Below are 57671 nucleotides of genomic sequence, written 5' to 3'. Positions count from 1 at the left end.
CCGTAAAGCCATATATTTCTATTTCATTTGTGGTATGTTCTATTATAATTTTTCCAACTTGATTTAATAATTCTTTAGCTTCTTTTGTAAGTTCAGCACTACCAAGTTTAAAAAAAGCCATATCTTTTAATGAAACTAATGTTCCTCTATCAGTTTCTTCTATTGTAATTTTTCCTTTATATTTTTCATCTTCAACAATTTTTAACAAATCCCTTTTAACTCCAGGGTTTGAAGTAATAAGTGGTTCATCAGCTATCGATTTTCCACCCACTAAAACTCCCGGAGGAGCTCCGTTAAAAGCATTGTTAAAACTCATAGCTGCTTGTTGAAATTTTCCAGGAGATATGGTAGCCATTGAAAATAAAGCTACGAACATAGTCATTAAAAGTGAATTTAAGTCTGAAAAAGTTGCCATCCATGCTGGAGAACCTGCGGCTTCTTTTTTCTTTTTAGCCATTTAGTTCACCCCTAATCATACTTCAGTATCTTTTTTGTTGGCCTCATAAGCTTTTCTATCTGTAGCTGAAAGAAAAGCTTTTAATTTTTCTTCCATTAGTCTTGGATTTTCTCCCTGTACTATTGAAAGAATTCCTTCTAATGCCATTCTTTTTTGGTTTAAACTGTCTGCAACCCTTCTTTTTAGCTTTTCAGCTGGAGGAGTTGCAAATATATTTGCAATTAATGCTCCATATAAAGTAGTTACGAGAGCTATAGACATTTTTGGACCTATTGTCGTAGGATCATTTAATGTCTTGAGTAAAAGAACTAATCCTATAAGTGTTCCAATCATACCAAAAGCTGGTGCTAAAGCCGCCCAAGTATCTAATACACTTATCGATGCTTCTTCGTCTTGCTCATATAATTCCATTTTTATTTCTAATATTTTTTTTATTTCTTCAGGATCTGTACCATCAACAGCAGCTCTTAATCCATCTTTCATAAATTCATCTTCTATGGAAGGTATATCTTCTTCTAATGCTATCATTCCATCTCTTCTGGCTTTTTCAGCAAAAGAATACAATGTTCTTAAAGATCCTATATTATCAATTTGTGGATTTTTTATAGCTTTTAAAAAGGTACTAAACAATTTGAATGCCGTTTCTTTTGGATGGGCTATAAATGTTCCTCCTATTGACCCTATAACAGTTATAAAGAAAGATTGTGTATCTAATATAGCCCCAAATTCTGAACCCACACCCATAACAATTGCCAAGATGGCAAGTACAAGACCTATTATTGTAGAAATATCCACTTATATTTCACCTCTTTGACCATTAATAGAATAGTTCCTTTTATATTCTATCACTTTTTTTATTATATCTTCAATATTATCCTTTACTACATATACATGCCCGTTCATCATAGTAATTGTAGAATCTGGATTCATTTCGATTTTTTCTATCTGGTCACAGTTCAATATAAACTCTTTATCATTGAGCTTATTTAATTTTATCATAATTATCAGCTCCTAAGAGATTTATCTTTTCATATTAACTAATTCATTTAATATTTGATCAGATGTTGTTATTATTCTCGAGGTAGCTTGAAATCCTCTTTGAGCAACTATCATGTTTGTAAATTCTTCTGCAAGATCTACATTAGACATTTCAAGAGCTCCTGGAATCAATGTTCCTCTTCCACCTACACCGGCAATTCCAATCTGTGCTAATCCACTATTTGAACTTTGTGCATATAATGAATTTCCTATTTCCATAAGACCCTCTGGATTGTTAAAAGTGGCAAGAGCAACTCTTCCCAATATATCACTTCTACCATTTGAAAAAGAGCCAACTACTTCTCCAACTTCATTTATAGCAAAAGATTCGAGAGTTCCTTCAGCATTTCCATCCTGATCATTTACTGTTACAGAGTTTGGAGATGCAAATTGTGTTATATTATTAAATTTAATTTCAACTTTAACAGGTCCAGCAGCTGATGATGAAGATGGTTCTTGAGATTGATCTAATGCTCCACCAGTTTTTGCTGGATCAAACCAGAATCCAAATCCACCTTTTCCATCCACTTCATTTATTGAACCATCATCTTCTATACTCCAATCCGTAGCAGCTATAGATCCGTTAGAATCAAAGGCTATTACACCTTGTGCAATTTCATCTGTTTGATTTCCTTGTTGATCTAATTTCTTTAAAGGTGTTCCATCTTCAAGTTGTGCTTTCCATTGCCATGTATTTTCATCTATTTTAGTAAATTTTATGTATGCATTATAAGAGTTCCCCAATGAATCAAATATAAGAGTTGAAGTCGAAACTGTAGGACTTTGATATTTTACTTTTGAAAAGTTTGTCGGTGTTTCTAAGTCTGTTAATTTTATTTCTCCACCTGTTGCTGGTTGTAAAACTTCTCTCTCAGTTCCTTTTAAAGTCAATGCAGTAGTTCCTGCATCTATATTCAAACTTGTATCTGTAGCATTCAATTGAAGTCCAGTTAGTTTTACACCATTTGCGGCATCTTCTAATCCTTTATTAAGAGCATCATTTATGTCTTTTACAGTATTTCCTGTTCCAGTAAATGTTAAAGCTGTTCCATCTTTGTCAGTCAAAGTAACTTCAAAAGTTCCAGGTGTTCCAGCAGCAAAGTTAACATTTATAGGTTGTGTTGTGTCTATTTCTACACTTTTACCATCTTTTGTTAATATTATATCTCCTTCTATTGAAGCAGTTGAAGTACCTCCACCTATATTTAAAGTTGGATATGCAGGAGGAGTTCCCGTTTGTTCAATATTATATTTTTCTATTATACCAAGTCTGATTTTTGGATCTGATTTTGGAGTTGTTGTATTTCCATCATAAGTTATCCATTCTTTTACATTTCCCGATTCATCGAGTTCAAGATAACCTTTATTATCTTTCAAAGGATAGTCTTCATTTAAAGATTCTGCTGTCCATTTATATACTATTTTATCTCTATTAGCTTTGCTCATATCTCTTTCAAATCTGAACTTTACAGGTATATTCTGTCCAGATAATGATTTTATAACTATTGTAGATTCTTTTATCCCCACATCTGATTTTAAATTGTGTGCAAGATTCACAAAAGTTGTTTGTTTTGCAGCCATAACTTGTCCCGCAGAAATTTGTATATCTCCTATAGGATCATTTGAATCCACATATCTTTTTCCCGAACTCGAAATTTTTGCAGTCCAACCTTGTAGTTTCATTCCTGAGCTTGGATCTACTAAATATCCGGATGTATCTCTGGTAAAATTTCCAGCTCTCGTAAAATATGAGCCTTCTCCATCAGAAAGAACAAAAAAACCATCTCCCTGTATGGCTAAATCTGTTATTTTACCAGTACTTTGAAATGAGCTTTGACTCATTATTTTGTCTACTGACGCAACTTTTGATCCCATACCTATTTGCATTGGATTAGTTCCTCCAAATTGGCCATCAGGTGATTTTCCAGATTTTAATGTTTGTAATAATGTTGTTTGAAAAGTCACCCTTGAAGATTTAAATCCAACTGTATTTACATTTGCTATATTATTTCCAACTACATCCATTTGTGTTTGAAAGTTTTTCAATCCTGTTATTCCAGAGTACATTGCCCTTAACATATTTTTCCCCTCCTAATAACTATACTTTATCCTTTTCTTCAGTTTTATCTTTATCATCAGGTTTATCTCCATCACCAGGTTCATCTGGGTCTGGTTTAGTTTCACCAGCTATTTCTTTTATAGCGGAGATAGGAAATTTTCTACCATTAACTATAACATAGAATTTTTCCCCTTCAAACTGAACAGCTTCAACTTTTCCACCATCAAGCCCTGTTATTTCTACTTTTTGGCCATTTTCCATTCTATATAGTTTGTACTCATAAGTACCATCAGGCATTGCAACTCCGTTTGCATTCCTTCCATTCCATGAAAATGTGTTTATACCTTTAGGTAATACTCCTAAATCATCAGAATAGATTAATTTTTCATTTGCATTATAAATTTCTATTTTTATATTACTAGATTTATCTACATCAAATATTACATTTTGGGTTACACCATCTTTTAAAGCCATTTTATTATCTTCTACTACAGCGTTTTTGCCAACAAGTCCTGTAGCCTGCATTCTATATAAAGTTAGTTGAGAACTAACCATGTTTTGAAATGATTTACTCATATTCATTATTTGTTCTGTTTGGGATAATTGTGACACTTGTTGAATCATTTCTTTACTATCCATTGGGGCTGTAGGGTCTTGATATTTCATCTGTGTTAGCATTAATTGCAAAAAAGCATCTTTATCCAATTCTTTTTTTATTCCTCTTTCTTTATTTGCCTGTAAGGTGCTATAAAATAATCCTGTTTTATCAATGCCTGTATTCATCATATTTCTTCACCTCTTAATAAATCCTCAAACTGGCTTTCATTTTCTTTATTTTCTTTGTTTTTTTCATTTTCATTGTTTTTTTGAGGATTTTCTTTTTGATTATTTAAATAATCATTTTCTACATCCACTTCAACTTTTACTTGAACTGGATTATATCCATTATCTTTTAATTGAGTTATCAATTGTTGTAATGTCCTCGCTATTTGAGATTTTGATGATTCATTATCTGTTATTATGTTTATAATTATTGTTTTATTTGTTTTTGTTAATTCTACAGTTATTTCTCCTAAATCTGGTGGAGTTATTTTGATATTTATTGTTTCTGTAAATGTGTTTAATGTAGTATTTTTTTGAATAATTTGCTCTATATGATTGTTTAATTCTTTTAATGGTAACATTGTAACATTTTGTTTATTATTAGTAGTATTCAATTGATTTTGTTTTATATTAGAAGTTTTTTCTATTTTATTAGAGCTTTGAACATATTGTTTGCTATTTGAATCATTTTCTGTTTTTTTATTATCAAAATTTATTTTATTTTCTTTCGTATTTTGTTTCAAATCTTCTGAGTTTTTTTGTTCATCTTTTTCAGATTTGTTTTCTAAATTATTAATGGGTTTAAAAATAACATTTTCATTTTGTATATTTTTAAAATCTTTTTTTATAAGATCTTGATTTTCTATTTTTATATTTTCAGTAGTTCTTAAATTATCTTTTTGCATCATTTCTAATATTCCATTTATTTGTTTATTATTGATATTTGAATTTGAAGCTTGCACATTTAATTTCAAATTATTTAATAAGTTTTTTCCCAATTCTATTTTTTCATCTTTTTGTTTTATATCCCTATCTGCATTTATTTGAAGATTTTTGATCATTTCAAGAATTTTATTTTCAGATGTTTCAATATTTAAATCTTCTAATGATTTGGAAGTTTCTTTAACTTCACCTTCTATTGGAATAAATACTTGTTTTGACTTTATTTCAGATTTTTTATCTTGTATCTTTTCTAATAATGAATCAGATTTTTTTATATTTTTTACATTTTTTTGGAGTATATTATATTTTGTTTTTGTATCATTTTTCTCTATTATTTCTTTTGGAATTATTTTTACATGTATATATTTATTAGCTTTTTTTTGAGGTATTAATATTTCTTCATCAGTTTTAATATTTTTTATTTTTATAAATATATTATTCTTTCCTTCTTTTGATTCTTTTATATTTAAAACCTCTAATTTTATATTAACTTTTTTTAATATATCTTGAATTTGTAAAAGTAATTCTTTTAATTGTTCTGTATTATCTTCATTTGATAAATTATTTATGAGATTTTTGAATTTTTTTATTAGTTCATTTTTTTGTTCTTTAGAAAGTTCTTTCATTCCATCTAAGTCTATTATTTTTTTTATTTTTTCTAAAATTTGACTTTTGTCATTATCTATTATTTCTTTTTTTACAGGAATATCATTTATCTTTAAAGATTTTATTTCTTCATTTGATGTTTCTTTTTTTGTATTTTTTTGTTCATTTATTTGATATGTTTTTTCGTTTTGCATACTATTTTTTTGATTTAAAACTTTCTCAAAATCGATAGAACTTTCTTTTGTATTATTTTCTGATTTTATCTCGATTTTATTATTGTTTATAAGATTTAATATAATACCATTCAAACTTATTCACCCCTTTTTTCACCAAGTGTTGCTATTATTTTAGCTGCTTTTTCAGGGTTGACTTGAGCTATTGCTTGAAGTATTTCTGCAACTACTCCAGAGTCCATAGTATAAAAGGAATCAACTATTAGTTGTACACTGACTTCATCTCTTATGAGAGCATTGGCTATTTCTTGTGGAGTTGATGAACTTAACCATGCCGATAATTTATTTATTCTTGAATTATAATCATTGAATTCATCTAATTGTTTTTGAAAGTCTTGTTGATTTTTTTCTAATTCAAGTTTTTGTTTCGTTAGTTCTTCTGTTTGTATTGATATATCATTCATTAATTTATTTAATTCTTCTTTTTTTGCTTCTAATTGAAGATTTTGATCTTCCATATATTTTATTCTTTGTTCTATGATATCTTTTTGATTCGCAATTGGATTACCTATTTCTAAATATTCATACTTAATCATATCATTTACAACTGGTATGTTTTTTGTTATATAAGCTAAATATCCTCTCCAATCATTTTTTAAACTTAAGTTAAAGTATGATATTCTATTGAATTCAAAAACTATATAGCCTACACTTAAAAGAAAAAACGCTATTAATAATCCTATTATTAAAAAAATCGTAATTCCTTTTGATTTATTTTTCTTCTTTTTTTTATCAGCCATCTTCATCCTCCTTACAATATATTTTTCTATAATATTAAAAGTTTATCCTAATATATTATTTTTTTATTTATAATTAAAAAAGGTGCAAAAAAATTGCACCTTATAAAAGTCTTCTATATTTATAATTTATTATGCTTAACACATAAAATATCGATGTCTCGAATCTAAATATTGTTTTTCCAAGGTTTATTATCGGAATATTTGATTTATTTAGTATTTTTTTTTCATTATCCGAAAAACCCATATCTGGACCAAATAATAAATTTATTTCTTGAATATCATTTTTTAGATTTTCTTCCATTGAATAGTTTTCAGAAAAATCAAATGCAATGGTATTATCATTTAATACTATTTCTTTAAAATTTATAATGTTTATATCTGGTATTTTAGATAAATAAGATTGTTTTGCCGCTTGTATAGCTGTTTTTTTTATTTTATCTTCATTTTTATAATTTATGGTAGATTTTTCACCTTTATATATATTTATAGTATTTATTCTCATTTCAACAGCTTTTTCTATTAATAGGTTCATTCTATCTACTTTACTTATTCCAAAATATAAATTAATATTAGGTTTGAAATTTAGTTTTTGCTCTCTTATTTCATTTATTTTTAAAATAGTATTTTTTGAGGAAATTTTTTTTATAATACATTTATAGATTTTACCATCATTTATAAATGCATCTAATTGTTCATTTTCCTTTTTTCTCATTATCTTTAAATGAGCAGTTTCTTGTTTATCCAATATTATTTCATCATTTTCTTTTTTTCCAAAAAATAAATTTGGCATTAACCTATATACTCCAACCCATTCATATAAGGTTTTAATACCTCTGGAATTTTAATCCTTCCATCTTCCATTTGATAATTTTCAAGTACTGCAACCAAAGTTCTTCCAACAGCAAGTCCAGAGCCATTTAATGTATGTAAATATTTTAATTTATTGTCTTTATCTCTAAATCTTATATTCGCTCTTCTCGCTTGAAAATCTTTTGTATTTGAACATGAAGATATTTCTTTATAATTTTGATATGATGGAAGCCATACTTCTATATCATATGTTTTTACTGCCGAAAAACCTAAATCTCCTGTACATAATGATATAACTCTATAAGGTAATTCTAATAGTTGTAATATATTTTCCGCATCTTTTGTTAATTGTTCATGAGCTTTTTCAGATTCTTCTGGATGAACATGCCAAACGAGTTCAACTTTATCAAATTGATGTTGTCTTATCATACCTCTTACATCTCTACCATAACTTCCAGCTTCTCTTCTATAACATGGTGTATAAGCACAATATTTTGCAGGCATTTCATCGAGAGTTAATATATCATCTTTATGCATTCCCACTAAAGTAACTTCAGCTGTTGGAATTAAAAATAAATCATCAGCATCTGTATGATATAAATCATCTTCAAATTTTGGTAATTGACCTGTTCCAGTTATTGTTTCTCTCGTTACAAGATGTGGTGGCATTATTTCTGTATAACCATTTTTTGTATGAGTATCAAGCATAAAATTCGTCAATGCTCTTGACAATTTTGCTATTTGTGATTTTAATATTGTAAACCTTGATCCCGATAATTTACTGGCTCTATCAAAATCCATCATATTTAAGTCTGGACCAATATCCCAATGAGCTTTAGGTTCAAAATTAAATTTTTTAGGCTCTCCCCATTTTCTTAATTCAATATTATCGTTTTCATCTTTTCCTACTTTTACATCATTTGCAGGAATATTAGGAATATAAAGTAGCTTTAAAGAGTATTCCTCATCTATTTTTTTTAATTCATTATCTAATTCTTTTATTTTTTCAGATATCTTTTTACCATCATCTATTATTTTTTGTGCCTCTTCATTTTTACCTTGTTTTTTTAAATCTGCTACATTTTTTGTATTATTATTTCTTTCTGCTCTATAATCTTGGACTATATTCATTATTTCTCTTCTTTTTTCATCAAGTTTGATCAATTCTTCCAATATTTTTGTATCATTTTTTCTGTTTTCTAATGAATTTTTTACTTCGTCTATATTGTTTCTTACATATTTTATATCTAACATTTTTTTCCTCCCTATTTAATCTTCTTTTTTGTCTTCTACTTCAAGAGTTAGATTAACTTTAGTAGCTTTCATTTCATTTGTTTTGGTATTAAAAGTTGCTTGTTGTGACTTTAATTCCATTTTTTTCTTTTCATTTAATATGTATACATCACCTTCAAGATATAATACATTTTCTTCTTCTTTATAACTAAATTTTTTTGCTTGAATATTATAATCACTTTTTATTATTTTTACTATATTTTCAGACTCTCCTTGATAGGACTTATTTTTATTATCAAAATTCATAATATCACATTTTATTGTCATTATCTCTTCATCTATTTTAATTTTTGTTTCAACATTGTTTTTTAATTCACCTTTTTCTTCTTTTAAATCAAAAAAAAGTTCTTCTGCGTTTGAATCAAACGTTTCAGAATTTATTTTTATATCTTCAGCTAATAGATTGTCCCATTCTTCATTAATTATATTTATTGTTGCACTGTTTGTTATTATGTTTATATCTTCTTTTTTTATTTTAACATTGTTTCTTAAAACATAATATTTTTCTTTTCCACTTATATCATCAGCGGAAACATTTACAGTAGATGCATAGGTTATTGAAGCAAGGATTAAAATAAACAATATCATTATTTTTTTAATTTTCATTTATTCCCTCCAAGAATTTATAAGCAGCTTTTTTACCATTAAAAAATTCTTTTATATTGTATGGATTTTCTGAAATATTTTCTGGTTCTATTTTATTCTTTGAATTTGTATATATCCTATAATTTTTTATGGATCTTCTATTTGAAATTTTCAAAAGTATTTCTACTCCATTTTTTGGTATTGGAAGTTCTACTTTTGACTCATATGATATTATTATATCATCATTTTTTATATCCTTTACTGGAATAATAGATAAGTATGATGATGGTATATATAATCCTTCATCATATTCATAATACTGATAATATGGAGGAACAGAAAGTTCCATAGTTAAAGCTTCATATATATAGGTTTCTTTTGATATTATTTTAAACTGCCTATTTTTTAAATCAAAAACTTCTAATTCTATATTTTCTTTTAAATCTGATATTTTTAAAGTTTTAAAATATGATTTTAAATATTCTTCCAATTCTTTATTATTGTATAAGGAATTATTCCCTCTTCCAAGTTTATAAAGTGATGTTATTTGAGAATACCTACTTTGATATATATCTTTCGATATTATTGAATTTAAAGGATTTTCTTTCTCATAAAGAAAATTTTTTAATTTACCCAAAAAATTTTCTTGGTATAAACTAAAAAATATTCCTATTAGACTTCCTGTTCCAGAAAGATAAAAATCTATTTTATTTTGATTTTCAAGTATTCCTTGTAAAACTCCACTTTCCCAATATAATCCTTCAAAATATCCACCCATAATTATTCTCATAATATTTCACTTCCAAATTTTTCATAAGCTTTTTTATATACATAATCGTATTGTGTAAACTGTTCCCAACTCAATTGTTCATCAAATATATAATATTCATCACTTATAGCTTTTTCTCTTTGATTTATTAATTCTATTTTGAATTCATCAACTGTATTTATATATTCTATTCCATTATCATATTCTTCTTTGAAATCTGGTTGAGATATATCACAAGATATTATATAGTCTGCTCCTTCTTCTTTTAAAACATTTGCAGGAACAGGAGTTATAGATCCTCCATCTACTAAGAGCATACCACCTATTCTTAATGGATAAAAAGCAGCAGGAACATTTGCAGAAGCCATGACTGCATCTATTATAAAACCTTCATTTATTATTATTTCTTCACCAGTTTCTAAATCAAATGTTATTGCATAAAAAGGTATTTTACAATCAGAAAATTTTTTATTATGAAAGATTTCTTTTAATGAATTATATATTATATCATTGGTATTTATTCCAGTTGTAGATATTATTTTAGTGAACATATTTATTTTAGAATTCAATGATTTTGTTATTTTATTTAATTCGGACAAATTATTTTTTAAAACTTGTTCAACTTTATTATAAAGATCCAATTCTGGATCCAAGGCAAAAAGGGCCCCTATTACGGCCCCTGCACTGCATCCTGATATAATATCTATTTTTTGATTTCTTTTTTCTTTTAATAAGTTTATTAATGCTACGTGGGCTAATCCTCTTATTCCACCGCTTCCCAAAGCTAATCCATACTTCATATTTTCTCCTTAAAGTCCCGAAGATAAGATAAACCAAGTTATAGCTGCTCCAACAGCAACACCAACTATTCCAGTTGTAACAGTAGACCATAAATTAAATGTATTTGGTTTTTCTAATTCTTCGATTTTCTTCTGTAATTTTTCGATTTCTTGTGTATTTTGTTTTGCGAGTGTTTCTCCAACATAGTTTATATTTTCATCAGAAGAGTTGTTATATTCTTTTTCTTGTATTGAAGTTATATCCCTTTCAATTCTCTCTATTCTTGAATCTCTGGCTATAAATTCTGATGATATTTCATTTCTTAATTCTAATTTCACATCATCTAATGCAGTTTTTAAATTTGTTTGTGAATCTATTTCTTCTAATAAATTATAATATTTTTTTATTAATTCTTCATAACTTTCATTGAGTTTGTTTATTTGTTCTTTATTTATATCAAAGTTACTTATAGATTTCTCAAGGTTTGATAATCTATAATTTAAATCTTGTATATTGTTTTTATTGTTGAAAGAATTTTCATTTATAATTTCATATTTTTGTTCTATACTTCCTATTCTTGTTCCTATTAGTTTTATATCTCCTAATTTTGTTATATCTTCATTCGTGACATTTATTAGATTGGTTATAGAATTTATTTTGCTATTGAGTTGTTCATAATCTTCTTTATATTTTTTATCTTCTGAATTTATTTTTTGAATTATATCTGAATTTTTCTGTACTTTATTTTCTAAATCTTCAAATCCTTTTGAATATATATCTATTTGTCCTATTTGATCTGAATATATGCTCATGAATCTTTCAAGGCTTGATATTCTTTGGGTTAAATTTTGCATTTGTGGATCATAAGTATTTTCTTCAGATTTATTTATATCATTTTTTGATATTTGAAACATTAAACTATCTATTTTTTTTCCTTGAAAAATAAGTTCTGATGAAAGATTATCAAATTTTTCATTTGTTTGATTTAATAAGTTTATATAGTATTTTTCTCTTTGATCAAAAGATTCTATATATGATTTATTGTATTTATTTGAGTCTTGTATGCCTTTGATCTCATTTTGAATTTTATTTAAGTCTATTTTTAAAGATTCTATTTCAGCTTTTATTAATTGTGATGAAGGATCTTTATCATCTAATGTTGAATCTATTATTTTATTTTCATATGCTTTTAATTTTGCTTCTATATCATTTAATTTTGAATCATATGAATTTAAGTTTAATGTATTTATATCTTTAATACTATTTTCTATATTTACTATTCTTGAATCCATTTTCATAAGAGTTGATTCTAATGTTGTACTGTAATAACCGATTTCAGAGTTTGCAATGTTTCTTAAAGTTGTTTTTAAAGCATCTATTTCATTATTAAATTTCATATCTACATAGTTTTTTAACTCTTCTCTACTTTTTTGTTCATTAGACATTATTAAAGTATTTAAATATTCTGTATTTTTATCATACTTTTGGTTCAAAAGTTGTACTTGTTTTTCAAAATTTTCCATTTTTTTATTAAATTCCGTCATTTGAACTAATGTTTCTTCACTTATTTTTTGTAATTCTTCTTTTGCAGCTTTTTCGGCAACTTTATTTGTATTTTCAACGATATTTTTATATATAACATTATCTGCTTCAAGGTTTTCCCCTGGAGTTATGACTTTCAATATGTCACTTACTTGTTTCGTAAGTAATTTTACATCTTGATCATAATTTTCTATTCTAAGATCAAAAGTATTTACCATACTTTCAAGATTTTCTATTCTTTCTATAGGTTTAGCTTGTTCTATATAAGCTATTCTATTTTCAAAGTCTACAATTTTATTTCCATATATTCCTTCTAAATAATCTAAAATTTTTGATCCAAAAACAGCTATATCATATTTGGGCATTGTTTCTGAACCATTAAACCTTCCTTGATTATCAAGTGTCATTATTCCATTTTCTATCATTCTTATAACATGTGGATAAGATGGTGATGAAGGTTTTAAATCTTTTATATTTGTTTGAGAAAATGCGAAAGAACTTATCACTATCATAAATAAAAATACTATTATTTTTTTCATTTTTTACCTCCAATTAATTTAATGATGTTAAGTCTATATATTGAGGTTCATAAATAAAAATGATTATTTTTTCATTTTTGTATTCTATTTTGTTTGCCCCCATATTCAAATAAAATAATTCTGGTATATTCGTATAATTTTTGTCATTTACTTTTATACCCGTATCGGACTTTATTTTTACAGGTATATCATATTTAAAATTAAAGTTTATATATTTTATTTCATTATCTTTTATATCAACATTAATTATTTCACTCATATTTGCAAAATTAGCTTTTATATTGTATGTTCCAGGATTTACAATTTTATTTATAGCATCTTGAGCATTTACATAATCTCCATTTATATAAAAGGATGTATTTGGATTATTAGAACTTATTATCAACATTGCTTTATCTTCTTTTGTGAATAGATCAGAAGATTCTCCAGGTTTTGCATTTACTATATAATTATTTGAAATTGTTTTTATGCTTACAGGTTGTTCATTTGAAATCAAATTTAAATTAAAAAATGATGGTGATTTTAAAGACTTATTTAACATATTTATATATTCATTTTCTGAACCTACAACATTTATGAAAGATGTTCTTTTTAAGTCTATCATCTTTATATTTTTATCAATTACTGTATTTATATTTTTATCTTTATTTAAAGCTCTGAATGAATGCTTAGAATCATCTATATATATTTTATTTATTCCATTTCCAAAATAAACACCATCTATATTTATTTCATATTCTTTAGCATTTATTATATCTATTTCATTGAACATACTTTCCAATGTAATATAATAAGAATTATAATCTTCCTCTTTTTCAAGATTTATATACATTTGTTTTGTTTTATACCCAAATTTTGAAAGGGTTATTGTATATTTTCCTTTTTTCAACATAGATGAATATGGAGTATTTCCTTTATATTCACCATCTATATAAACTGCAGTTTCAATTGGATTACTTCCTATACTTAAATTTATTCCTTTGTTTAAATTTATAGTCATTTCTCCTTGATTTGAATAATTTTCTATTTTTTCTCTTATATAACCTTCTTTCTCTATATATATATCTTCTATTTTTTCTTTTTCTATTATAATAGGTGTTTCTCCAATATATTCATTTTTATAATAAACTTTTGATTTCTCTGGAGTTGTATTGATTTTTATATATCCCATTTTTAACAATTCATCCGTTATTGTCGTTTTTAAAAATGGTTTTGAATTTAAATTTACTTCAAGAGTATTGTATTCATTCGCCATTATTTTTATAGATTTTACAGTGTAAGGAATATCTATATAATCTTTGTTTTTTAATTCATAATTAATTTTTGTTTGCTGATACTCATATTCAACTGTAAATTGAGGAATATTCAAATTAAATTCTATTCTTGTAAGTGGTATTTGTTGAGCAATTAAATTTTCATATGAATTTTGTTGTAATTGTATATTTTTTTCATAATCAGTAAAACCAGATTTTTTTAGTTTTATATTATAGTTTCCTTCTGGTATTTCTATTATTGTTTGTTCTGATTGTATTGTAGTATTATATACATCATTTATAAAGATGTCTGTCCCTTTTAATCCCTGAATTACTATATTTGCCGAAAATGAAAAAAGAGTTAAAATCATCAAATAAAATATACTTAAAACAGACTTCTTATAGTTCATCACCTTCAACCACCTCATTTAGTGTATTTTTTAGCTTTATCAATTTTTCTATAAAAGTCTCATCTTTTCCCATTTTTTCTATCACTTTTTCCATTAAACTTATTCTGCGTATTATAACTTCATCTATTATTTTTTTCCCCTTTGTTGTTATTTTTACATTATATATTCTTTTATCTTTTGATGATTGTATTTTTTCTATGAGATTTAACGCTTCAAGTCTTTTTATTAATCCAGTTGTTGTTGATTTTGTAACTCCTAAACTTTTACTTATATCACTTAATTTTTTATCTCCCTTAAAATAAAGTATTTGAAGAACATCAAATTGTGCTGTTGATAGTTCTAATTGTTTTAATACTTTTCTTCCTTCTATTTTTATTTTAAAGTTTATTTCTCTCATAATTTTTTCCATTTGCACAGAATTTTCTTTCAATTTTATAATCCTCCTCATTTATGTTATATAATTATACATGATAACATTTTACCATATTTTATTTGGAGGTTCATAATGACAAAAAACATAACGGTTTCTGCAATATTTTCAGTTATAAGTGTTCTATTATTTTCAAGTCAAATGTTCATACCTTTTTTAGGAATGGCTTTTTCTTTTCTTGCTGTAATTCCTCTTTATTTTATATTTAAAATGGCAGGTAAAAGATATTTTTATATGTCTATTATATCTACTTTTGTAATAATATTGTTTTTGAATGATCCTTTTGGATGGATTTTTTACGGTTTAATACTTTTACCAGCGACAGTATCAGTAATAGAGAAAAGAGCTATATTTCAAATTATTTGTTTTTCTTTAATCGAATTAGGTTCTTTATTTTTATATAAAGTATTTTTTGTAGTGGATGGTCGTATTTATGAATTAATGGCTAATCTCTGGTTTTTAATAGGATTAACATTTTATCTGATTCTTCATTTTTCTTATAAAAGAATTTTTAATTTTTCATATTTTCTTTGGAAAAAAAATTATGATAATAATAACTAAAAATTTGGAGGTGTTTTTATGAAAAAATTTTTATTTTTTGCTTTTTTAATATCTTTTTCGATGATATTAGTTTCATGTTCTATTCAAACTTCTGAAGTAAATGAAGTTAATTCGATTGATTCTTCAAAAGGGAATGATTATATCATTGATGAAAATAACTTTTTTTATATTACTTTTGTAATTTCTTCTATACCATCTGAAACAAACGAAAACGATGATATATATATAATGGGAAATTTTAATAATTGGTTCCCAGGAGATGAAAATTATAGAATGACAAAAAATTCTGATGATTCTTATTCTTTAAAAGTTAAAGTTGTTCCCAATAAAGAAATTAAATATAAATATAACTTGGGAACTTTTAACAGTATAGAAAAAGATTTTTTTGGTAATGAAAGATCTAATAGAATTTTTATTCCAAGATTCAATGATGATATAGTAGATGATCAGATAGAAGCTTGGTAATATTTGGAGGAATATATGTCAAAAGATTTAACTAAGGGGAGTATTTTTAAAAATATCTTTTTAATGGCTATTCCAACTATGATAGGATTCAGTGCTCAAATGATATATGACCTTGTTGATTTATATTGGATAGGAAAAATATCATCTCAAGCTATCGCAGGAATAACTATATTTACAACGATTTTTTGGGTTGTTGAGTCTTTAAATGAAATAATAGGTTCTTCTTCAATTTCCTTAATTTCTCAAGCTTTTGGAAGAAAAGATATAAAATCAACTAATATAGCAATAGAGCAAACTATAACTTTTAAATTCTTGATGGCTTTAATCGCTGCTATTATTCTATCCATTTTTTTAAAACCTATAATGTATCTTTTTACAGATATAGAAACGGTTAACATGGGACTTGAATATGGATATATAAGACTTTTCTTTTTACCTATTATGTTTTCTTCTTATTCTGTTAACACTGCTTTAAGATGTATAGGTGATCCAAAAACTCCAATGTTTATAATGATATTTGTCAGTATTTTAAATATTTTTTTAGATCCAATTTTCATGTTTGATAAGACTCCATTTTTATCTATTCCTGGTTTTAATTTGGGCGTTTTCGGTGCTGCCGTTGCAACTATAATTTCTCAGAGTATTGCATTTTTTATAGGTTTTTATTTTTTATTTTCTGGTAAAAGAGGTATAAAACCGTCTTTAAAAGGTCTTTTAAAATTGAATAAGAATGTGGATATTTCTTTGATGACAATAGGTCTACCTAATGGTTTTGAAATATTTCTAAGAAATTTATCTAATACTTTTATTTTAGGTTTTATCTCAGTATTTGGAAATAATGCACTTGCCGCAAATGGAATAGCTGGTAGAATTTTCGGATTTGCATTTATGCCTTTAGTAGGTCTCTCTATGGGAAGTTCAACCATTATAGGTCAATCACTTGGAGCTAATGATGTTAAAAGAGCTGAAGATTCTTCAAAGATGGCAGCTTTTCTTTCTATATCTTTTATGATGATTTTCACAATAATTATTTTATTTTTTTCACAAAATATATTATCTCTTTTTACAGATAATATTGAAGTTATTAAGTTTGGTTCTGATTTTTTAATTTTTGGGTCTATTGGCCTAATATTTTTGGGTTATGGTTTTGGATTGGCAACTGCTTTTTCAGGTTCTGGTTATAATATTCCATTTTTTATTTCCAGTATGATTTCAAGATGGGGAGTTCAATTACCTTTTTTAATTGTATTTATAAAAATTTTAAATTTTGATATAAATTGGGTATGGGCTTCATTTTTATTTGCTGATCTTGCGGAAACAATTGTAAGTGTTTCATTTTATAATAAAGGAAAATGGAAATTAAAAAGAGTTAAGTAAAAATATACCTCCATAACAGATATGTGATTAATAAATAATACAAAATCTGCTTGGAGGCTTTTTTTTACATTGTTTTTAATATTTTTTCTATTACTTTTGTATATGTTTCATGCTCTATTTCATGTATTTTATTTTCGAGATATTCTAAGTTTTCTTTATAATTTATTTTTATCACTTTTTGTTCTATTATTGTTCCTTCATCTATATTTTCATCTATATAATGTATTGTTATTCCTGTATATTTCACACCATAAGTATAAGCTTTTTGTATTGCATTCATGCCTTTAAAAGCTGGTAATAATGATGGATGAATATTTATTATTTTATTTTTATATTTTTCTATTATTTCTTTTTCTATAATTTTCATATATCCAGCTAAAACTATTAAATCTATGCTTGAATATTTTTCTAAAGTTTTTATTAATAGTTCTTTATATTCATTTTTGTTTATACTTTTTGAGTCTATTATATGTGTTTTTATTTGATATTTTTTTGCTTTTTGTATAACTTGAGCCATAGGATTATTTGTTATAAGACATTCTATTTTTACATTTTTATCTATTTTTTTACATATACTTTCAAAATTACTTCCATTACCAGATGCAAGTATTATTATTTTTTTCATTTTTTAAATCTCCAAAAAAACTTTTTTATCCATATATTTTTCCATTTTTCCTATTATAAAATTAGATATTTTATATTTTTCCAATATTTCTTGTACTTTAGAAATATTTTTTTCTTCTAATATATATATCATTCCAATTCCCATATTAAATACTTTAAACATTTCTTCAAGTTCAACACCAGAATTTTTTATTTTTTTGAATATATTTGGAATTTCCCAATTTAATTTTAAGTTTGCAGTTAGATTCTCTGGTATTATTCTTTCAAGATTTTCTACTATACCTCCACCAGTAATATGAGCTGCGGCTTTTAAATATTTCTTACATTCTAAAGTTTCATTTACATATAATCTGGTTGGATTTATTAAGTCTTCATCTATATCAAGTTTTTTAGAATCTATTAAGCTTCTTATAAGAGAAAATCCATTTGAATGTGGGCCATTTGAATTTAAAGCTAATATTATATCATTTTCTTTTACATTTTCTTTTTTCAATATTTCATCTTCTTCTACTATTCCAGTTATGAAACCTGAAATATCAACTGTTTCATTTTTATACATTCCTGGCAATTCCGCTGTTTCACCACCTAAGAGTTCACAATTTATACTTTTTAATATTTTATTTAATTCTTTTATAAAATTCATTGCCTCTGTTTCATTTAATTTAGATGTTGAATAATAGTCCATAAAGTATAGGGGTTTTGCACCCATACATACTAAATCATTGGCATTCATTGCGACAAGATCTTGAGCCGCAATATCCCATCTTTTATTTTTTTCAAGTAATAATAATTTTGTTCCTATTCCATCAGAAGATGATATAAGACATGGTTTTTTATAATCTTCTATATGTTTATACAATGGATATATTCCAGCATAAAGACCTATATTTGAACCTATTAGTTCTTTTATTCCATTTATCATTTTATTTGCTTTATTTATGTTAACACCACTATTTTCATAATTCATTTTTTCACCTCTGAAAGCACTTTAAACAATAATTATTAAAATTATTGTTTAATATTTTTTTTATTCCTTCTATACTTACATAACCTATACTATCTGCCTGTATTATTTTTCTTATATTTTCTAAATCATTATTAGCAGCTATTAATTGTTGAGTATCTGGTATATCAACTCCCCAATTGCAAACATTTATTACTTTCGGACTCGATATTCTCACATGTACTTCTTCAGCTTTAGCTTCTCTCAATATTTTTACTATTTTTTTCATAGTTGTTCCTCTTACTAATGAATCATCAACGAGTATGACTCTTTTATTCTTTACTATTTCTAATATTGGGGTTAATTTTCTTATAACACCTATTTCTCTATCTTTTTGTACTGGATTTATAAAAGTTCTACCTATATATCTGTTACGCATAAGTCCCATATCTAATGGTATTCCTGACATTTTTGAATATCCGATTGCAGCTGATAATCCACTGTCCATAACTGGAATAACTATATCAGCATCTACTGGATTTTGTAATGCACATTCTTCCCCAAGTCTTTTACGCATTTGATGAACATTTATGCCAAATACATTCGAATCTGGTCTGGAAAAATATACATGTTCAAAAAAACAAAAATTTGTTTTTTTATTTTGTTTTATAGTATATTTTTGAATTTTATTTGATGTTATTTCGATTGTTTCTCCAGGCATTATGTCTCTTACCTTTTTATAATTAGCATTTAAAAATTTATATCCACAATCCTCTGAAGATATATAATATCCTTTTTCATCTTCATATATTGATAAAGGTCTATATCCTTGTGGATCTCTAATCGCTATTAATCTATTTTTCATCATCATTAAAAGTGAATATGATGGTTTTAAATTTTCTTGAAGTATATTGGATATTTCTTCTATATTCCATTTTTCTGGTTCTTTTTTTAATTTTTTTATAAGAATATGAAGTATTACTTCAGAATCTGAATCTGTTAAAAATATATGTCCATCTTTTTCCAATTCTTTTTTTATTTCTTTTGCATTTTCTATTTGTCCATTATGAGCTATAGAAAATGATGAATCTTTATAATCTACTTTATAAGGTTGAGCATTATTTATTATATTTCCACCTTTTGTAGAATATCTAACATGGCCTATCGATATATAAGATTTCATTTTTTGGATTTTTTCTTTATCATTAAAACCTTCTAAAACAGTACCAAACTCTTTTTTTACAAGAATTTTATTATCTTGCACATATGAAACACCACATGATTCTTGTCCTCTATGTTGAAGTGCAACGAGTCCTTCTAATACATATGATGGAGCATTTATCTCTTCTGGATTTTTTAAAAATGTTCCAAATATTCCACATTCCTCTCCTATCATAATTACTCCTCCATATGTTTTCTTACAGAATTATTGAATATTGAATACAATTCTTCAAAGGACATTTTTCCAAATCCTAAATCAATTCCATATTCTTTAGGGGTTACTATTCCCAATTTTAAGTAATCCATTTTATTATTGAACATTTCTTTTTCAAATATTATATTTTTTTCTGCCGGTACACTAACTATAAATCTAGATTGATTTTCTCCAAAAATTTGTTCATTTGTTTCTCCAACAAAGCCTTTAAAACCTTTTAATCCTGAGAAAGAAGATTCTAAAACTGCCACAGCAATTCCACCTTTAGAAATATCATGAACAGCGTTTACTAAATTTTTATTTATTAAATTTAATATCGTTTTTTGAAGACCAAGTTCATAAAGAGTCTTTACTTTGTCTATTTCTCCACCTATAAAGTCTTGAAGTATTTTCAAATATATACTTCCACCTATAAAATCACTACATATCTCTGTTTTACCGACTATATATACTATGTCTCCAATATTTTTAAATGATTTATTCTTTATATTGTTTACATTTTTTATAGTTCCAACCATTCCTATAACAGGAGTTGGATATATTATTTTATTTTTTGATTCATTATAAAATGATACATTTCCACCGGTTATTGGTGTTTCTAACTCCCTACAGGCATTTGATATACCTTTTACAGATTGTTCAAATTGCCAATTAACTGTAGATTCTTCAGGGTCACCAAAATTAAGATTATCCGTAACTCCTTGAGGAATAGCTCCAGTACTTATTATATTTCTTGCAGCTTCATACACTATATTTCTTGAACCTTCATATGGATTTAAATATGTATATAAGGGATTAGAATCTATTGTAACTGCAAATCCTCTATTAGTATCTTTTATCCATAATATTGATGAATCAGCTTCTCCAGGTTCTACTATAGTGTTATTTCCTACTTTATAGTCATATTGTTGATATATCCAATTTTTGTTAGCTATATTTGGATGTTTTAAAATTTCTTTTAATATATACTTAGGATGTTTTTCTATTTTCGGATATTTTCTTGCTCTATGAACATAAAAATAAGAAGGTGTTTCACTTACTTTTTTTAAAGAAGGTGCGTTTACAAGTGGTTCTAAAGGTGTATCACATATTATTTCTTCATTTTTATAAATTTTCATTCTTTTTTCATATATAGTTTTACCAACTTCTGAATAATCAAGCATATATTTTGAAACAACTTTTTTTATAGATTTTTCACAACCTTCATCTATCAAAAATAACATTCTTTCTTGTGATTCTGAAAGCATTATTTCCCAAGGTTTCATATTTTTTTCTCTTAAAGGAATTTTATCTATATATAATTCACAGCCAAGATCCCCTTTAAAAGACATTTCTGATATTGAACTTAATAATCCAGCAGCTCCCATATCTTGACAAGCTAAAACACCTTTTATTTTTAGTATTTCAAGAGTAGCTTCTATTAAATTTTTTTCTGAAAAAGGATCTCCAACTTGTACAGATGGTCTATCATCTCTTCCAGATAATTCTTTCGAAGCAAATGAAGCTCCATGAATTCCATCTCTTCCCGTTTTAGCACCAACATATATATACTTTTTGTTATGATTAGTTGCCTTAGAATAAGTTAATTCTTTTTCTTTTGCTAAACCAACACACATAACATTTACAAGTGGATTGGTAGAATAAGTTTCATCAAAATATGTTTCACCAGCTACAGTTGGTACTCCTATTGAGTTTCCATACCCGCTGATCCCTTCTACAACACCTTCAAAAATATTTTTCGAATGTGCATCTTCAATATTTCCAAATTTTAATGAATCTAAAAGCGCAATTGGCCTTGCTCCCATCGCAAGAACATCTCTAACTATTCCACCTATTCCAGTTGCTGCTCCTTGATAGGGTTCTACAGCACTTGGATGATTATGACTTTCAACTTTAAAAACTACTGCATAATCATCAATCTTTATATACCCAGCATTTTCATTTTCTATATTCATTGGAAGATTTTTTAAAAATTCTTTTGAATGTTTATAACCACAATGTTCTGACCATTGTGCTGAATATAAATAGGTTTCAAGTTCAGTAGGCTCTCTATCTAATTTTTCAATTATTAATTTATATTCTTCTACAGATAATCCAAGATTTAAGGCTAAAGTTTTAATTTCCATTTTCTAAATGCCTCCTTATTGAGAGAAATATATATGCTCCATCACCATTTCCTAATAGTTTTACTGTATTTCTTTCAGGATGTGGCATCATACCCATAACATTTCCTTTTTCATTTATTATTCCAGCTATATTATTCATAGAACCATTTGGATTATCCGTATATTTGAAAGATATCAGATTTTTTGATTCTAATTTATTTATATTTTCATAATCATCCATATAATTTCCTTCCATATGAGCAATAGGTAATATTATTTTTTCTTTTGAAATTCCAGAAGTAAATGGTGATTTTTTGTTTATAACATCTAATTCTACATTTTTACATATAAATTTATGATGTTTGTTTTTTGCAAGTGCTCCTGGAAGTAATCCAGATTCAGATAAAATTTGAAATCCATTACAAATCCCCATAACTAAACCTCTTTCATTAATTATGTATTTTTCAACAGATTTCATAACAGGTGAAAACTTTGCAAGTGCTCCAGCTCTTAAATAATCTCCATAACTAAATCCACCAGGTATAAATAAAAAATCATAGTCAAGAGTTTTTTCGAAATCATGCCATATATATTCTGCATTAAATCCAGATTTTTCTAATGCAAAATAAGCATCTTTATCACAATTTGAACCAGGAAATACTATAACACCTGCTTTTAATTTTTTCATTGTTTTACCTCCGAATTTATTGGAATTATTTTAAAATTTTCAAGTACAGGATTAGATAATAAATTATGAGATATATCTTCTATTTTTTTGTATGCAATTTCAAAATTTTCTTCTTCAAGGCTTATATTTATTATTTTTCCAAATGATATATTTTCTAAATATATTTTTTTTCTTTTAAGAACTTTGTCTGTAGCTATAGCTTGCGTATCAAGTATTCCGTCTTTAAGATTTATTTGTATTTGAAATTCAAATTTTTTCATATTCCCATTCTCCTTATAAAGTTTTCATATCCAAGTATTAAATTCCCCTTATCTTCTCTATATATATCTTTGTCTAATGATTCTCCAGTTTCTTTATCCCAAAACCTACATGTATCAGGTGATATTTCATCACTTAAAAGTATTTGTTCACCAAAATATCCATATTCTAATTTGAAATCAACAAGATCTATTTTTTTTGGTTCAAGAATTTTTTTCAATAAATTATTTATCTTTAAAGTTGTTTTTTCTATATAATTTAATTTTTCTTCTGATATTATTTTTAAAGCGTATATAGCTTCTTTACTTATCATTGGGTCACCTAATGAATCATCTTTTAAAGAATATTCAATTAACGGATTTTCAAAATTTATTCCTTTTTTTACTCCATATCTTTTACAAAAGCTTCCAGCTGTTTTATTTCTTACTATTACTTCCAAAGGTACTATTTTAACTTTTTTAGCAAAAAATGAACTTTCATCTCTATCTTCTATGTACTGAGTTTTTATCTTATTTTCTTCAAGATATTCAAAAAAATATTTTGTTATTTTTTTGTTTAAAACTCCCTTACCCTTTAAATTATCTTTTTTTTCTCCATTAAAAGCTGTTACATCATCTTTATAATATATTATTACTTCTTCTGATTTTTCTGTTGAATATAAAATTTTTGCTTTTCCTTCATATAATTTTTCCATTTATTTTTCCTCCTCATTTTCTATTAATCTTTTTACAAAATAAACAGCGTTTTTCATTCCATGCTTTCCAATCCCCATAGTTGCCACTGGTACTCCACCTGGCATTTGTGTCATAGATAATAAAGCATCTATTCCCTTTAAAGTACCTACTTCGTTTGGTACACCTATAACTGGTTTTTGAGTTAAAGAGGCTATTACTCCAGGTAAAGCTGCTGCAAGTCCCGCTACTGCTATTATTGCAAAATACTCTTTTTCATTCTCTTCTATAAATTTCATCAGTTCTTTTAAATTTCTATGTGCACTTAAAACTTTGTAATCATATTGTATTTCCCAATTTTCTAATAATTCTGTTCCAACTTTAACAAGATTTTCATCAGATTTACTTCCAGATACTATAAGTATTTTTTTCATTTTTTCCTCCTTTTTTAAAAAAGAAATTCCACCTCTCTATGCAGGAAGAGAGGTGGAAAAAATCCAACCCCTCTTCCTGTAGTCGGATATTTACGGTACCCGGTAGAAACTTTCGAACCTTATTTTCGAAAATATACAGGAAGAGGTGCTTCATATTTTATTTACTTTTAGTTTATATATTTTGATTCTAACAGAATAAATATTTTTCTATCTTAATTAAAAGATAAGAAATTTTAAATTAATTGTTAATCAATTTAAAAAAAATATATTTTTTTACTTTTAATATATTTATAATCATACTTTCATTGTTTTCTATATATTTTTAAGTTTTTTTCGAAACATTTAATTAACCAAAAATTATCTTTTTGTTAATTTATAATCATTTGTTTTGCTTAAGAATATTAGTATATAAAATATGGAGGTGTTAATATTGGATTTCAAAAATGCTATTTTAAGTGTTTTTAATAAAGAAGGAATAATTGATTTAGCAAAATTTTTAATATCAAAAAATGTAAAAATTTTTTCAACTGGTGGAACTTATGATATTTTAAAAAATAATAATATTAAAGTTTTTAAAATATCAGAATATATTGATTTTCCAGAAATATTAGAAGGTAGAGTTAAAAGTCTTCACCCAAAAATACATGGCGGTATTTTAGCAAAAAATTCTGACATAGATCAATTAGAAAAACTCAATATTACAAAATTTGATTTAGTTGTATGTAATCTATATCCTTTTTTTGAAAATGTTAATAAAAACTTTGATACTGATTCTTTAATAGAATATATAGATATTGGTGGGCCATCAATGATTAGATCGGCATCTAAAAATTTCAAATATACCACAATATTGACGGATCCTTCAGATTATGATTTTTTTATGGATAATTTTGAAAATATTGATTATGATTTTAGATTTAAAATGGCAGCAAAAGCATTTAATTTAACTTCTGCATATGATGCTTCTATTTCAGAATATTTTAATAATAAAAGCAATATTGAATTTCCAGATTATTTTGCTATTTCTTATAAAAAAGAGGATGATTTAAGATACGGTGAAAATCCCCATCAAAAAGCAGCTTTTTATAAAAAAAATAATGGTTTCTATTTTTTTAATGATTTTGAAACTTTAAATGGGAAAAAATTATCTTTTAATAATCTAAGGGATGTTGATATTGCGTGGAAAACTGTAAGTTCTTTTTCTGATTGCTGTTGTGTAGCTTTGAAACATAATACTCCATGTGGAATAGCTATTGGAAAAGATACTTTAGAATCGTTCAATAAATCCTTTGAATGTGACCCCGTATCAATTTTTGGTGGTGTTGTAGCTTTTAATAGAACTATTGATTTTGAAACTGCAAAAAAATTAAAAGATATCTTTTTAGAGATTGTAATAGCAACAGATTTTGAGGATATAGCTTTAGATTTATTAAAAAAGAAAAAAAATCTCAGAATTTTAAAAGTTAATAATAATAACTTTGAAAATCGAGAGTTTATTTCTTTAAATGGTGGTTTAATAATTCAAAATACAGATTTAATATTAAATAATGAATTAAATCTTGTAACTAAAAAAAAGAATTATGATATTGATTTAAAAGAAATTGAATTTGCTTTTAATTGTGTGAAATTTGTTAAATCAAATGCAATAGTTATATGTGATGGTTTTCAAACAGTAGGTATAGGTGGAGGAGAAGTTTCAAGAATTTGGGCTGCTGAAAAAGCTTTTGAAAGATCTATAAGACAACCTAAAATAATGGCTTCTGATGCCTTTTTTCCATTTAAAGATGTCGTTGAACTTGCTTATAAAAATGGCGTAAAAATAATTGTTCAACCAGGTGGTTCTATTCGCGACCAAGATTCTATTGATTTTTGTAATGAAAATAATATAGATATGTATTTTACAAATATGAGACATTTTAAACATTGAGGGGGGAATCATATGAAATTTCTTATATTAGGTGATGGTGCAAGAGAACATTCGATTGCCAAAAAACTTTGTGAATCTCCAAAAACAGATGAAATTTTTATTTGCCCTGGAAATGCTGGAACTTTTTATGAAAAAAAATGTCACAACATTGAATTTATAGATGAAAATACTTTATTAAATTTTGTAAAAAAAAATTCAATCGATTTAACTATAGTTGGTCCTGAAAAGTTTTTATGTGAAGGAATTGTTGATGAATTTGAAAAAAATAATCTTAAAATTATCGGTCCAAACAAAAAATCTTCTATTTTAGAAGGTTCTAAAATTTTTTCAAAAAACTTTATGAAAAAATATAAGATTTCTACAGCAGATTATGAAGAATTTAATAATTTTGAAGATGCTTTTAATTTTTTAAACAATATTAATTTTCCTATTGTTATTAAAGTAGATGGCCTTGCTGCAGGAAAAGGTGTATTTATTTGTGATAATTACAAACAATCTGTTAAGGTTTTAGAGGATATAATGAAAAATAAATGTTTTGGTGAGTCTGGTAATAAGATAATAATTGAAAGATATTTAAGTGGTTTTGAAGCCTCATTTTTTGTTCTTTTAGATGAAAAAAACTATAAATTATTTAATTATTCAAAAGATCATAAAAAAATAGGTGAAGGTGAAAAAGGTTTAAATACGGGTGGAATGGGCTCTATTACACCTCATCCAAATATAGACGAGAATCTTAAAATCAAGGTTGAAGATTTGATAATAAAACCTACTATCAATGGCCTTAAAGCTGAAAATTTGATGTATAAAGGCATTTTGTTTTTTGGTATACTTTTTGAAAATAATATTCCTTATCTTCTTGAATATAATGTAAGATTTGGAGATCCTGAAACACAATCTTTATTAAATTTATTGGATTCAGATTTAGTAGATATTTTTAATGATATTTATAATAACAATGTTGAAAATACTCATTTAAAATGGAAACAAGGTATTTCAATAGGTTTGGTTTTAACTGCATTTGGTTATCCTTTAGAATATAAAAAAAATATAGAGATTTTAAAAAAATCAGATGATTGTGATTTTATTTATTATTCTTCAAAAATTTCTGAAGAAAAAGCTTTTTCTTCAGGAGGAAGAGTTTTAACTTTAGTTGATAATTGTAAAAATATTGATACTTTAAGAAATAATCTTTATTCTATAGCAAAACTTTATAATAAAGAATTTTATTTTAGAAAAGATATTTAAATATTTATTAATTAAAATTTATGCATGGTTTCTTTATAATCAGAAACCATGCAATTTAATTATATGTCTATTATTTTAAATTTCATTCAGGTAATTCTATCTTTCCATAATCTCCTATAACTAATTTAACTGTTTTTGGTTTTTTCTTAACTGATACTATATGAGAATTTGCTCCTATTATAGAGCTATCCATTCTAACACCCAATGAAGATATTATAGCTCCATCAAGTATTATAGAATTTTCTACTTCTGAGTCTTCTATATTAACATTATTTCCAATTGAAGTGTATGGACCTATATAAGCATTGTTAACTGTAGCATTTTGTCCTATTATGACAGGACCTCTAACTATTGAATCTATTATTTTAGCCCCTTTTTCTATTATTACATTTCCTTGTACAACAGAATTTTCATATACATTACCATCTATTATTTTATTGCTTATGTTTTCTAATACAGTTCTATTTGCTTCGATCAAATCTTCAGGTTTTCCAGTATCTTTCCACCAACCATATATCACATGTGCTCCAACATTTTTTTCATTTTGTATTAGCCATTGTATCGCATCAGTTATTTCAAGCTCTCCTCTCCATGAAGGTTTTATATTATCTATTGCTTGAAAAACTGATGGTTTAAATATGTATACTCCTATTATTGCAAGATTTGATGGTGGTGTTTTAGGTTTTTCTACAACATTTACAACTTTTGAATCTTTCATAACTGCTATTCCAAATCTGGTAGGATCTTCTACTGGTGTTAAAAGTATAAAAGCATCATGATTTTTTTCTTTAAATTCCTCAACAAATATATTTAAATCTGTATTTATGAGATTATCTCCTAAATACATTAAAAAATCATCTTCTCCAATAAATTCTTCACATATTTTTACAGCATGTGCAAGTCCTTTTGGGTTTTCTTGAATTATATAGCTTATTTCCATACCAATTTCTTCACCAGTACCAAGAACATTTATAAAATCTTCTTTATTATCTGGATTTACTATTATTCCAACTTCAGTTATTCCTGACTGTTTTATTTTTTCTAATGAATACATTATTGTAGGTTTATTTGCAATAGGAATCAGAGGTTTTGCATTTGTAAAAGTAAGCGGTCTCAATCTCGTTCCTTTTCCAGCACATAGTACTAAAGCTTTCATTTTATCATCTCCTCAGTTTTGTTTAATAATTCATTTCTTATATTTTCATTTGTATATAAACCTTTTTTAGAAAAGATATTCATATCTTCATTTTTATAGTTTATTACAATGCCACCAGCTTCTTTAAGTATTAAGTGTGAAGCTGCAACATCCCAAGGATTAGATCGCAATGAAATGAATGCGTCACAATATCCACTGGCAACATAGCAAATTTGAAGAGCAGCTGTTCCAAATAATCTTATTCTCATAACCTCTTCTTCAAGCTGTTTAATATATTCATGAGTTTTTCCTCTTTTATTTCCAAGAGTTATTATAGAATTTTTTAAATTTTTTGACCAATTTGGAACTATTTTTTTATCATTTAAATAAGCTCCTTCATTTTTTTTCGCATTATAGAAAAGATTCATCATTGGTGCATAAACAAATCCCATTATTGGCTCATCATCTTCTACATATGCTACTGAAATACAGTATTCTGGAATACCTTTCGAAAAATTCACAGTTCCATCTATTGGATCTATAACCCAATATTTTTTACTATTAGGTTTTTTGTCAAAATTTGCTTCTTCCGCAAAAACTTCAACTTCAGGCATTATTATTTTAAATTTTTCTATTAAAAATTTTTGTATTCTAAAATCATATTCTGTGACGAGATCATAATCAACCTTTTTGGTATTTATTTGGAATGTTTCGTTTTGCGATTTTTTTAATATTTCTCCTGCTTCTAAAATAATTTTTTTTATTTTCTCATAAATTTTTATCACCTCAATATATTTTTATTTTATAAAATTTTTTATTATTTCTGGATCTATTTTTTTAATATTTCCAGGATTAGGAACCTCTTTTATACTAAAAGGTCCAAATTTTATTCTCTTTAATTCTTTTACTTTAAAACCTATGACTTTAAACATAAGCCTCACTTGTCTTTTTTTGCCTTCATTTATTGTGATAGTTACTTCATGATTAGAACCTTGCTTTTTTACTTTTTCTATTTTAGCTGGATTTGTTTTATATCCAGTTTCAAGAACTACTCCATTTTCTATTTTTTTTAAATCTTCTCTAGTTGGATGACCATTTATAATAACTGTATAAGTCTTAGATATTTCATGTTTTGGATGTAAAAGTTTATTGGCTAAATCTCCATCATTTGTTAATAATAATAATCCAGATGAATTTAAATCCAGTCTTCCAACATGAAAAACTTTTTCTTTTATTTTATTTTTTATTAAATCACTTATAGTTTTTCTACCAAAAGGATCTTCCATTGCACATATAACATCTAAAGGTTTGTTTATTAAATAATAAACCTTTTCTTCTTTTCTTTTTAATAGCTCAGATATTTTATATGTTTTTCCTTCATATTTTATTGTATCTTCTTCTTCTAATTCGTACCAAGGTTCCTTAATTATTTTGGAGTTTACCAGTATTCCATCTTTTAATATTTTATCAGCTGATTTTCTTCTACTAATCCCCAGTGTTTGTATTGCTTTTTGTAAACTTATCATCTTTAATCTCCTCCAACTTTCTTATTGTCTCTTGTGGAACCCATTCATAAAATTTATCGGTTAATTGGTATAGATAAGATTTTTTTTCTTTCCTTTTAACCTTTTTTACTATTTTATATTCCATCAATTTTTTTATTTGAGAATAACTGTTTTTTCCTCTGGTCTTTTCAATTTCTATTAGTCTTGATGGTCCATTTAAAAATAATACAGTTATTACTTCAAATTGTGTATCCGTTAAATTCATTTTTTTGGGTTTAGGTGTTATTATTTTTTTTATTTCAGGTTTAATTTCAAATCTATATTTATCATAAAATTTTGTTAATTCTACTCCATGAGAATTATCCATATAATGAGTTTGTATGTCAAAAATAATTTTTCTCACTTCGTCAATTTCTATTCCAGTACTTTTAGATATATCTTCTATATTACATCCATTAGGTTTTGAATATATATATGCTTCTATGAGTTGAAAATTTATATTCATATGATCACCTACTATTTTAAATTTATAAATATTCCATCTTCATAAGAAAATCTATCATTTCTTATTAAGGTTAGTATACCAAGAAAAAGAACTATAAATTTTAATTTATTGAAATCTGATATTTTATATATATCATATATATTTAATTGATTTTCTTTTTCAAGTCTTTTTATAGCTTCTTCAACAGAATAAACTTCTTTTATTATTTCGAGTTTTTCTTGCACTTTTAAATAATCATTAACAAAATTTTCTAATTGTATTTTTGCATCCTTTTGATCTATTTTATCTCTTGGCTTTACCCTTACATATTTCGCTGATGGTTTACCATATTCCTTCATTAAAATCTTTTTTGTATAATCAAGAAGCTCATAATCATCTATAGTTGAATATAATTGTTCTGTATGTTTTCTTAATCTATTTTTATTATTTTTATCTGGTAATAAACTTAAAGATTTTAAATAAGTTAAATATGCTGATAATTTCATAAACTCACCTATTTCAGAAAGTTTATTTTTATTTTTTTGAATAAAATTCAAATATAGATCTGATATTTCTGATACTGATATTTCATTTAATGGTATTTTTTTATCTTTAACAAGTTCAACCAATGTTGAAAATGAACCAGAATAAATATCTATTTCTATGTTTAATTCTTCAATTATCACTTTAATCATTCTCCCGTTAAAAATCTTATTAATCCTATTTCAGAGTATTATCTTCAAATTTATTTTATCACATTATTACTTGTATATGGTATAATTGTTTTAAAGATACTGTAAAAGGAGGATTCTTATATAATGAATCAAAAAGCACCCAGAAAGAGCAACTTTAATTTTATAATAATAACAATAATATTCTTCGGAGGCCTAACCCTTTTTCAATTTTTCATGATGAAAAATATGAAAACTGATTTTGATATTGTCAATTCAAGTACTTATTTTACAATACGAGAAGATTTTAATGTGGAAATAAATACCGATGTTACATTCAAAGCAAATGATGAAAAATCTTATACTAATATGGTAAGAAACTTTAATACCCCAGATGAAGAAAAATTTAAAGTTTATAATGATCAATTTAAAGAGTTGAATGAAAAAATAGGAAAAAATATGACGACAATAAGTTATCAATCTACTGTAACAGAGAATAACCCAGAAATGTCGGTAAATGAATCAGTTTTAATAGAAGGATTATTAGAAAAGAAAGAAGATAATCTTTATGAATTCTCATTAAAAGGTCAACCATTTAATGTAAAAGATAATGTATATATTTATTTTCCAGAAAATTGGGTCATTGAAAAGATAGATCCAGCACCAAATAAAATTGCAAATAATTTTGTTTTATATAGTAATTCAGGTAATATGGATTTCCCAATAATTCTTTTTAGAATTAATCAATAAGAAGTGTATTTCATGGATTTTATAATTCTTTTTTTATTAATAATCTTAATATTTTTATTGGTATTGATTTTGATGTTTTTATATAAAAGTAAAAATAAATTAGATGAAAAATTAGAAAATTATAGATTTGAAATGGAAGATGAATTAACAAAAATTATAAATAATTATGATATCCTTTTTGAACAAAATCTAAAAAAATTGGATTTGTTAATAAACAAATATAACAAAATATCATCAAAACAAGAATCAATTAAAATAACAAATGCTTCTGTTGAGGGTAAAAAGAAAATTTTATATTCCCAAAATGAAGAAGAAAATTTGAAGATTAAAAAGATTTTACAACTCATAAACTCCGGTAATTCTCCGGAGTCTGTTGCAAAAATAATGGGTATAGGAACTGGTGAAGTTAATCTTTATGTGAATTTTTATAATGATAAATAAATCTTTCTATACCAAAACTGTCTTTTTTTATCTCTGTTTTTCCAGAGAGCTTATCTATCAAATCATATGTTTTTAATACATTAAACTCTGTTGTTTCAAATAACAGAGTTTTATTTTTTATTAAATCATAATATTTGTTTATTAATTTTCTATAAAAATTCTGTCCATCTTTTCCCGCAAAAAGTGCTATATCTGGTTCATATTTCAATGTTTCATTTTTATTTTTGTATTCTTCTTCAACATAAGGTGGATTCGAAATTATCAAATCTATTTGTTCATGTTCTTTTAAAAATGGTTCCAAATAAGATCCTAAATAACTTTTTATATTAACATTATTTTTCTTACAATTTTTTTTAAAAACTTCTAAAGCTTCGAAAGATATATCAGAAGCTATGATTTCTATATCGGGAAAAAATTTTTTTAATGTTATAGCTATAACTCCAGATCCTGTTCCAAGATCTAATATTTTTTTTATATTTTTTTCTTCAATTATTTTCTTTGCTATTAATACTAAATCTTCTGTTTCAACTCTTGGAATTAACACTCTTTCATCTATGTAAAAAATATTATTTAAAAATTGTACTTCATTTACCAAATATTCTATTGGGTATCCTTTTATATTTTTTTCAAGTTTTTCAACATTTTTTTCTGATATAAAAGGATCTGAAAACATATATTCTATAATATCTTTTTTTTCTATCATTGATAATTTTTTTATAATATCTAAACGGGAAATATAATATTTCCCGTTTAAATAATTTATTAATTCATTTAAATTCATTTTAAATTCCTAATATTCTTCTTACTTCTTCACTTGCCATTGAAGGATCCCAAGGTGGATCAAATATTAAATCAACTTTTACTTCTTTTGCCTCTTCTATTTCTCTTACTTTCGAAGTTGCATCTTCAACCATCATTCCTGCTAAAGGACACATCGGTGTCGTTAATGTCATATTAACATGTATATTATTATTTTCATCTATATCAACATCATAAATTAACCCTAGAGAAACAACATCAAATCCAATTTCCATATCATATACATTACTTAATGCTTGTATAACACGTTCTTTAGTTATTTTTTCCATGTTTTAACCTCCTTAGAATAATTTAGAATTAAATATTATATCTGAATTATTGACAAATTCTGTTATTTCTTGTGGTAAGATTTTATCAAAATATTCTTTAGTTTTTTTATCTCTTAAGTTAAATATTATTTGTTCTTTAGATTCTTCTAAAGTCAACTGTTTTTGAGGTTTTTTATTTATTATTTTTATAATAAATCTTTCTTCATTTTGATTTAAATTTAAAGGTTTTGATATATATCCGGGGGCATTATTTTTAACCATTTTAACTATTTCATTGTTTTCATCTTCAAGAGATATTGTAACTGCTTGAGTTTGATCTTTATTTATATCTTCATAATTATTTAATCCATTTATTATATTTTCATAAGCTTTATTTGCTTGATCAATATTGTCGAATCTTTTGATCTCAATATCTGATGTTGATTTTTGCATATAATTCTCTTTATTATTTTCATATTCTGATTTCATTTCTTCTTCATTTATTTCATAACTTGAAGATATTTGATTATAAAGTTTATTAATAGATGTTTGATACAATCTATCATATGTTATTCCATTTATATAATTTTGTTTATTCATATATCCTTTTGTCATAAAATAATAATTTGCATCTTCTTCTTTTAAATTAGAGTCCTTAATTGCAGAGTTCAAATCTTCTTCTATGAGTTTTTTTGTTTCTTCTCTATTTAAATTGATTTCTTTATTTTCAACAAACTGTATAAAAAGTATTTGATTTGCAACTTTTTTTGCTTGTTGTAAATTATATTCATTTAAAAGTTCTATTCCAGTAGCAGTATTAGTTAAAAGATAGTAAAATGAATCATTTTGTTGTCTTAAATTAGTTAATAAAGATATAGTTCCACTTTTTGCAGCTAAATAATCTGAACTTATTTTTTCTTCATTTATCTTCATAGATATTTCATCTTCTAATTCCTCAAAACCATAGTTAAATGCCATACCTAATGTAAAAATGCTAAGTAAAAATAAGATTAAATATTTTTTCATTTTATTTCCTCCCCATATTTATCTTTCCAAAGTTTTATAAAATTTTTTTCATTATTAATTATTTCTTGATTTAACATTTTTTCTATATTTATAAATTTCTCATAATAATTTTTTGCAGATTCATTTATTATTTCATTTATTTGCAATTTATTTTCTGACAAATAAAATAGAAGCACTTCAAAAAAATCTGAAAAATTATCTTTTTTTATATTATTTATCATAATTTCTTTTAAATTTTCATCTTTATATGGATTTATTCCCAGTTCTTTCGAATTATCTATTATTCTTCTCAATTTTAATATTGGTGGAAGATTATTTTTTAATTCTCCCAATGAAGATTGTTTTTTATGATTTTTTTCTTTAGCTTTTATATTTTCCCAATTTTCATAAGAATATTCACCCTTTTTTTCAAATACATGAGGATGTCTTCTTATCATTTTTTCGGTGACACTTTTGATAATATCTGAAAAATCAAATTTTTTCTCTTCTTCAGCTATAATCGATTGAAAAATTATTTGTAATAAAACATCTCCAAGTTCATCTTTTAACTCTTCATAATCTTCATTTTCAATTGCTTGTGCAACTTCATATGATTCTTCTATTATATATGGTTTTAAACTCTTTATTGTTTGTTTTCTGTCCCATTCACATCCATTTTTTGATCTCAATTTTATCATTACTTCAAAAAGTTCTTCAAGATTGTTTATTATATCTTTATCCATTATAAAACTCCTATCCTAAAAAGTCTAATTTTAGATATATCACTAAAATCTTTTATTATTTCTCTTTTTATAATCATCGATTTAACAGGATTAAAGGTTAACCTATATTCTGAAAATATTCCATATTTTTTTATATTTTCAATATGTTTTTTTGTAGGATATCCTTTGTGCCTATCAAACTCATACATTGGATATTTTTCATGCAAATTTATCATATATCTGTCTCTCAAAACTTTTGCTATTATTGAGGCTCCACCTATTAAAAATGATTTATCATCCCCTTTTATTATACATTCAAAATTAAAATTAAAATTAAAATTTTTTCCATCTATTAAGCAATAAGAATTTTTTTTATTTATTTTATTATAATTTCTATTCATAGATAATTGAGTTGCTTTAAAAATATTTATATCATCTATTTCTTCTGAAGTAGCATAATCACTATACCATTGAAAATTTTTAGTTATATATTCAAATCTTTCTTCTCTTTGTTTAAAATTTAATTTTTTTGAATCTTTAGCAACTTTTGAAAGATCTCTAAGATCTTGTTTGGACTCTAAAATTAATGCACCAGTAAATACTGGTCCAGCTAAAGGACCTCTACCAGCTTCATCCATTCCTATTAAGTATTTTCCTTTTTCAAAAAATTGTTCATCAAATAACATTTTAACCTCCAAATTTTAACAACAAATACAATTTTATCATATTATATTACTAAAAAAAAGCCCGCAAAGCGGACTTTTTATTCTTTTTCATATGATTTACCACTCGCTGCTGGAGCCCTTGTTTTTCCAACAAATCCTCCAACCACTATTAAAGTTAGTATGAATGGTAATAAATTTAATAAAGCTTTAGCTTCTGATGGTAATTCTAACAGAGTTTGAAGTTGAATATTCATCGCTTCTGCAGCTCCAAATAATAAAGAAGCCCACATTGCTCCTATCGGATTCCAATTTCCAAGTATCATGGCTGCTAATGCAATAAAACCTTTTCCAGCCGGCATATGTTCTTGAAATTGTCCAAGATCACCTAAAACAATATATACTCCACCTAATCCAGCTAAAAGTCCAGACATCAAAACACCAAAATATCTTATGCCTTTTACATTAACTCCAAGAGTATCTGCAGCTTTTGGGTTTTCTCCAACCGCCCTCATCCTTAAACCTAGAGGAGTTTTATATAATAAATACCATGATGCTATTATTACTACTATTGCAATATAAAAGAAAATTGTTATTTCACCAAATATTTCGCCTATAAAAGGAATTTTTTGTATGGCTGGTATTCTAACTAAAGGAATCTTTGATACAAAATCACTTTGCCCTTCTTGATTAAAAACTGGAACCATTAAAAAACCTACAATACCTTGAGCTAATATTATCAATGCAGTAGCAGAAACAATTTGATCTGCCCCCCATTCTATGGAAACATAAGCATGAAGATATGCCAAGATTGCTCCAGATATTATACCCATCAACAATCCAATCCAAACATTTCCGGTCAAAAATGTAAAAGCTGTAGATGTAAAAGCACCCAATTTCATTATTCCTTCTAAAGCTATATTTGTTACTCCAGTTTTTTCGGTAAATACTCCACCTATTGATGCAAATATTAAAGGTAGAGCAGATAAAATTGTTAATTTATAAAAAAGAGGAGATATCAATGCCGTAAAAATTGCCTCTATCCAACTCATTCTAATTCACCACCTTTAACAGGTTTAGAAAATTTCATTATCCACATTTTTATTATTCTATTTGCTGCTACAAAAAATATTATTATACCTTGTATTATAGTTACTATATCATCTGGAATTCCAACACTTTGCATGGCATTAGAACCAGATCTTAAAGATGATATTAAGAATGAGGAGAATATTATTCCTATAGGATTATTTTGACCTATAAGAGCTATTGTGATTCCATCAAATCCCCTACTTCCAGTAAATGCTCCAAATATTCTATGATAAACACACATTACTTCTATTGCTCCAGCCAATCCAGCAAGTCCTCCAGAAATGGCCATAGTTAAAACTATATTCTTTGATATCGAAATTCCCCCATACTCGGCAGCATAAGGATTATATCCAACTGCTTTTAATTCATATCCAACAGTTGTTTTCTGAAGAACTATATATACGACAAAAGCTGCAACTATTGCAACAAGTATCCCCGATGGAACATTTGAAGCCTGTACAGTTAACAAAGGTGGTAATTGAGCACTTTGAGCTATTTCAGGAGATTTCGGAACACCTTGTCCAACAGCTAAAGGACCAGAAACAACATAATTACTCAAATGATAAGCTACCCAATTTAGCATTATAGTGGAGATTACTTCGTGAGCTCCAGTTTTTGCTTTTAAAATACCTGCAATTGAAGCCCATACAGCTCCACCAAGTATACCTGCCATCATTGTAAGAGGAATTGCTATAACTGCTGGAACATTTCCCATATTTATCCCTACAAAAGTAGCCATTATTCCTCCAACAGCCATTTGTCCTTCTGCTCCTATATTAAATACTCCAGCTCTAAATCCAAATCCTACCGCCAATCCTGTTAATAGTAAACTGGTCATTTTAGTTATATTATCTGCCCATGATAGTCTACTTCCAAAAGCTCCTTTAAACATTTCAGCATAAGCTGTTAAAGGATTTTTCCCCAATAATAGAATTATTATAGCTGCTATTATAAGAGAAACTAATACTGAGAAAAATGGAACTAAAAATGGCATCCATTTATTTTTACTTTGAACTTTAGGCATTATTTATCGCCTCCATGATGGCTTTTTGTGTCTTCTGAAAGTTTTATATCCTTTAATTTGTTACCTGTCATCATAAGACCTATCTCTTCGATCGATACTTCTTCTGGTTTTACTTCTCCCATTATTTGTCCTTCATACATAACAATTATTCTATCAGAAAGGGATAAAACTTCTTCAAGTTCCATAGAAACTAATAAAACAGCTACATCTTTCTGTCTAAGATTTATTATTTCATTATGAACATATTCAATTGCTCCAACATCAAGACCTCTTGTAGGTTGAGCAATTATAATAAATTCAGGTCCAGCAGAAACTTCTCTCGAAATTACTACTTTTTGTTGATTTCCCCCTGATAAATTTCCAGTTGCTATTGTAGAATCTGCAGGTCTTACATCAAAATTTTTAACAAGTGTTTCACTTCTTTTTAATATATTTTCATGTTGTAAAAATCCTCTATATGCAAATGGTTCAAGATAATGTTTGCCCAATATCATATTATAATAATTTGGATATTCTTGTATCATAGCATATTTAAATCTATCTTCTGGTATATGTGTAATATTTTCTTCTCTTAATTCTCTAACATTATATTTTGAAATTTCTTTTTCTTTGAAATAATAATTTCCTTTTTCTATTTTCCTTAATCCAGTCAAAGCTTCAACAAGTTCACTTTGTCCATTACCAGCTACACCAGCAATTCCAAGTATTTCACCCTTTTTTATTTCAAAGTTTATTCCTCTAACAGTATCTAAATGTCTATTATCTTTTACCCATAAATTTTCTATTTTTACAAGTTTTTCACCAGGTGTTTTTTCCGGTTTGTCAACTCTCAAAACAACTTCTCTTCCTACCATCATATTTGCGAGTTGTTTTTCATTTGTATCTTTTACATTTACATGCCCGGTAACCTCTCCAAGTCTCATAACAGTTATATTATCAGATATTTTCATAACCTCATGAAGTTTATGAGAGATAAATATTATAGTCTTTCCATCATCTCTTAATTTATTCATAATTTCAAAAATATCTTCTATTTCTTGAGGAGTTAAAACAGCAGTAGGTTCATCTAAGATTAATATTTCTGCTCCTCTATAAAGGGTTTTTATTATTTCAACTCTTTGTTGCATTCCAACAGGTATATCTTCAATCTTAGCATCCACATCAACATAAAGACCATATCTATCAGATAGTTTTTTTACTTCCTCTCTCGCCTTTTTTAAGTTTAATGAAATTCCTTTTTTCGGCTCAGAACCAAGAATAACATTTTCTGCAACGGTAAGATTATCAACAAGCATGAAATGTTGATGAACCATTCCTACTCCCTTTAGAATAGCATCTTTTGGGCCATTTATTTCTACCTTTTCTCCCATTATATAAATCTCTCCAGATGTAGGTTTATATAATCCATATAATTGATTCATTAGTGTAGACTTTCCTGCCCCATTTTCTCCAATTAAAGCATGAATTTCACCTTTTTTTACCTTGAGATTGACTTTATTATTAGCCAATACTTTTGGAAATTGTTTTGTTATATCTTTCATATAAATGGCATAATCTTTTATATTAACTTCAGGCTGAGACATTAAAACACCTCCTGTTTTTCATTTTTCATTAAAATATTAGAACAATTAAACAAATTTAACTGATTTAATATTTTAATAGGGCAGGGGATTCCTGCCCTTTATTTTAATTAAAATGGAAATTGTACACTTGATACATCAAATGTTCCAAATGCTTCATCTGTTCCTGGAATAACTAATGTTCCTTCTGCTATTAATTTTTCAAGATAAGATAATTCTGCAAAAACTTTATTAGGTACAAAACCTTTTGTATATTTCATAGGTGATAAACTAACTCCACCATCTGCTAAACTCAATATTGTTTCTCCAGATTGGAATCTTCTTGCAGATCTTGCAGACTTTATTCCTTCAAAAGCTGCATTATCTACTCTCTTCATTGCTGAAGCTAATACATAACCAGGTGCTAAATAGTCTTGATCTGAATCTACACCTATTGAGAAGTATCCTCTTCCAGCTTTAAAATATTCATCTATTATTGTTGTTAAAGAAGCATCAGCTTTAACATTTAAAAATTGACTACCTTTTTCTTTAGAAGCATCTATTACACCATTTCCTGTTCCACCAGCAGCATGGAAAACAATATCTGCACCTTGTTCATACTGTGCCATAGCCATCTGTTTACCTTTAGCGGGAGCATCAAAAGCACCAGCATAACCTGATATTAATTCAATATTTGTTCCATGAAGTTGATTATAAGCTTTTATACCTGCTCTAAATCCAAGTTCAAGTCTCATAACTGGAGGAATTCTTATACCACCAACATAACCTAATTTACCTGTTTTATTCATAGCTGCAGCTATATATCCAGCAAGAAAAGTTCCATCTTGTTCTTTAAAAGTATATAGTGCAAGATTGTTAGGTACTGTTTGTCCTTCTGATGGAGATATATCAATACCTATAAATTTTTTGTCTGGAAATTGTGGTGCAACATTAAATAAAGCATCAGCCATTAAAAAACCTACACCAAGTATTACATCACCATTTTTTGCAGCTGTTGTTAAATTGGTAATATAATCTGTTTGTTCTTTAGATATTATATATTCAATATCTACTTTTAATTCGTCTTCTGCCCTTAAAAGGCCATTCCATGTACCATCATTGAATGATTTGTCTCCCAATCCTCCAGTATCTGTTACCATTATTGCTTTTAATGAAAAAGCACTTACAAAAAGCAATAAAACAAGCGATAAAACAAGAATTTTTTTCATACTTTACTACCTCCCCTTTGGTTGAAGTATATTAGTAACGAAATAACTAACATTATAGCACCATAAAAAATATTAACTGAAAAATCATACGTGTGAACAGTTGGAAATTTAATCTGTGATATTACTTCTAATGTATCAGGTTTTATAAATGATAATATACTGGCTAAAATCATCATGATTGAAGAAATATTTTTTATTATTCTTTGTTCAAAGATTATAAAAATTAATATTGAAAGTAAAAATATTATCAATATAGAAGTTCCCCAACTTGTATTATAAGCTTTTAAAGGTATTTTATTTCTTATAAGTGTCTCATCAAAATATTCTTGAGTATCTTTTTCTATCGCCTGTAAAAGTTCATTATTTGAAGTAATTTTAAAAAACTCTTTTTCATAATAATCCATAAAATCTTCATCAGAGTATCTTATTACATCAGCTATATTGTCTTTCAATACTTTCATTTCATTATTAACTCTTCCAGACCTTAATTCTGAAACTTTAATGGCTTTTTCTATAACCCTTGAATATTCTTTTGCTATTTCTTGATAATTTTCTATATTGTTAAACTTTAATCCTTCTTTTAAAGTTTTTATATCTATTCCATCAATTTCATCTGCATATACATATTCATATATATTTTTGTCTATTCCTTTTTTTAGCATTGCATTTAATTCATTTTTATATATTAGATTTATTTCTGAATATTCTTGTCCAAGTTCAGATCTTATAAAGTCAAGACTTTTCATAACTGGCGCATGATCATAATATAGAATATCACTCATAAGTTGCTTTTGAAACTCACTATTTTCAAACGAAACATTATTTTTCATGAGTAAATCTTCAGAATAATATGAAGGTATTAATATCAATAATAATAATCCTATAAATATTAAACTATTTGAAATTCTCTTGAATATATTTGCTCTTCTTTTGAATACAGATAAAAGTGTGATAATAGCAAAAATACCGATAAATAAAATAAAATAAGAACCATATATAAAAGAACTTATAGTATCTTTTAAAGCATCAAAAATAAACAACATATAGAAACTTTCAGAAAGAAATATTATTAGAGAAATATAAGGTATAAATCTTTTATAGAAAAAATAAAATAAAATAAAAATTATTACATAAACTATAAATCTTAAATAATATAAATTTAAACTTATTTTTCCATCTTGCATTATTATATTTATAACTTCAGTCAATTCATCATCAACTTGTTCTGTAAGTGATTGCAAAAATTCATAAGATAAGTCATCTATTGCATATTCAAGTTCTTCACCATTTAAATCTGAAGTCGAAATATCTTTTATTTTAGATTCTAAATCTATTTTATTTTTTTCTATCATAGAGTCATAAAGAGTTTGGGCTTCTCCTGAGTATGTATATAAATCATAATTATCTATACTTGCTTTCATATCAAATTTTTTAATATTTTTATATGGTGATGATTCAACAAGACCTAATGAATAAGCTATAACATTTCCAAGATATGTTAATGATTCATCTTGTATTTCTCCCCTATAATCTTGAATAGTAGTAAAATATGCTGGAAGAGATCTAACAGATTCTTTTGAAAGTCTTTGACCAGAAAAATCACTTTGAACATAAGCTAAGAATCCAGCAAATGCAATCTTTTCTTCATAGTTATCAAATTCCATAGAATTATATATATTTGACAGATAAGTTTGAATATTAGTTGGTCTATCAATATACTCAGCACTACCTATCATAATATTTCTATAAAACTTATATATTCCAAGATTTTCAAGTTGAATATAAAAATCTTTAAGATTTCCTTCTTCATTTCCACTTTTATATTCAGAAATATAAGAATTATAATTGTTTCTTAGAACATCTAAATCAAGAGAAAACCCTATCGAAATTAAGCTTGTAAATAAGAGAAGAATTACTATTAATTTTTTCATTGATCTCCCTCCTGTGATGTTGTTTCTAACATTCTTTCTATAGCATTTATTATTATATTCATACCTCTAAAATTACTAACTCCTTCTGGCAAAACAATATCTGCTTTAAACTTTTGTGGCTCTATAAAAGATTTAAATGAAGGAGCTACGAACTTTCTATATTGTTTTAAAATACTTTCAACTGTTCTACCTCTCTCTATTGTATCCCTTTCAATTCTTCTTATAAGTCTTTCATCAGAAGGAGCATCTATATAAACTGAAAAATCAAAGAGTTCTTTTATGTTATCATCATGTAAAACAAATATTCCTTCGACTATTACAAGGTCATTTGTCCTAAATAAATCAAAAATACCATTTTCTCTTCTAAAAGTAACCATATTGTATACTGGAACATGAATATCTTTACCATTTTTCAATTCTTTCATGTGTTTCGAAAACAATTCAAAATCAAATGCTTTTGGATCATCAAAATTAAAGTCTGAAGGATTTATTTTTGGGGGTAAATCTTTATAGTAGTCATCCATATTTAATAATGATGCTCTATTCTTAAAATGCTCTACTATGCATTTTGAAACACTTGTTTTACCTGAACCACTCCCTCCAACTATAGCAACAAGAACCACAAAAAATACACCTCTTTTCAGTCTTTTTCAATTTATTATACTATAAATATTTTGTTTTAGCAAAAAGATTTATGAAAAATCTTTCTCATTTTTAAGTTAATATTTTTATATAATTAAATTATTCATTTTTTATCTTCTTTGTGATAAAATAATTATTGATTTATTTTTATTGAGGAGGAGATAATCATAAAAAAATTTTATATTTTAATTCTATACATTTTTATTTTTGTTTTAATATTTTCTGAAGATTATTTTGTTGAAATAAATAAATTTAATATTGGAAAAAGGGCTTTTCATATAAATTCTTACGATAATTATGCTTTGATTTCTGATTATGATGGTAAATTATCCGTTATAGATTTTTATACAAATGAAATTTCTCAATATAATGATGCAACCATACCAATGGCAGCTGCATATGATGGTGAATTTATATATTTAATAGATAATTATAAAAGAGAAATTTTAAAATTAAAAAATAACAAATTAATAAAAAAAATTAGAATAGAATCAAAACCAGTAAACATAGTGTTTTTAAATGATAAGCTTTATATAACTTCAAACTCACCAAATAAACTATATATATTAAATTCTAATTTGGACATATTAAAATCTTCAAATTTAATAGTTGATAGTCCAGCAATAAATATATTAAATAATCAAATTTTTGTTCCAATGTTTGATAATTTTGAAGATAATAAATTTTTAACTAATATTTTATTTTATATTCCTGAAAAAAATACTTATATAATCAACTATGCCAATATAAAATTTCCTAAAGATATAACTTATTACAACAATAATGAATATATAATTTCTTATTTTGATGGAAAACTTTATAAAAATTCTTATAAAAGGCAAGAATTTGTAGCTCAATTTGGTAAATATACAGAAAAAATTTCTACTTATAAAAATTATATAATTGGAAATTCTTTATATGGTGGTATTTATTTTTATGATACTAAAAATGGAAAAACTACCAAAATACTTGAAGATGTACCACTTAAAGACTTTGAAATTTCTCCTAATAATGATTATATATATGCAATTTCTCATATTTATAATAAATTGTATATTATAAAAGATTTTAAAATTTTTCAAACTTTAGATATAGATGAATATCCAATAGATATTTTTTCTCCAGATGAAAATATAGTTCTTGTACTTTCTACAGATGGAGAAACTTTGCAAATTATAAGGCGTTTTGAATGAGTTCTTTAGTTATCTTTACTGAATTTAATATATCAATATTAAATCTTTCTCCAAGTGTTTTAAAATCATAACCTTTAGTTATATAATCTGTGTATAAAGAACTTATATCTATTAGTTCTTTATAAAAAAATTTATAATCCGATGAAATATTTTTTAAAACTCTTTGATTTTTATTATTTCCGTATGTAAACGTAGGTACTCCAAAAAAAATACCTGCAATAGCTCCATGAAGTCTATCAGAAATTATTAAATTAGATGTAGATATCTCTTCTATTATTTTATTAAAATCTTTTAATGGAAAAGGTATATTTACTTTATTTTCTCTCATTTTATCTACTATATAATAATTTACTGATGAATCTTTATCTGAATTTATTATGAGTGTTTGTATTTCATGATCATTGAAAATAGAAAGAAAATCTATTAAACTTTCTATATCATTATAATTATTTTTTAAACATATAGATATTTTGTTTTTTTTATCTTTTTTGATAAAATTTTCTTGTTCATCCATCAAACAATAAAGACCTAGATCTGCCGAAAGATAAACATTATGATTATAATTTTTTGCAAAATTATAAGATGTATTATCTCTAAATATAGCTTGTAGGTTTTTATAAGATAAAACTTTTTTTAACATTTTAGAAGCTATTTTATGTTTTATGGGACCTAACCCTTGAGATAATAAAAGTATTTTTATATTATTTTTCATAGCTGTTTTCGCTATATAATAATAATATAAAAAACTTTTTAAAGAGGTTTCGCTTTGAAATAGATTTCCTCCACCATATATAACTATATCCATTTTTTGAACATAACTTCTAAGACTTAAAATATCAAATCTATTTATATTTTTTATAGAAAAAGAATAAGAAGTTTTATTGATTGGTAGTTCATTATCTGATGGAATATATATATTTCCAGAAAAATTTATTTCTTGAAATATTTTTAAAATGCTTTTTAAAAGAAGATCATCTCCAAAATTTTTAAAACCATAATATCCAATTAGCATTATATTTTTCATATAATGACCTCCATTTAGGAAATTTATATTTTTTAAAGAATAATAGAACAGGAGGGATAAAAATGTTTAATGATACCTTTAAAATTTTACCAAAAGCAATGGATGCATCTGTTCTACGTCATAAAATGATATCACAAAATCTTGCAAATAAAAATACCCCAAATTATAAAAGAAAATATGTTTCTTTTGAAGAAGAGTTAAATAAATCTATTGATAATAATTCTGATCAAGATTTAAAGTTAAATACGAATAATTCAAAACATATCACAAATTTTAAGAATATAGATGAAGTAAACCCTTCTGTTAAAGTTGATGATTCAAAATCATTTGAAAATGACGGTAATAATGTTGATGAAGATAAAGAGTTTTCATTGATGATTCAAAATTCTATGAAATACACTGGGTTATCAAGATTGATGACTTATTCTATTCAAAGATATAATACTGCTGTTAGGAGTGGTAGATGATGGATGGCTTGTTTAAAAGCATGAATATTTCTGGAAGTGGAATGTCTGCAGAAAGATTTAGATTAAATATTATTTCTCAAAATCTATCCAATGCAAACACAACAAGAACTGATAATGGAGGACCTTATAGACGAAAATCTGTTTCTTTTGAAGAAGTTTTAAATGGTTCTATGAGTAATTCAGAAAGTTTTGGTGGAGTTAAAGTAAGCTCAATAAATGAAGATCAAGCTCCATTTCGTCTTGAATATGAACCTGATAATCCTGATGCAGATGAAAATGGCTATGTTAGATATCCAAATGTAAATGCATTGCGTGAAATGATAGATATGATATCTGCACAAAGGGCTTATGAATTCAATGCAACTGCTGTAAGTACAGCTAAAACAATGTATAATTCGGCCTTAAATATTGGAAAATAATATGGGAGGTGAATCGATTTGATAAACAGAATAAATAAAATCGGTTTAGAAAGTGTTAAAAATACTGATTTAAATAAAAATAATAAAAATTTAAACTTTTCAAAAATGCTTAATGATGCTATAAATGATGTAAACAGTTTACAAAATATTTCTGATAAAGCTACAAATGATTATGCAACTGGAAAAATTAATGATGTACATCAAGTCATTATAGCTGCTGAAAAGGCTTCTCTATCTTTGAGATTGACTACAGAAGTAACGACAAAAATAATAGATTCTTATAAAGAAATAATGAGAATGCAATTATAATTGGAGGCATATAATGGAAAATGTTGTTAAAGCTGTTGAAGATTTTTTTGAAAAAAAACCTGATGCAGATTTCGATGAATTAGATATATTTTTAAATAATAATTTTTCTAAAGAAGAAATCGAAAAATATTATGAATTATTGAGTGAGACACTTGGGGGTATGAAGGAAGTAATCGAAAACCCCGTAGAAATGTTTACAAAAGATCAAAAAGAAAATGTTATATCTGGAGAATATTTTGAATTGGTTAACTTTCCAAAAGAAGAAAGATTAAGAAGTTTAAAAGTGGCTGAATGGAAATCAGGAGAATTAGAACCTGGTGAATATTTAATAGATTCAAGTATGGTTGGAAGTTATTTCATACAAAATGGTAATGGTAGTTTAATACTCGGTAAAAATTCTTTAGTTTTTTTCTCTGGAGATCTTATAACTTTTAATAAAGTAAGTGATGATATTTTAAAAGTAGATAAAAAAGTCATCTGTTTATATAAAAAATAATATTAAAGGGTAGAATAATTAATTATTCTACCCTTTTTTTATATTTTATCTAAAGTTTTGATTTTTTTTAATCCATTATTTGCAACTCTTGGATTTATTAAGACACCTGGTCCTGATATACATCCTCCAAAGCAAGCCATTCCTTCAAGAAGATTTATGTTTTCTTTTTCTAAATCTTTAAAAATTTGTTTTCCTTCTTCAAGCCCATTCATTTTTAAAGTTGTTATATTTTCTTTTTTCATCCTATTCTCTACAGCTTTTGTAACTCCACCAGAAGCAGCAAAGTTCCAAGCATCATAACTACCTTCTATGTCTTCATTTTCAAAGTCTGTTGGTTCAATATTTTTAGCTATTAATAAAGCACCTAATTCTTCAAATGTGATGACATAATCAATATAATTACTGTTGTAAGCTTCTGATTTTTTTGCTATACATGGTCCTATAAATATAATATTTGAATCTTTATTTTCTTCTTTAACTTTTTTTGCCAAAGCAATCATAGGTGATGGTGCAGGTGAAATATTTTTTATATATTTATGTTGATGTTTTTTTATATATTCAACAAATGCAGGACAACAAGATGTTGTTACTAATTCTTCAGTATTATCTAACAGTTCTGCTTCTTCTTGAGCTACAATATCAGCACCTATAGCAACTTCATATGCATTATCAAAACCTGCTTTTTTTAATGCATCTTTTATTTGACCTATGCTTACTTTTGGACCAAACTGCGAAACAATGGCAGGCGCAAAAATAGCTATATTATTTTTAAAATTTTTTAAACTGTAAAGAACGTTCATGAGATAAGATGGAGTTTCTACAGCTCCAAAAGGACAAGAAATATAACAATTCCCACAATTAACACATTTTTCTTCATTTATTTTTGCGGAATTATCTTCATCTTTTATTACAGCATTTACTGAACAAGCTCTTTCACAAGGTCTTTCTAATTTTACTATTGCAAAATAAGAACATGATTTAGAACATAGTCCACAACCTATACACTTTTCAGTATCTATAACAGCTCTTCCATTTTCAAAAGATATAGCATTTTTAGGACATGCATTCATGCATGAGTGTGCCACACAATTCCTACATAAATCAGTTACATAATATCTTCCAGAAGGGCAAGAATCACATGCTTCTTTTATAACTTGAACAAATTTTTCTGATTTTAAATCACTTTTTCCAGATAATATTTCATCTAAAAAAGGAGTTAATTCATAAAGTTCTTTATCTTTTGTTTTATCATAATCCAATCCTAAATAATTTTTTATCCTATTTTTTAAAACTTCTCTTTCATGATACACAGAACCTCTATACTTACCTTCAGGGCCAGGAAGCATTATTTTTGGTAATTTATCGATTTCATCTTCTAATTGATTATTTTCATACATTTCTGCCATTTTTATAAGGGTTTGTCTTCTCAATTTCATAACTTCATTAAATATAAAAGATCTCATTCTAATTATCACCAACCATGGCAATAATAATTTTTTTGATTTTATCCGGAGATAAATCATCATAAAGTTTGTCATCTATCTTAGCTATAGGTGGTTTCATTTGCCCATGACAAACATCAAAACATGTAGAATACTTTATACTAACATTATTTAAATACTTTTCTGGAAGCTCATTTATAGCTTCAACTAAAGATGATGATCCCAATAAATGACATGTTGTTCCAACACATATACTTATCACCATACTTTTTCCTCCTCAACAATATTCTATTTCAACATCTTTACCCACTCTCTGTAAATTTTTAACTATATCCCTAACTAAATTAGATCTTATGGACATATCAAAAGGTAAAGCTGGATTATGATAAAATGCATTGACTTTTCTTCCAACCATTATTTTTATTTCGTCACAGTCTCTAAGTATTAAAAACATATTATCTGCCGCATTTATATTTTTTTTATCAAAATCTATTTCATACATATTATTTTTACATTCTGAAAGCAATTTATTTAAAGCTTTTAATGTTAAAACTCCTTCAGTTACTAAATCAACATTTTCCATATGCCCATAAGGAGGAAGTTCTTTGCTGGAAGTACTTGTAAGATCTATTTCCATTTCATTTCCAGTTATTCTTGATACTATATTACTTGTAGTTCCACCAGATATTATTTTTTTACCATCAAATTTAGTAAATTTCTCAACATAATAACTATCTTTTTTCGGATCTAATGGTGGTCCTGTAAATATTATTGCTCTTGGTTTTTCTGTAATCTTAAGACCAACAAGTGTTGCATCATCTCCCGCTTCAAAACCATAATAACTCTCTGTAACAGCTATTAAATTATCAACCATGTATTTTATATCTCTTGTTCTTCTATACATCCTTTTTAAATATCCAGCTATATTTTCTATTCCCCAACCAAAATCCATTAAATTTCCAAGACCTGCATGAACAACACCATCAGACATAACAAATATAAAATCTTCTGGATCAAGAGTAAATGTAGATATTTTAATTTTTTTATCATTAATTATTTTTTCCTGATAAGTTGGCCAATAAAGTTGACCTTTTTTTAATATTATTGGTTTTGGATTATCATAATTTACTAATTTGACCATTCCATTCCTAAAAATTTGAACAATTGTAAATGTAGAATAAGCTATTCCTCTTACTTTACATACTGGTAAAGTGTTTGCTATAGTATGAACAACTTCTTCAACATCTACACCTTTTTTAAACATAGTACTTATTATTTCAGTTGTTAAAATAGATAATATACTTGCTTTTATACCACTTCCAAGTCCATCAGACATAACTGCTATTTTAGAATCTTCAGTTTTTCCCAATTGAAAATTATCTCCACATACCTCTTCACCAAATTTATTAAGATTTTTTTTGTATATAACCGCCGATATCATTTAAATACACCTACCTCTCATATTTAACTTTCTTTTTTCAAAATAGTCAACAATTTTACAAGAGAGGCTTTAGTCTCTGCTGTTGTTTCTCCAAGAATAGAAGCAATTTCTTGACCTGTTTTCATCTGTTTATCAACGATTTTTTGAACTTCATCCATTATCTGTAATTTTAAAGTTCTCAATTCTTTTTCCTTTCTTTCTTGATCTGTTATATCATGAAAAATTTTAACAACCATTTTTTCATCTTCTATTTTAAAAGTTACTTCAGAAACAGTAATACCGTAATTTGGATATTCTTTTATTCTTCTAACTAAATTTTTTTTCCCATTATTAACTTCATAAAAATCTTGATAATCATCAAAAAAATCAAAAACAGATCTACCTATAACATCTTGTCCTTCAAGAAAAAACATTTTTACAAATGCAGGATTAACAAGTTTTATATCATAATTTTCATCTATAGCTAAAAGTCCATTTGGATCATAGTCCATTATAAGTTCCCAAACATTTTTTGTTACATTCAATTCATTCTCCTCCATTCATCAATATTTCTATATATGGAATTATTTCATTCTCGAATTTTTCAATCGTATTCTCTGGACTCATTTTTTTAAAAAATTTATCCCCAACTTTAATAACAACTCCTTGATTGCAAGGACCTAAACAAAAAGAACCTTTTAAATGCACTTTGGCTTTTAAATCATGTTTTTCGATTTGTCTATTAATTATTTCAACAATTTCATTAGATCCTTTCAAATAACAAGCACTACCCATACAAACATAAAAATCAATCATATTGACTCCCCCTTTATTAAGGTTGCATTTGTATTATATAACTAATATATTAATTAATTATATTTTTTAAAGTAAACACTTAATGAATTTTTTCACATTTTCTCTAACAAGGGCATAAGAAGCCCTTGTTCTAAATAAAATCTTTTAATAAAGATAATGCTACAGAAAAATAAACTGTCATACTTATAACATCCATTAATGTTGAAATTAAAGGACCAGATATTAATGCGGGATCTAATTTTAATTTTTTTGCTATAAAAGGTAAAATTGCTCCAAGTAAATTGGAAACTATTACAACAATTATAAGAGATATAGATAAACTAAGTATTATCATAGGATTTTGAGTATTTACAAAAGCTCTGAATCCCATAACTATTGATAAAATCACACCCATAATACTTCCAATTAGAAGTTCTTTAAAAAATACTCTTTTCATATCTTTAAATTCAAGTTCGCCAAGCGCAATTGAACGTATTATTATTGCAGACATTTGACTTCCAGCATTCCCTCCCATTGCATTTATTGTTGGAATAAATGCTGCCAATATAGTAACTTTTTGTAAAACATGAGAATAACCATCTATTATAAAAGCTGCTGTACTCTCAAGTAAAAGTAACATTATAAGCCATATAACTCTACTTTTTATAAGTTTCCAAGTTGAGGTGTGAAGATATGATGTATCAGTAACACCCATACCAGCCATTTTTTGTATATCTTCGGTTACTGAATCTTCTATTATATCTACTATATCATCAATAGTTATAATACCAATAAGTCTTTTTTCAGAATCTGTTACAGGTAAAGCTAATAAATCATAATCTTTCATTATTTTTGCAACTTCTTCTTCATTTTCATAAGCTTTAACATATACAAATTCTTTATTCATTATATCTTTTATCAATTTATCATCATCTGCAAATATCAAATCTTTTAATTCTATAACTCCTTCGAGTTTTCTATTATGATTTATAATAAATAATGTATATATAGTTTCTTTTTCGTTTCCATAAGTCCTTATATTTTTTAAAGCTTCCGAAACAGTAAGATCTTCTTTTAAATCAAAAAAATCTGGTGTCATTATTCTCCCAGCAGAATCTTGAGGATAATTTAATAAGATTAAAGTTTGATCTCTTTCTTGAGGTGAGAGATAATTTAAAAGATTTTTAACAACATTTGCTGGTAATTCTTCAAATATCTCAACTCTATCATCTGGTTCCATATTAATTATTATTTCTTTCAATTTCTCTTCTTTAAACAAAGCTAATAATTTTTTCTGATCATCTATTTCGAGTTCAGTAAAAACAACTGCAGCTATATCTTTTGGAAGAAGTCTGAATACTACTATCTTTTCTTCTGCTTCAAGTTCCTCTAAAATTTCAACTATATAAGGAACAGATTGTTCAGAAATTAATTCTTTAAGAACTTTGAATTGTTTTAAATCTATTAATTTTTTTATATCTACTGTCATTTCTATTTTCACATATATTCCTCCTTTATGGTGGTTTATTAGAATAACTACTTAACGGATCTTCCATATATATCATCTCCTTTTGTGTATATTTTCATTTTAACATTATTTTTTTAAGTTTTATAGAGTTATTGATTATTTTTTTTGAAAAATTAATTTTAATAATGTATAATTTATTAAGACAATTATTTTGGGATGGTGTTTCAATGGCTGAAAAACTAAAAACTAATTTATCTTTTTTAACTCAGATTTCAACTGTAATAATGGAAATTTCGAAAATAAATTCAGTTAAAGAAGCTTATGATGTAATATCTATAATTTTAAAAAGATCTCTTGAAATTGAAGAAGAATATTTTTTTGAATTAGAAAATGAGAGTATAATAGAAATATTTGGAAAACCTTTTAAAAAAGATCTAGAAGATATTGTAATGTGGGCACATAACAAGTCTGACGTTTCAATTTTTCCGGATGATGTTGGATCTTATATTTTGATTCCTATAGTTAGTACTAACAAAATTAATTTTATCTATGTTGGATATACTGAAGAAGAAAATTTTTCTAATCAATTTATGACTACAATAAAATTAGTATCTTTTTTGTTGGGAAACCTTTTTGAAAATCTAAAGCTCTATGAAAAAATAGTTGCCAAAAACTTAATAATAGAAGAAAACAAAAACTTTTTAAATAGTGTTTTAAATTCTACTACAGAATCTATAGTTGTCTATGATAAAAATAAAATAATAAAATTCGAAAATAACAATTTTTCAAAAATAAAAGAAAATAGTGCTTTAATGGATAAAATAGAAGAGTATACAGAATTAGCTTTCAATAATAAATTAAATAATAATTTTGAATTTGATATAAAAAATAATTTTTATTCTATAGATATTATAAACATTGAAATAAAAGAAAATTCTTATGTTTTGATAGTTGTAAGAGATGTTTCTGGTACAAAAGAATTAGAGAAACTCAAAAAAATAGATAAAATGAAGATGGAATTTTTATCTATGATGTCACATGAATTAAGAACACCTTTGAGTGCTATTAAAGCTTATTCTGAAACTCTTATAAATTCTTTAGATATTTTAGATAAAGATACTTTATCTGAATTTTTAAATACTATTTTTAAAGAATCCAATCATTTAGATAAGCTTTTAAATGATCTATTAGATTTTTCTAAACTCGAATTAAAATCTTTAACTTTAAGAAGAGAATCTTTTGAATTTACAGAATTAATAAATGAAGTAATATCTTCTTTAGAAGAATTTTCAAAAACTAATGATGTGAAAATCATTTTGAAATCAAATGAAAACATAATATTAAATCTTGATAGGACAAGAATTAAACAAATTTTGGTAAATTTGATACAGAATGCTATAAAATATTCTGATTCTAAAAAAGAAGATAAATATGTTCAAATAAATTATGAACAAAATGAAGAAAATATAATTATTTATATAGAAGATAATGGTATTGGAATAAAAGAAGAATATCAAGAGAAAATTTTCGAGAAATTCTTTAGAGCAGATTCTTCACTGAACTATGAAATACAGGGCACTGGAATAGGATTATCCATTGTGAAAGAACTGGTAGAGCTTCATAATGGGAAAATACTCCTCGAGAGTGAATTTGAAAAAGGTTCTAAATTTATAATTACTTTACCAAAAGGTGTGATTTAATTGGAAACTTCTATAAATAAACTTTCAAAAAAAATAAATGATCTACCAACTCCTGACTTCATAGTTCAGAGAATCATAAATGTTGCTTCAGACCCTGAATCGAGTACAAAAGATTTAAATATGGCTGTTTTACAATCTCCTACTCTATCAGCAAAAATTTTAAAATTATCAAATTCAGCTTATTATGCATTACCAAGAAAAATAACAAAGCTTTCTCAGGCTATAAACATACTTGGTTTTAAAACTGTTAGAAATCTTGCTTTAGGAGTTTTTACTGCTAATAGCTATTTTAAAAAAGAATATGAATTTTTTAATACTGAAAAATTTTGGAAACATTTGATGAGTACTGCAATGGCCTCCGAACTTTTATGTAAATATCTAAATTATCCAGACAAAGAAGAAGCTTTCTTATCTGGAATGTTGCATGATATGGGAAAAATTGTTATGGCTTATGTTATGCCAGATATTTTTGAAATAATATTAAAAGTAGCTAGACATAAAAAAATAAAATTTCATCAAGCTGAAGATTTATTGAATACATATTCTCATCAAATAGTTGGAAAAATGCTATTTGAGAATTGGGGATTGTCTGAATTAATAATAAATACAGCAGCTTATCATGACACTCCTTCTGAAGCAAAAGATAGTGATTCTAAAATGATGATAGGAATTGTATCCATTGCAAATTTATCTGTTAATACTATAATGTATGGTTATTCTGGAAATTTTGGAATAGAAATTCCTGATGATAAAACTTGGAATAACATAGGTTTGACTCCAAAATTATATTTGAATTATTTCAAAGAACTTGAGGAAAAAATAAATAAATCTAATGATTTTATGAATTTAAAAGATATTATCGTAGATATGGATGGTGAATAAAATGGCAGGATTTAAAATACAAATGCTTGAATCACAAATAATGAAACTTTTAAACTCAAATATTTCGAGTTTAAGAAATGATAAATTGAGAGGCCAACTATTTACAATTAATAAAGTAAAATTAGCAAAAGATAAATCTTATGCCGATATATTTGTTTCAACTTTAAATGGAAATATTGAAAAAATATTAGATGGTTTAAATGAATCTAAAGGATATTTAAGAACTTTAATAGCTAAAAATATAAGAATGTATAAAGCACCAGAATTAAGAATACATAAAGATGAAGGAATAGAAGCAAGTATAAGAATAAATAACCTACTAAATAATATAGAAATTAAGGATGAAAATGATGAATAATGGATTTTTAATAGTAAATAAGCCTGAAAATATGACTTCACACGATGTAGTAAGTATTGCAAGAAAAAAACTTAATACGAAAAAAATAGGCCACACCGGTACATTGGATCCTTTTGCTACCGGTGTTCTTATTCTTGGTATAAATAAGGGAACTAAATTTATAGAATTTCTTAATAAAGATATTAAAAAATATTTTGTGCGTGGAAAACTTGGTGAAATAACGGATACTTTTGATAAAGATGGCAAAGTAGTAGAACAAAATGAAGTTACAAACGAAGATATCAAAAAAATTGAACCTACAATAATGTCTTTATTGGGAAAAAGAATGCAAACACCGCCTTCTTATTGTGCAAAGAAATATAAAGGTAAACGTTTATATGAATATGCGAGAAAAGGTGAAATTATAAACCTTCCACCTCATGAAATTGAAATTTTTTCTATAGAAAATTTTTCACAAGAAGGTAAAGAATTTGAATTTGAAGTTACTGTTTCTGCTGGAACTTATATAAGATCTTTAATAATGGAAATTGGTTATATAATAGGCCCTGGTGCTGTTACTATTGAATTGAAAAGAACTCAAGCTGGAAATATGAATATATTAAATACTATTGATATAAATGATATTTCTTATGAAAAAATAATTTCTATAAATGAGGTTTTAAATATTCCTATTTTAAAGGTAAATAATTCAGATAAAATAAAGAACGGAATACAAATCTATAAAGAATTTGTAGAAAACTATGAAAAATTTAAAAAAGATGATTTCGTTAAATTAATAGATGAAAATAATAATTTTTTTGGAATAGCTAAGGCAGAAAAGAATTCTTCGTTTATTAAAACCCTTATTAAAAATAATGAAAGAAATGATAGAATAGCAAAAATTTATAAAATATTGAGGTGACTAATTTTGTACGTTTTAACTGTTGGTACGTTTGACGGAGTTCATAAAGGCCATAATTATATTCTAAACAATACTCTCGAAGAAGCAAAAAAAGATAATCTAATTCCTTTGGCTATAATGTTGAGGTATCCAATAGGTCAATATGTGAATGGATTTGATGGTTTAATATTACCAAGTTGGAAAAGAAAATCCTTAATGGAAAAAATGGGATTCAAAGTAAAAATTGTTGATATGGAAGATGTCTGGAAAATAACCCATGAAGAATATTTAAATGATTTAATAAATTTAGGTGTAAAAAAAATCGTATGTGGTGAAGACTTTAGATTTGGTAGAGGAGCTCTTGGAGATGTAAGTTACCTCTTAACCGAAGGGGTTAAAAAAGGTTTGAAAATAAAAGTTCTTCATGATTTAAAAAATAATGGAAAAAGAATAAGTTCAACTTTGATAAGAAAATCTTTAAAAAAAGGTCTAATAGAAAAAGCTAACTTTATGTTGAATAGGCATTGGACACTTGAAGGACCTATTTATGAAGATAGACATGTTGGTAGGGATAGATTGGGATTTCCAACAGCCAATATGGATATAAGATATAAAGAAGATATACTTTTTCCTGCATATGGTGTTTATATATCAAAATCTTTATTAAATGAAAAAATTGTATATGGTTTAACATCAGTTGGTATAAGACCTACATATTATGAAAAAAAGAAAGAACCTAAAGTAGAAACATTCTATATGGATTTTGATAATAATCTATATGATCAAATAATTGAAATAAAAATTTTAAAATTTCTAAGATCTGAAATAAAGTTTAACAGCGAAAAAGATTTAATTTTACAAATGAAAAAAGATGAAATTTTAGCGAGAAATATTATACTAAAAGAAAAATTATAATTTTTTAATATTCTGTTCACATTAAAACCTTGACAAGATAGATTATCTATGATATTATATATCTCGGTTGGCGAAACAAAAACAACAAAAGCCCCCATCGTCTAGCGGCCTAGGACATTGGCCTTTCACGCCAAAGACACCAGTTCAAATCTGGTTGGGGGC

63 protein-coding genes, 1 tRNA gene and 1 riboswitch (1 of these 65 running past the window's edge) are annotated in these 57671 nt (G+C 25.9%); of the genes, 18 read left to right on the top strand and 46 right to left on the bottom strand.

The genetic code is table 11. The features are described 5' to 3' along the window. The 15 genes from PWP28_RS04910 to PWP28_RS04840 form a co-directional block, all read right to left on the bottom strand. Positions 1-457, bottom strand: the 5' portion of a protein-coding gene (locus PWP28_RS04910) for a flagellar motor protein MotB (protein WP_109603904.1). Its footprint begins 416 nt before the window's first position; only the first 457 of its 873 coding nucleotides appear in the window; it begins with the start codon at positions 455-457; its stop codon lies off the left edge, out of view. 15 nt (positions 458-472) lie between these two features. Further along, positions 473-1252 carry a motility protein A gene (locus PWP28_RS04905; RefSeq protein ID WP_109603903.1) on the bottom strand — a complete coding sequence of 260 codons (780 nt, stop codon included), beginning with the start codon at positions 1250-1252 and terminating at the stop codon, positions 473-475. Continuing rightward, positions 1253-1456, bottom strand: coding sequence for a flagellar FlbD family protein (locus PWP28_RS04900; protein WP_109603902.1), 204 nt, complete (start codon positions 1454-1456; stop codon positions 1253-1255). A gap of 21 nt (positions 1457-1477) precedes the next feature. Beyond that, on the bottom strand, positions 1478-3574 hold the full coding sequence (locus PWP28_RS04895) for a flagellar hook-basal body complex protein (protein WP_109603901.1): 2097 nt from the start codon (positions 3572-3574) through the stop codon (positions 1478-1480). A 19-nt stretch (positions 3575-3593) separates the two neighbouring features. Beyond that, positions 3594-4340 carry a flagellar hook assembly protein FlgD gene (locus tag PWP28_RS04890; protein ID WP_109603900.1) on the bottom strand — a complete coding sequence of 249 codons (747 nt, stop codon included), beginning with the start codon at positions 4338-4340 and terminating at the stop codon, positions 3594-3596. Beyond that, positions 4337-6013, bottom strand: a complete 1677-nt coding sequence (locus PWP28_RS04885; RefSeq protein ID WP_308644348.1) for a flagellar hook-length control protein FliK — start codon at positions 6011-6013, stop codon at positions 4337-4339. Before PWP28_RS04885 ends, PWP28_RS04890 begins: the two co-directional genes overlap by 4 nt. A gap of 2 nt (positions 6014-6015) precedes the next feature. Further along, positions 6016-6678 carry a hypothetical protein gene (locus PWP28_RS04880; RefSeq protein WP_109603898.1) on the bottom strand — a complete coding sequence of 221 codons (663 nt, stop codon included), beginning with the start codon at positions 6676-6678 and terminating at the stop codon, positions 6016-6018. 100 nt (positions 6679-6778) lie between these two features. Next, positions 6779-7468: an RsmE family RNA methyltransferase gene (locus tag PWP28_RS04875; protein ID WP_308644347.1), complete on the bottom strand. Its 690-nt coding sequence runs from the start codon at positions 7466-7468 to the stop codon at positions 6779-6781. Further along, positions 7468-8742: a serine--tRNA ligase gene (gene serS, locus PWP28_RS04870; protein WP_308644346.1), complete on the bottom strand. Its 1275-nt coding sequence runs from the start codon at positions 8740-8742 to the stop codon at positions 7468-7470. Before serS ends, PWP28_RS04875 begins: the two co-directional genes overlap by 1 nt. A gap of 15 nt (positions 8743-8757) precedes the next feature. After that, entirely contained in the window at positions 8758-9387 is a 630-nt protein-coding gene (gene lptC, locus PWP28_RS04865) for an LPS export ABC transporter periplasmic protein LptC (protein WP_264149945.1), read from the bottom strand. Beyond that, on the bottom strand, positions 9377-10156 hold the full coding sequence (locus PWP28_RS04860) for a patatin-like phospholipase family protein (protein WP_264149944.1): 780 nt from the start codon (positions 10154-10156) through the stop codon (positions 9377-9379). Before PWP28_RS04860 ends, lptC begins: the two co-directional genes overlap by 11 nt. Then, a complete protein-coding gene (locus tag PWP28_RS04855; protein ID WP_109603893.1) occupies positions 10153-10935 on the bottom strand; it encodes a patatin-like phospholipase family protein in 783 nt (260 codons plus the stop codon). Before PWP28_RS04855 ends, PWP28_RS04860 begins: the two co-directional genes overlap by 4 nt. A 9-nt stretch (positions 10936-10944) precedes the next feature. Further along, positions 10945-12996, bottom strand: coding sequence for a hypothetical protein (locus PWP28_RS04850; protein ID WP_264149943.1), 2052 nt, complete (start codon positions 12994-12996; stop codon positions 10945-10947). Positions 12997-13009: 13 nt separating this feature from the next. Beyond that, on the bottom strand, positions 13010-14659 hold the full coding sequence (locus PWP28_RS04845) for a PEGA domain-containing protein (protein WP_308644345.1): 1650 nt from the start codon (positions 14657-14659) through the stop codon (positions 13010-13012). Further along, on the bottom strand, positions 14649-15089 hold the full coding sequence (locus PWP28_RS04840; protein WP_109603890.1) for a MarR family winged helix-turn-helix transcriptional regulator: 441 nt from the start codon (positions 15087-15089) through the stop codon (positions 14649-14651). The genes PWP28_RS04845 and PWP28_RS04840 overlap by 11 nt, the downstream gene beginning before the upstream one ends. A gap of 75 nt (positions 15090-15164) precedes the next feature. On the opposite strand from PWP28_RS04840, the gene PWP28_RS04835 reads away from it, so the two are divergent. From PWP28_RS04835 to PWP28_RS04825, 3 genes are read left to right on the top strand one after another with little or no spacing between them, the layout of a single operon-like run. After that, positions 15165-15650 (top strand): hypothetical protein, encoded by a 486-nt coding sequence (locus tag PWP28_RS04835; protein WP_109603889.1) that lies wholly within the window; start codon positions 15165-15167, stop codon positions 15648-15650. Positions 15651-15668: 18 nt separating this feature from the next. Beyond that, complete coding sequence (locus tag PWP28_RS04830; protein WP_109603888.1) at positions 15669-16115, top strand: hypothetical protein; 447 nt, start codon at positions 15669-15671, stop codon at positions 16113-16115. A 15-nt stretch (positions 16116-16130) separates the two neighbouring features. Next, a complete protein-coding gene (locus PWP28_RS04825; protein WP_206050492.1) occupies positions 16131-17492 on the top strand; it encodes an MATE family efflux transporter in 1362 nt (453 codons plus the stop codon). Positions 17493-17556: 64 nt separating this feature from the next. Here the strand turns inward: PWP28_RS04825 and purN are convergent, their stop codons facing one another. Genes purN through PWP28_RS04785 form a run of 8 tightly spaced genes read right to left on the bottom strand, consistent with a single transcriptional unit; the run spans position 17557 to position 24650 of the window. Further along, a complete protein-coding gene (purN, locus tag PWP28_RS04820) occupies positions 17557-18117 on the bottom strand; it encodes a phosphoribosylglycinamide formyltransferase (protein ID WP_109603887.1) in 561 nt (186 codons plus the stop codon). A 3-nt stretch (positions 18118-18120) separates the two neighbouring features. Next, a complete protein-coding gene (gene purM / locus PWP28_RS04815) occupies positions 18121-19083 on the bottom strand; it encodes a phosphoribosylformylglycinamidine cyclo-ligase (protein WP_264149940.1) in 963 nt (320 codons plus the stop codon). Between the two features lie 4 nt (positions 19084-19087). Further along, positions 19088-20455 (bottom strand): amidophosphoribosyltransferase, encoded by a 1368-nt coding sequence (gene purF / locus PWP28_RS04810; protein ID WP_109603885.1) that lies wholly within the window; start codon positions 20453-20455, stop codon positions 19088-19090. A 2-nt stretch (positions 20456-20457) separates the two neighbouring features. Beyond that, complete coding sequence (purL, locus tag PWP28_RS04805) at positions 20458-22620, bottom strand: phosphoribosylformylglycinamidine synthase subunit PurL (protein WP_109603884.1); 2163 nt, start codon at positions 22618-22620, stop codon at positions 20458-20460. Beyond that, a complete protein-coding gene (gene purQ, locus PWP28_RS04800; RefSeq protein ID WP_109603883.1) occupies positions 22610-23287 on the bottom strand; it encodes a phosphoribosylformylglycinamidine synthase subunit PurQ in 678 nt (225 codons plus the stop codon). The genes purL and purQ overlap by 11 nt, the downstream gene beginning before the upstream one ends. Beyond that, positions 23284-23547 (bottom strand): phosphoribosylformylglycinamidine synthase subunit PurS, encoded by a 264-nt coding sequence (gene purS / locus PWP28_RS04795; RefSeq protein ID WP_109603882.1) that lies wholly within the window; start codon positions 23545-23547, stop codon positions 23284-23286. Before purS ends, purQ begins: the two co-directional genes overlap by 4 nt. Further along, entirely contained in the window at positions 23544-24239 is a 696-nt protein-coding gene (purC, locus tag PWP28_RS04790) for a phosphoribosylaminoimidazolesuccinocarboxamide synthase (protein WP_264149939.1), read from the bottom strand. The genes purS and purC overlap by 4 nt, the downstream gene beginning before the upstream one ends. Next, positions 24240-24650, bottom strand: a complete 411-nt coding sequence (locus PWP28_RS04785; protein ID WP_109603880.1) for an AIR carboxylase family protein — start codon at positions 24648-24650, stop codon at positions 24240-24242. A 59-nt stretch (positions 24651-24709) separates the two neighbouring features. Continuing rightward, a riboswitch (purine riboswitch) is annotated at positions 24710-24809 on the bottom strand. 271 nt (positions 24810-25080) lie between these two features. On the opposite strand from PWP28_RS04785, the gene purH reads away from it, so the two are divergent. Beyond that, a complete protein-coding gene (gene purH, locus PWP28_RS04780) occupies positions 25081-26577 on the top strand; it encodes a bifunctional phosphoribosylaminoimidazolecarboxamide formyltransferase/IMP cyclohydrolase (protein WP_264149937.1) in 1497 nt (498 codons plus the stop codon). Between the two features lie 12 nt (positions 26578-26589). Next, a complete protein-coding gene (gene purD / locus PWP28_RS04775; protein WP_308644344.1) occupies positions 26590-27822 on the top strand; it encodes a phosphoribosylamine--glycine ligase in 1233 nt (410 codons plus the stop codon). 82 nt (positions 27823-27904) lie between these two features. Here purD and PWP28_RS04770 read toward each other — a convergent pair whose 3' ends face one another. From PWP28_RS04770 to PWP28_RS04750, 5 genes are read right to left on the bottom strand one after another with little or no spacing between them, the layout of a single operon-like run. Further along, a complete protein-coding gene (locus PWP28_RS04770) occupies positions 27905-28978 on the bottom strand; it encodes a glucose-1-phosphate thymidylyltransferase (protein ID WP_109603877.1) in 1074 nt (357 codons plus the stop codon). After that, a complete protein-coding gene (locus PWP28_RS04765; RefSeq protein ID WP_240597477.1) occupies positions 28975-29742 on the bottom strand; it encodes an inositol monophosphatase family protein in 768 nt (255 codons plus the stop codon). The genes PWP28_RS04770 and PWP28_RS04765 overlap by 4 nt, the downstream gene beginning before the upstream one ends. Positions 29743-29754: 12 nt before the next feature. Next, positions 29755-30483: a pseudouridine synthase gene (locus tag PWP28_RS04760; protein WP_109603876.1), complete on the bottom strand. Its 729-nt coding sequence runs from the start codon at positions 30481-30483 to the stop codon at positions 29755-29757. Continuing rightward, entirely contained in the window at positions 30443-30967 is a 525-nt protein-coding gene (locus tag PWP28_RS04755) for an SMC-Scp complex subunit ScpB (RefSeq protein ID WP_109603875.1), read from the bottom strand. Before PWP28_RS04755 ends, PWP28_RS04760 begins: the two co-directional genes overlap by 41 nt. Positions 30968-30978: 11 nt before the next feature. Beyond that, positions 30979-31641, bottom strand: coding sequence for a hypothetical protein (locus PWP28_RS04750; RefSeq protein WP_146192146.1), 663 nt, complete (start codon positions 31639-31641; stop codon positions 30979-30981). A gap of 123 nt (positions 31642-31764) precedes the next feature. Between PWP28_RS04750 and PWP28_RS04745 the strand changes: the two genes are divergently transcribed. Then, positions 31765-32367: a DUF4897 domain-containing protein gene (locus tag PWP28_RS04745; RefSeq protein ID WP_109603873.1), complete on the top strand. Its 603-nt coding sequence runs from the start codon at positions 31765-31767 to the stop codon at positions 32365-32367. Between the two features lie 12 nt (positions 32368-32379). Continuing rightward, positions 32380-32808: a DUF6115 domain-containing protein gene (locus PWP28_RS04740; RefSeq protein ID WP_109603872.1), complete on the top strand. Its 429-nt coding sequence runs from the start codon at positions 32380-32382 to the stop codon at positions 32806-32808. On the opposite strand, the gene PWP28_RS04735 is transcribed toward PWP28_RS04740, so the two are convergent. From PWP28_RS04735 to udk, 11 genes are all read right to left on the bottom strand, one after another. Beyond that, positions 32774-33589, bottom strand: a complete 816-nt coding sequence (locus PWP28_RS04735; RefSeq protein ID WP_308644343.1) for a HemK/PrmC family methyltransferase — start codon at positions 33587-33589, stop codon at positions 32774-32776. The two genes, PWP28_RS04740 and PWP28_RS04735, sit on opposite strands and share 35 nt — an antisense overlap. Before the next feature lies 1 nt (position 33590). Continuing rightward, positions 33591-33896, bottom strand: a complete 306-nt coding sequence (locus PWP28_RS04730; protein WP_109603870.1) for a metal-sulfur cluster assembly factor — start codon at positions 33894-33896, stop codon at positions 33591-33593. Positions 33897-33908: 12 nt separating this feature from the next. Then, positions 33909-34901, bottom strand: coding sequence for a peptidyl-prolyl cis-trans isomerase (locus PWP28_RS04725; protein ID WP_109603869.1), 993 nt, complete (start codon positions 34899-34901; stop codon positions 33909-33911). Further along, a complete protein-coding gene (locus PWP28_RS04720) occupies positions 34898-35623 on the bottom strand; it encodes a MazG family protein (protein WP_264149930.1) in 726 nt (241 codons plus the stop codon). The genes PWP28_RS04725 and PWP28_RS04720 overlap by 4 nt, the downstream gene beginning before the upstream one ends. Then, positions 35623-36288: a ribonuclease HII gene (locus PWP28_RS04715; protein WP_264149929.1), complete on the bottom strand. Its 666-nt coding sequence runs from the start codon at positions 36286-36288 to the stop codon at positions 35623-35625. The genes PWP28_RS04720 and PWP28_RS04715 overlap by 1 nt, the downstream gene beginning before the upstream one ends. Before the next feature lie 77 nt (positions 36289-36365). Next, positions 36366-37316, bottom strand: coding sequence for an ABC transporter permease (locus tag PWP28_RS04710; RefSeq protein WP_109603866.1), 951 nt, complete (start codon positions 37314-37316; stop codon positions 36366-36368). Then, a complete protein-coding gene (locus PWP28_RS04705; RefSeq protein WP_109603865.1) occupies positions 37313-38380 on the bottom strand; it encodes an ABC transporter permease in 1068 nt (355 codons plus the stop codon). Before PWP28_RS04705 ends, PWP28_RS04710 begins: the two co-directional genes overlap by 4 nt. Further along, the gene (locus PWP28_RS04700) at positions 38380-39963 is read right to left on the bottom strand and encodes an ABC transporter ATP-binding protein (RefSeq protein ID WP_109603864.1); all 1584 of its coding nucleotides are present in this window, start codon (positions 39961-39963) and stop codon (positions 38380-38382) included. The genes PWP28_RS04705 and PWP28_RS04700 overlap by 1 nt, the downstream gene beginning before the upstream one ends. A gap of 107 nt (positions 39964-40070) precedes the next feature. After that, positions 40071-41168, bottom strand: a complete 1098-nt coding sequence (locus PWP28_RS04695) for a BMP family protein (protein WP_109603863.1) — start codon at positions 41166-41168, stop codon at positions 40071-40073. Beyond that, a complete protein-coding gene (locus PWP28_RS04690; RefSeq protein ID WP_308644342.1) occupies positions 41165-43099 on the bottom strand; it encodes a hypothetical protein in 1935 nt (644 codons plus the stop codon). Before PWP28_RS04690 ends, PWP28_RS04695 begins: the two co-directional genes overlap by 4 nt. Beyond that, the gene (udk, locus tag PWP28_RS04685) at positions 43096-43722 is read right to left on the bottom strand and encodes a uridine kinase (protein WP_109603861.1); all 627 of its coding nucleotides are present in this window, start codon (positions 43720-43722) and stop codon (positions 43096-43098) included. Before udk ends, PWP28_RS04690 begins: the two co-directional genes overlap by 4 nt. 321 nt (positions 43723-44043) lie before the next feature. Between udk and PWP28_RS04680 the strand changes: the two genes are divergently transcribed. After that, positions 44044-44934, top strand: coding sequence for a YncE family protein (locus tag PWP28_RS04680; protein WP_109603860.1), 891 nt, complete (start codon positions 44044-44046; stop codon positions 44932-44934). Here the strand turns inward: PWP28_RS04680 and PWP28_RS04675 are convergent. Next, entirely contained in the window at positions 44915-45958 is a 1044-nt protein-coding gene (locus tag PWP28_RS04675; protein WP_109603859.1) for a polysaccharide pyruvyl transferase family protein, read from the bottom strand. The two genes, PWP28_RS04680 and PWP28_RS04675, sit on opposite strands and share 20 nt — an antisense overlap. Before the next feature lie 62 nt (positions 45959-46020). Here PWP28_RS04675 and flgB point away from each other — a divergent pair, with 62 nt between their 5' ends. Genes flgB through PWP28_RS04655 form a run of 4 tightly spaced genes read left to right on the top strand, consistent with a single transcriptional unit; the run spans position 46021 to position 47649 of the window. Next, entirely contained in the window at positions 46021-46425 is a 405-nt protein-coding gene (flgB, locus tag PWP28_RS04670; RefSeq protein ID WP_264149927.1) for a flagellar basal body rod protein FlgB, read from the top strand. After that, positions 46425-46844: a flagellar basal body rod protein FlgC gene (gene flgC, locus PWP28_RS04665; RefSeq protein WP_308644341.1), complete on the top strand. Its 420-nt coding sequence runs from the start codon at positions 46425-46427 to the stop codon at positions 46842-46844. The genes flgB and flgC overlap by 1 nt, the downstream gene beginning before the upstream one ends. Positions 46845-46862: 18 nt before the next feature. Then, a complete protein-coding gene (fliE, locus tag PWP28_RS04660; RefSeq protein ID WP_308644340.1) occupies positions 46863-47153 on the top strand; it encodes a flagellar hook-basal body complex protein FliE in 291 nt (96 codons plus the stop codon). A 13-nt stretch (positions 47154-47166) separates the two neighbouring features. Next, a complete protein-coding gene (locus PWP28_RS04655; RefSeq protein WP_109603855.1) occupies positions 47167-47649 on the top strand; it encodes a hypothetical protein in 483 nt (160 codons plus the stop codon). Positions 47650-47687: 38 nt separating this feature from the next. Here the strand turns inward: PWP28_RS04655 and PWP28_RS04650 are convergent, their stop codons facing one another. From PWP28_RS04650 to mgtE, 6 genes are all read right to left on the bottom strand, one after another. After that, positions 47688-49112: a monomeric [FeFe] hydrogenase gene (locus PWP28_RS04650; protein WP_158274751.1), complete on the bottom strand. Its 1425-nt coding sequence runs from the start codon at positions 49110-49112 to the stop codon at positions 47688-47690. Between the two features lies 1 nt (position 49113). Next, positions 49114-49356 (bottom strand): (2Fe-2S) ferredoxin domain-containing protein, encoded by a 243-nt coding sequence (locus PWP28_RS04645; protein ID WP_109603853.1) that lies wholly within the window; start codon positions 49354-49356, stop codon positions 49114-49116. A gap of 12 nt (positions 49357-49368) precedes the next feature. Further along, the gene (locus PWP28_RS04640; RefSeq protein ID WP_109603852.1) at positions 49369-50532 is read right to left on the bottom strand and encodes a SpoIIE family protein phosphatase; all 1164 of its coding nucleotides are present in this window, start codon (positions 50530-50532) and stop codon (positions 49369-49371) included. 23 nt (positions 50533-50555) lie between these two features. Further along, complete coding sequence (locus PWP28_RS04635; protein WP_158274750.1) at positions 50556-51056, bottom strand: PAS domain S-box protein; 501 nt, start codon at positions 51054-51056, stop codon at positions 50556-50558. Between the two features lies 1 nt (position 51057). Continuing rightward, positions 51058-51327 (bottom strand): (2Fe-2S) ferredoxin domain-containing protein, encoded by a 270-nt coding sequence (locus tag PWP28_RS04630; protein ID WP_109603850.1) that lies wholly within the window; start codon positions 51325-51327, stop codon positions 51058-51060. Positions 51328-51457: 130 nt separating this feature from the next. Further along, on the bottom strand, positions 51458-52807 hold the full coding sequence (gene mgtE, locus PWP28_RS04625) for a magnesium transporter (protein ID WP_109603849.1): 1350 nt from the start codon (positions 52805-52807) through the stop codon (positions 51458-51460). Positions 52808-53001: 194 nt separating this feature from the next. Between mgtE and PWP28_RS04620 the strand changes: the two genes are divergently transcribed. From PWP28_RS04620 to PWP28_RS04595, 6 genes are all read left to right on the top strand, one after another. After that, on the top strand, positions 53002-54474 hold the full coding sequence (locus PWP28_RS04620; RefSeq protein ID WP_308644339.1) for a HAMP domain-containing sensor histidine kinase: 1473 nt from the start codon (positions 53002-53004) through the stop codon (positions 54472-54474). Further along, on the top strand, positions 54475-55356 hold the full coding sequence (locus tag PWP28_RS04615; protein ID WP_109603847.1) for an HDOD domain-containing protein: 882 nt from the start codon (positions 54475-54477) through the stop codon (positions 55354-55356). It abuts the gene before it with no gap. 1 nt (position 55357) lies between these two features. Next, entirely contained in the window at positions 55358-55714 is a 357-nt protein-coding gene (gene rbfA / locus PWP28_RS04610; RefSeq protein ID WP_109603846.1) for a 30S ribosome-binding factor RbfA, read from the top strand. After that, on the top strand, positions 55707-56615 hold the full coding sequence (gene truB / locus PWP28_RS04605; RefSeq protein ID WP_264149922.1) for a tRNA pseudouridine(55) synthase TruB: 909 nt from the start codon (positions 55707-55709) through the stop codon (positions 56613-56615). Before rbfA ends, truB begins: the two co-directional genes overlap by 8 nt. Positions 56616-56621: 6 nt before the next feature. Continuing rightward, complete coding sequence (locus PWP28_RS04600) at positions 56622-57509, top strand: riboflavin kinase (protein WP_308644338.1); 888 nt, start codon at positions 56622-56624, stop codon at positions 57507-57509. A 90-nt stretch (positions 57510-57599) separates the two neighbouring features. Further along, a tRNA-Glu gene (locus PWP28_RS04595) sits at positions 57600-57671 on the top strand.

Source organism: Oceanotoga sp., from assembly GCF_030445905.1.
Classification (GTDB): Bacteria; Thermotogota; Thermotogae; order Petrotogales; family Petrotogaceae; genus Oceanotoga; species Oceanotoga teriensis.
Note: the sequence above shows the minus strand (reverse complement) of the source record. Positions and strands in the feature narration are given on the sequence as shown.

Bases quoted from the DNA above. Each gene is read 5' to 3' on its own strand.
- lptC (WP_264149945.1), bottom strand. From the start codon at position 9,387: ATGAAAATTAAAAAAATAATGATATTGTTTATTTTAATCCTTGCTTCA.
- PWP28_RS04645 (WP_109603853.1), bottom strand. From the start codon at position 49,356: ATGGTGATAAGTATATGTGTTGGAACAACATGTCATTTATTGGGATCA.
- PWP28_RS04655 (WP_109603855.1), top strand. From the start codon at position 47,167: ATGGAAAATGTTGTTAAAGCTGTTGAAGATTTTTTTGAAAAAAAACCT.
- PWP28_RS04745 (WP_109603873.1), top strand. From the start codon at position 31,765: ATGAATCAAAAAGCACCCAGAAAGAGCAACTTTAATTTTATAATAATA.
- PWP28_RS04855 (WP_109603893.1), bottom strand. From the start codon at position 10,935: ATGAAGTATGGATTAGCTTTGGGAAGCGGTGGAATAAGAGGATTAGCC.
- purM (WP_264149940.1), bottom strand. From the start codon at position 19,083: ATGAATTATGAAAATAGTGGTGTTAACATAAATAAAGCAAATAAAATG.
- PWP28_RS04710 (WP_109603866.1), bottom strand. From the start codon at position 37,316: ATGAGTTGGATAGAGGCAATTTTTACGGCATTGATATCTCCTCTTTTT.
- PWP28_RS04730 (WP_109603870.1), bottom strand. From the start codon at position 33,896: ATGGAAAAAATAACTAAAGAACGTGTTATACAAGCATTAAGTAATGTA.
- PWP28_RS04620 (WP_308644339.1), top strand. From the start codon at position 53,002: ATGGCTGAAAAACTAAAAACTAATTTATCTTTTTTAACTCAGATTTCA.
- PWP28_RS04760 (WP_109603876.1), bottom strand. From the start codon at position 30,483: ATGATAAGTTTACAAAAAGCAATACAAACACTGGGGATTAGTAGAAGA.
- PWP28_RS04845 (WP_308644345.1), bottom strand. From the start codon at position 14,659: ATGAACTATAAGAAGTCTGTTTTAAGTATATTTTATTTGATGATTTTA.
- PWP28_RS04890 (WP_109603900.1), bottom strand. From the start codon at position 4,340: ATGATGAATACAGGCATTGATAAAACAGGATTATTTTATAGCACCTTA.
- rbfA (WP_109603846.1), top strand. From the start codon at position 55,358: ATGGCAGGATTTAAAATACAAATGCTTGAATCACAAATAATGAAACTT.
- PWP28_RS04720 (WP_264149930.1), bottom strand. From the start codon at position 35,623: ATGGATAAAGATATAATAAACAATCTTGAAGAACTTTTTGAAGTAATG.
- PWP28_RS04725 (WP_109603869.1), bottom strand. From the start codon at position 34,901: ATGAAAAAATATTTAATCTTATTTTTACTTAGCATTTTTACATTAGGT.
- purQ (WP_109603883.1), bottom strand. From the start codon at position 23,287: ATGAAAAAATTAAAAGCAGGTGTTATAGTATTTCCTGGTTCAAATTGT.
- PWP28_RS04705 (WP_109603865.1), bottom strand. From the start codon at position 38,380: ATGCCTAAAGTTCAAAGTAAAAATAAATGGATGCCATTTTTAGTTCCA.
- PWP28_RS04630 (WP_109603850.1), bottom strand. From the start codon at position 51,327: ATGATTGATTTTTATGTTTGTATGGGTAGTGCTTGTTATTTGAAAGGA.
- purD (WP_308644344.1), top strand. From the start codon at position 26,590: ATGAAATTTCTTATATTAGGTGATGGTGCAAGAGAACATTCGATTGCC.
- PWP28_RS04895 (WP_109603901.1), bottom strand. From the start codon at position 3,574: ATGTTAAGGGCAATGTACTCTGGAATAACAGGATTGAAAAACTTTCAA.
- purF (WP_109603885.1), bottom strand. From the start codon at position 20,455: ATGATAGGAGAGGAATGTGGAATATTTGGAACATTTTTAAAAAATCCA.
- PWP28_RS04640 (WP_109603852.1), bottom strand. From the start codon at position 50,532: ATGATATCGGCGGTTATATACAAAAAAAATCTTAATAAATTTGGTGAA.
- PWP28_RS04825 (WP_206050492.1), top strand. From the start codon at position 16,131: ATGTCAAAAGATTTAACTAAGGGGAGTATTTTTAAAAATATCTTTTTA.
- truB (WP_264149922.1), top strand. From the start codon at position 55,707: ATGAATAATGGATTTTTAATAGTAAATAAGCCTGAAAATATGACTTCA.
- PWP28_RS04880 (WP_109603898.1), bottom strand. From the start codon at position 6,678: ATGGCTGATAAAAAAAAGAAGAAAAATAAATCAAAAGGAATTACGATT.
- PWP28_RS04690 (WP_308644342.1), bottom strand. From the start codon at position 43,099: ATGAAAAAATTAATAGTAATTCTTCTCTTATTTACAAGCTTAATTTCG.
- flgC (WP_308644341.1), top strand. From the start codon at position 46,425: ATGGATGGCTTGTTTAAAAGCATGAATATTTCTGGAAGTGGAATGTCT.
- flgB (WP_264149927.1), top strand. From the start codon at position 46,021: ATGTTTAATGATACCTTTAAAATTTTACCAAAAGCAATGGATGCATCT.
- PWP28_RS04835 (WP_109603889.1), top strand. From the start codon at position 15,165: ATGACAAAAAACATAACGGTTTCTGCAATATTTTCAGTTATAAGTGTT.
- purL (WP_109603884.1), bottom strand. From the start codon at position 22,620: ATGGAAATTAAAACTTTAGCCTTAAATCTTGGATTATCTGTAGAAGAA.
- PWP28_RS04770 (WP_109603877.1), bottom strand. From the start codon at position 28,978: ATGAAAGCTTTAGTACTATGTGCTGGAAAAGGAACGAGATTGAGACCG.
- PWP28_RS04755 (WP_109603875.1), bottom strand. From the start codon at position 30,967: ATGAATATAAATTTTCAACTCATAGAAGCATATATATATTCAAAACCT.
- PWP28_RS04650 (WP_158274751.1), bottom strand. From the start codon at position 49,112: ATGAGATCTTTTATATTTAATGAAGTTATGAAATTGAGAAGACAAACC.
- PWP28_RS04830 (WP_109603888.1), top strand. From the start codon at position 15,669: ATGAAAAAATTTTTATTTTTTGCTTTTTTAATATCTTTTTCGATGATA.
- PWP28_RS04860 (WP_264149944.1), bottom strand. From the start codon at position 10,156: ATGAGAATAATTATGGGTGGATATTTTGAAGGATTATATTGGGAAAGT.
- PWP28_RS04900 (WP_109603902.1), bottom strand. From the start codon at position 1,456: ATGATAAAATTAAATAAGCTCAATGATAAAGAGTTTATATTGAACTGT.
- PWP28_RS04740 (WP_109603872.1), top strand. From the start codon at position 32,380: ATGGATTTTATAATTCTTTTTTTATTAATAATCTTAATATTTTTATTG.
- purS (WP_109603882.1), bottom strand. From the start codon at position 23,547: ATGAAAAAATTTGAATTTCAAATACAAATAAATCTTAAAGACGGAATA.
- PWP28_RS04695 (WP_109603863.1), bottom strand. From the start codon at position 41,168: ATGAAAAAAATTCTTGTTTTATCGCTTGTTTTATTGCTTTTTGTAAGT.
- PWP28_RS04785 (WP_109603880.1), bottom strand. From the start codon at position 24,650: ATGAAAAAAATACTTATAGTATCTGGAAGTAAATCTGATGAAAATCTT.
- PWP28_RS04735 (WP_308644343.1), bottom strand. From the start codon at position 33,589: ATGAATTTAAATGAATTAATAAATTATTTAAACGGGAAATATTATATT.
- serS (WP_308644346.1), bottom strand. From the start codon at position 8,742: ATGTTAGATATAAAATATGTAAGAAACAATATAGACGAAGTAAAAAAT.
- PWP28_RS04675 (WP_109603859.1), bottom strand. From the start codon at position 45,958: ATGAAAAATATAATGCTAATTGGATATTATGGTTTTAAAAATTTTGGA.
- PWP28_RS04875 (WP_308644347.1), bottom strand. From the start codon at position 7,468: ATGCCAAATTTATTTTTTGGAAAAAAAGAAAATGATGAAATAATATTG.
- purC (WP_264149939.1), bottom strand. From the start codon at position 24,239: ATGGAAAAATTATATGAAGGAAAAGCAAAAATTTTATATTCAACAGAA.
- PWP28_RS04750 (WP_146192146.1), bottom strand. From the start codon at position 31,641: ATGATTAAAGTGATAATTGAAGAATTAAACATAGAAATAGATATTTAT.
- PWP28_RS04715 (WP_264149929.1), bottom strand. From the start codon at position 36,288: ATGTTATTTGATGAACAATTTTTTGAAAAAGGAAAATACTTAATAGGA.
- purN (WP_109603887.1), bottom strand. From the start codon at position 18,117: ATGAAAAAAATAATAATACTTGCATCTGGTAATGGAAGTAATTTTGAA.
- PWP28_RS04850 (WP_264149943.1), bottom strand. From the start codon at position 12,996: ATGAAAAAAATAATAGTATTTTTATTTATGATAGTGATAAGTTCTTTC.
- PWP28_RS04700 (WP_109603864.1), bottom strand. From the start codon at position 39,963: ATGTCTCAGCCTGAAGTTAATATAAAAGATTATGCCATTTATATGAAA.